This window comes from Pseudomonas sp. SWRI99, from assembly GCF_014270125.1.
Taxonomy (GTDB): Bacteria; Pseudomonadota; Gammaproteobacteria; order Pseudomonadales; family Pseudomonadaceae; genus Aquipseudomonas; species Aquipseudomonas hamedanensis.
Genome location: NZ_JABWQR010000003.1, coordinates 54541 through 112211 on the forward strand (window position 1 = coordinate 54541; position 57671 = coordinate 112211).

Sequence of the window (57671 nt, forward strand, 5' to 3'; positions counted from 1 at the left end):
ATGTGCTGATGTAAGCAGGATGGGGAATGCCACCGCACAGGTGCCACCGTCATGTTCCGAGAGGTCACCGAAACGACTCGATGTTCGAAGCTCAAAGCCTCTCGACAATGACATTGTCAATAAAGGCGAAGTTGGCATTCGGGTTTTGTTCATTGGAAAATGCCAGTGTGGTCTGCGTGGTGGTTGCGGTGAAATCGTAGGTGATGGTGGCCCACTCCACGGCAACACCTTTCGCTGTCGGCGTATTGAAGGTCGCTGTTTGACCGGCCACTTTTACCTGAACGACGCCATCCCCGGCACGACTGGCAAACCGAGAATTGCCCGCGCTGAAGGTCAACCGATATTTAGCGCCTACGGTGGTTGCAAAGTTTTGCTGGATCCCGCCGCCATTGCCGTAAACGTAGTTGGCGAGATCAACAATCATGACGCCATCTGCTGCAACAGAGCCGCCGATCGCGTTGGGCATATTGAAGTATTCGGCCCCCGACAAAAAGGTAGTCCAGCCTGTAATTGCATCGGCTTTTGCCGGAGTATCCAGAATGCAGCCGGCACCGCAGGTTGACTGTTCGAAACTGCCGTTCACAAGCAGATTGGCTGCCAGTGCGTTGGTACTGCCAAGCAGTGCAAAGGTAGCGAGAAGCGCAGCGATTTTCTTGTTCAACATTTGTTTTTCATCCGTGATCAGGTTTGGAAAAGTGTATTGGGTCGTCTGGCTCAGAGAGCCAGGCTGAGCGATGGGTCTGCTTTTTCACGGCAGACTGGATGGGTCAGTAAGGAGCAACCGGCCACATGATGTTTGTTGGGTAACCCGACTGCTTATCGACGTCGCTCAGCGCAATGCAATACTGCTTGTGAGCCAGCAATCGGGCTTGCTCTTCTGCGCTGGCCACGGCCAGATCAACCTTGAACTGCAATGAGTTCATCAACAGCCAGTTGGCGGCGACATTCAGAAGTTGCCATTTTTGTTGTTCGGCTTCGTTTCGCAGCTCTTCATCGGTGGGTGCCGAGAAGGTCCAGATGCCGTTGAACGTCGCCCCCCAGCCCACCCGCATATCCGTGCTACCGGTGACATCAACCCAGATCGATGTTGGCGAAGCCGGAGCTTCGGGCATGACTTCACTTTCTTTCAGTTGGACGACTCTGTTGTATTCAACCAATGCATAGAGATTCATGGGCATTCCTTGTTATGAGGTTCTTTTCAATATGGATGTCGCGTTTGATCCGGCAGGCATTCCAAAAAGCCCGGCGCTTGCACGCCGGGCTTTTCAGTAATGCGCTCCTTCGCCTTCCTTCAAATCCTGTGTTCAAGAAGGAAGCTGACTTTTCGGCGCTACTGGCGCGGTACGAGTCCATTCAAATTGTTTTTCCGACCGCGGTCCCTGCCCGCCGGATAACTGCTTCTGGTGCTTTACGCTGCACACCCGGGTCAGTTGCCAACCCTCTGAACCGTTGAGGCCGGTTCATCGCTGCCTGTTCTTGTGGAACTAAAGAGCTTGTCTTGCCAGCCGCTTTGTCGAGCGGCTTGGTGGCAAGAATATGCATGGATGCATATACAGTCAATGCGTAAATGCATTTATTTATGCGAAATAAATGCACGAACGCATGAAGACCACGCTGAGCACGGGCTGGAGGGTTTTGTGCAGGCGAAAAAAAACCTGCCGGGCGGCAGGTTTCAGTTGAATCGCAAAGGTCAGCGGGCGTACATGCCCCACCAGAAGACGTGACCGAGGATCACGATCTGTTCTTCCTGGATTTCCTGGAAGCTGTAGTCCTCATCCGGATGTTCATCCCGATTGAAGCTGCGCAGACGAATGCCGGTGGGCAGGCGGTAGAGCTGCTTCACGCGCAGTTGGCCGTTGTGATTGATCGCGTAAAGATCACCATCGATGATATCGCCGATCCCGCATTTACCCGCATTTACGCCGACCGTGGCGCCGTCACGCAACACCGGCAACATGCTGTTGCCACGCACCGTCACGCATTTGGCCTGGTCGAACTGCACACCGTTATGGCGCAGGCTGCGCTTGCCGAAGCGCAGGCTAGAGCGTTCGCTCTCTTCGATGACGAATCTTCCTGATCCAGCAGCCAATTCAACCTCACGTAGAAAGGGCACCGACACCTCGTCATCATCGACAGGGGTATCGTCGTCCCACAGGCTTATGTCCTTGAGTTCTGCATGCATGTCATCGCGCGCACCCGCCGCCGACTGAGCGACGTCTGCGCGCCCGCGCAACTGATCGGTGCTTACATTGAAGTATTCGGCGATCTTCGAAATATGTTTGTCCGAAGGATCGACGATCTTCCCGCTGAGAATTCGCGAGAGCGTGGATTGCGGCACGCCGGTACGACGGTGAAGCTCCGTGGGGGAGATCCCGTGTTGATCGAGCAGTGCTCTTAAGACGAAGGATACGTTGCGTTTTTGCATAACGCGCATAGTGCTTGAAGTTTTTGCGGAAGACAAATGCTGATTTGCATAAAAGATGCATAAATCATCATTTTCAAACAGAAAGCTTTCACCCGACCGTCATGCCTGCGTCCCGCCGACTGCCCATGGTAACCTTGCGTCCATTACGGAAAAGCCCGGCCGTTGCCCTTGCTTTTGCCCTACATCTTTTAACGAGTTGCCTGACAATCCGATGAATAAAGCCGTCTCTGACCTGTCCTCCCACACCCCGATGATGCAGCAATACTGGCGCCTGAAGAACCAGCACCCGGATCAGCTGATGTTCTACCGCATGGGCGACTTCTACGAGATCTTCTACGAAGACGCGAAGAAGGCGGCCAAATTGCTCGACATCACTCTGACCGCGCGTGGGCAGTCGGCGGGTCAGGCGATTCCGATGTGTGGGATTCCTTACCACGCAGCGGAAGGTTACCTGGCGAAACTGGTCAAGCTCGGCGAGTCGGTGGTGATTTGTGAGCAAGTCGGCGACCCGGCTACCAGCAAGGGTCCGGTGGAACGTCAGGTGGTGCGGATCATTACGCCGGGCACAGTCAGCGATGAAGCGCTGCTCGACGAGCGTCGCGACAACCTGATCGCGGCGGTACTGGGTGACGAACGCCTGTTCGGCCTGGCGGTGCTCGACATCACCAGCGGCAACTTCAGCGTGCTGGAGATCAAGGGCTGGGAAAACCTGCTGGCGGAACTGGAGCGGGTCAACCCGGTGGAACTGCTGATTCCCGATGACTGGCCGAAAGACCTGCCGGCGGAAAAACGTCGCGGGGTCCGTCGTCGTGCACCGTGGGATTTCGAACGTGATTCGGCGTTGAAAAGCCTTTGCCAGCAATTCTCCACCCAGGACCTGAAGGGTTTCGGTTGCGAGAACCTGACCCTGGCCATCGGCGCCGCCGGTTGCCTGTTGGCTTACGCCAAGGAAACCCAGCGCACCGCCCTGCCCCATTTGCGCAGCCTGCGTCACGAACGCCTTGATGACACCGTGGTGCTCGACGGCGCCAGCCGACGCAATCTGGAACTCGACACCAACCTGGCCGGCGGTCGCGACAACACCCTGCAATCGGTGGTGGATCGCTGTCAGACCGCCATGGGTAGCCGCTTGCTGACCCGCTGGCTGAACCGCCCGCTGCGCGATCTCACCGTGCTGCTGGCGCGGCAGAGTTCGATCCGTTGCCTGCTCGACGGCTATCGATTCGAAAAACTGCAGCCGCAGCTCAAGGAAATCGGCGACATCGAGCGTATTCTGGCGCGAATCGGTTTGCGCAATGCGCGGCCCCGTGATCTCGCGCGTTTGCGCGACGCCCTCGGCGCCCTGCCTGAGCTGCAAGTGGCAATGGCTGACCTGGAAGCGCCGCACCTGCAATCGCTGGCAACGATCACCAGCACCTACCCGGAACTCGCCGCGCTGCTGGAAAAAGCCATTATCGACAACCCGCCGGCGGTGATCCGCGACGGCGGCGTGTTGAAAACCGGGTACGACAGCGAACTCGACGAACTGCAATCGCTGAGCGAAAACGCCGGCCAGTTCCTGATTGATCTGGAGGCCCGCGAGAAAGCCCGCACCGGTCTGGCGAATCTGAAGGTCGGTTATAACCGTATTCATGGCTACTTCATTGAACTGCCGAGCAAGCAGGCGGAATCGGCACCGGCGGATTACATCCGGCGCCAGACCCTCAAGGGCGCCGAGCGTTTTATCACCCCGGAATTGAAAGAGTTCGAAGACAAAGCGCTATCGGCCAAGAGCCGGGCGCTGGCGCGCGAGAAAATGCTCTACGAGGCGCTGCTTGAAGACCTGATCAGCCAGTTGCCGCCGTTGCAGGACACCGCTGGAGCACTGGCCGAACTGGACGTGCTGAGCAACCTCGCCGAACGGGCGCTGAATCTTGACTTGAACTGCCCGCGTTTTGTCAGCGAACCGTGCATGCGCATTACTCAGGGTCGTCACCCGGTGGTCGAGCAAGTGCTGACGACGCCGTTCGTGGCCAACGACCTGAGCCTTGATGACAACACGCGGATGCTGGTGATCACCGGGCCGAACATGGGCGGTAAATCCACTTACATGCGGCAGACCGCGCTCATCGTGCTGCTGGCGCACATCGGCAGTTTTGTCCCGGCAGCCAGCTGTGAATTGTCGCTGGTCGACCGCATCTTCACCCGAATCGGCTCCAGTGATGACCTCGCCGGCGGCCGCTCGACCTTTATGGTGGAAATGAGCGAAACCGCCAACATCCTGCACAATGCCACCGAGCGCAGCCTGGTGCTGATGGACGAAGTCGGACGCGGCACCAGCACCTTCGACGGTCTGTCGCTGGCGTGGGCGGCGGCCGAGCGCCTGGCGCATCTGCGAGCGTATACGCTGTTCGCCACGCACTACTTTGAACTGACGGTACTGCCGGAGGCCGAACCTCTGGTAGCCAACGTGCATCTCAATGCAACCGAGCACAACGAGCGCATCGTGTTTCTGCATCACGTCCTGCCCGGACCGGCCAGCCAGAGCTATGGCTTGGCGGTGGCGCAACTGGCCGGCGTGCCCAGCGAAGTGATCGTGCGCGCCCGTGAACATTTGAGCCGTCTGGAGGATACCGCCCTGCCTCATGAGGCGCCGAAACCGGCCGCAAAAGGCAAACCGTCGACACCGCAGCAAAGCGACATGTTCGCCAGCCTGCCGCACCCGGTACTCGACGAACTGGCAAAAGTGGATCTGGACGACATGACGCCCCGCCGTGCGCTCGAAATGCTCTATGCACTGAAGAACCGGATATAAGTACTAAAGAAGCGGATATAACGCAAACGGCTTCAAGCTGTTAGAATCTCGCGCGGTTTGGGATGCTGCCGGCTAATAGCCTGGCTGGCAGGTATCGCTCCCGAACCTGGCGACCCCAACCGTGAAGGGGCAACGCTGCCGCCGCCTGAGGAGAGAATTAGAAATGACCTTCGTCGTCACCGACAACTGCATCAAGTGCAAGTACACCGACTGCGTAGAAGTCTGTCCGGTGGACTGCTTTTACGAAGGCCCGAACTTCCTGGTGATTCACCCGGATGAGTGCATCGACTGCGCGCTGTGTGAACCAGAGTGCCCTGCCGTGGCGATCTTCTCGGAAGACGAGATTCCGGCTGGCATGGAAAACTTCATTGAGCTCAATGCCGAGCTGGCGGATATCTGGCCCAACATCACCGAACGCAAGGATCCATTGCCGGATTCTGCCGAGTGGGATGGCAAGCCAAACAAGATCGAACAACTCGAACGCTGATCTGACCGCGCTCGAATGAAAAGGCCCCTTGCGGGCCTTTTTGCTTTTTGAAGGTTCTACTTTTCTGCAGACGAAAAAAGGGGCGGTATGACCCGCCCACATTTTTTCCCTATTCCCTGTATTCCTTTTCATCGTCCTGATGAATCGCGTCCTGCGATGTCCGTTCCCTTCATCCGTAAAGGGCGTGTCTGTCCGTCGACACAACTCAGATATTAGAGAGTTCCCCGGCGGGAGCAATCGGCGCTGAGGGCGCGACTGCGGTGTCATCAGCCTTTAACATTAAAAAAATAACCATTCCAATCAATAGGTTAAGCCATAACGACAGCCGACATAGACGTCTGCCACTGTGTAAAAATTCCGAACACTTACGACACAGTAAGCAATGGCTTACAGCAGGAGACTACAAACGCAGAAAGTGCTGACCGCTGGTCAGGTGCCTTGCCCGTGCCCCGCCGGTCCTTTCTTCAACACAAAAACAAAAAGCCCCGACTGGTCGAACCAGGCGGGGCTTTTCGCGGGCGGTCGCTCGAGTGCTTATTGGAACAGCGACTCGCTCGACAGGCCATTCTTCTCGAGAATTTCGCGAAGACGCTTGAGGCCTTCTACCTGGATCTGCCGGACCCGTTCCCGGGTCAGGCCAATCTCCAGGCCTACATCCTCCAGCGTGCTGCTTTCATGACCGCGCAGGCCGAAGCGGCGTATCACCACCTCGCGCTGTTTGTCGGTCAGCTCGGACAGCCACTGATCGATGCTCTGGGACAGATCGTCGTCCTGCAGCAGTTCGCAGGGATCGGTCGGACGGTCGTCGGTGAGGGTGTCCAGCAGGGTTTTATCCGAATCCGGACCCAGCGAGACGTCGACCGAAGAAACCCGTTCATTCAGGCCGAGCATACGCTTGACCTCGCCTACCGGTTTTTCCAGCAGGTTGGCGATTTCTTCGGGTGAAGGTTCGTGATCGAGCTTTTGCGTCAGCTCCCGTGCGGCCCGCAGGTACACGTTGAGCTCCTTGACCACATGGATCGGCAACCGGATGGTCCGGGTCTGATTCATGATGGCGCGCTCGATGGTCTGACGAATCCACCAGGTCGCGTAGGTCGAGAAGCGGAAACCGCGCTCGGGATCGAACTTTTCTACCGCGCGGATCAGCCCGAGGTTGCCCTCTTCGATCAGATCCAGCAGCGACAGCCCCCGATTGACGTAACGCCGGGCGATTTTGACCACCAGCCGCAGGTTACTTTCAATCATGCGCTTGCGCCCGGCCGGATCGCCACTTTGCGACAAGCGCGCAAAATGAACTTCTTCCTCCGGGGAGAGCAATGGGGAAAAGCCAATTTCGTTGAGATACAACTGCGTGGCATCAAGTGCACGCGTGTAGTCGATGTACTTGTGTTGTTTAAGTGAAGCGGAGTGTTTGGATCTGGAACGAACGGAAGGTGGAGCAGCCCCTTCATCATTCAACATCGAATCCGAATCGATGCCGGTCTCCATAAGGAGAACCTCATCGTCGATGTCAAACTCCGGCACTTCTTTACTGAGAGCCATTGTTATAGTCCTTTGGTGAGTTCGACCCCAAGCTCAAGCGACGCCTTTATCCTTGGCAGCGCTGGAGCCTGTCCCCTCTACGCGACGGAACAGGCTGGCTTACAAATCAACGTCTTGGCAGGAACTGCAGTGGATCCACAGGTTTACCTTGGCGGCGAATCTCAAAGTGCAGTTTCACCCGGTCCGTACCCGTTGACCCCATTTCGGCAATTGTCTGTCCGACCTTGACCTGCTGTCCCTCCCGAACCAACAGCCTGCGGTTGTGACCGTAGGCACTGACGTAGGTTTCGCTGTGTTTGATGATGACCAATTCGCCGTAGCCCCTTAAGCCACTCCCGGCGTATACGACCGTCCCATCAGACGCAGCTAAAACAGGCTGTCCCAAATCTCCGGCGATATCAATTCCTTTATTCAAACTACCGTTTGAAGAGAATTTTCCAATAAGAATGCCATTAGATGGCCATCCCCAGCCGGTCGGGGCTGGCCCTGCCGGAGGCAATGGTGCAGGGGTTGGCTTGTTCGCGACGGACGGTACAGCCCCGGCAGAACCGGTGGTTGTGGTGGTCGTCGTGCCATTGGCCTGGCGCCGGATTACTGTGGTTTTGCTCGACGAAGAAGGCGAAGAACTGGTGTTTCTCACCACGGCTGTCGACGTTGATCCGCTACGCCCGTCAAAGCGAATTGTCTGACCTGGGTGGATCGTATACGGCGTAGGAATATTGTTCCGCGCAGCGAGGGCTTTGTAGTCCCAGCCGTAGCGAAACGCGATCGAAAACAGCGTGTCGCCCGGACGGACTACATACTGCCCGGTCGTTACGGTCGGCCGCTGGGCCACTGCCTTGTTGCGATCGACGACACTCACGTTGCTCGATTTGGTGCTGGAGCAACCGACCAGCAGGGTGCTCAAGACAAGGCCAGTCACCAGGCGCTGAAAGCTCGTGTTACCCATACGCTGCGCAATGACTCTGAGACTCACCCGCCGCTCCCTTTGTGGTGGCTGAAAAATGTGTGATACCGGTACCCGGCATCAAATGTCGCAAGTATAACGGGCAGAACCGGCTTTACCCTTAATGAAGCGAAATCGCTGTGCGCACACGTTTGCCAGCTGGCAATACGCTACGTTTAATCCGACATTGCCGCTGTAAGACCGAGGCCGTTGAAAGGAATTCAACAGCGGCAAACAAATGCTCAGGCCAGTGGCCCGTTGAGCAAAGGCACGAAGCGCACAGCGCCCAGAACGTGGCGGGAAAAGCCGTGTTCTTCGCGCACGATCAGCATCAGTTGTTGCACCTCGCCCGACCCGACCGGAATCACCATGCGCCCGCCAGGCGCCAGTTGATCGAGCAAGGCTTGCGGTACATCGGTTGCGACCGCCGTGACGATAATGCCGTTGTAAGGTGCCAGCGCCGGCCAGCCTTCCCAGCCATCGCCCCAGCGAAACACCACGTTGCGCAGGTTCAATTCAACCAGACGTTCCTTGGCGCGATCCTGCAGCACCTTGATCCGCTCGACGGAAAACACCCGTTCGACCAGTTGCGACAGCACCGCCGTCTGATAACCGGAGCCGGTACCGATTTCCAGTACTTTATCCAGCGGCCCCGCTTCCAGCAGCAGCTCGCTCATGCGCGCCACCATATAAGGCTGGGAAATGGTCTGGTTGTTGCCAATCGGCAATGCGGTGTCTTCATAAGCGCGATGGGCCAGCGCTTCATCGACGAACAGGTGACGCGGCGTTCGCCGAATAACCTCCAGCACCTTGGCGTTGCTCACGCCTTCTTCATACAGGCGCTGGATCAGGCGTTCGCGTGTGCGCTGGGACGTCATGCCGATGCCGCTGCGCAGGCGATCTTCGTGTTCACGCGCCATCAGCCGAGTCCTCCCAGCCAGCCGTCAAGACTTCTGAAGGCATCGTTGAAGGTGCGATCGAGCTGCAACGGGGTAATGGAAACGTAGCCTTGCATCACTGCATGAAAATCAGTGCCCGGACCGCCGTCTTCGGCATCGCCGGCCGCTGCAATCCAGTAACCGGCCTTGCCACGGGGGTCGACCACTTTCATCGGCGCCGCCGCCCGGGCGCGATGGCCGAGTCGGGTCAGCTGGATGCCACGGATGTGATCGATCGGCAGATTGGGAATATTCACGTTGAGCACCGTGCGCGGCGGCAAATCGAGCCCGGCATGCGCCTCGACCAGTTTGCGCGCAAAGTAGGCCGCCGTCGGCAGGTTATCCACCTGACGCGAGACCAGCGAAAAGGCAAACGAGGGGCGTTCGAGGAAACGTCCCTCCAGGGCCGCCGCCACCGTCCCGGAATACAGCACATCATCGCCAAGGTTGGCGCCGAGATTAATGCCGGAAACCACCATGTCCGCTTCGCGCTCCAGCAGACCGTTAAGGCCCAGGTGCACACAGTCGGTCGGCGTGCCATTGAGGCTGATGAAGCCATTGGCCAGGTATTGCGGGTGCAACGGACGGTCGAGCGTCAGCGAACTGCTGGCGCCGCTTTTGTCCTGCTCGGGGGCGATAACCACGCACTCGGTGTAATCCGCCAGCGCAGCATAAAGCGCGGCGAGACCGGGTGCGGTTACCCCATCGTCGTTAGAAATCAGAATACGCATGGGCTGTCCGTCTGCCCCACCGGCACCAGATCAACGAGTTCGCGCACCAATACGGTGGCGAAGCATCCGGCCGGGAGGACGAATTCCAGTTGCAGAATGTCAGGCTGGGGATAATGCCACGTCAACCCGCCAATGGGCAGTCGCAGGATGCGACGTTCGTGGCTCATGCCGGCGTGAATCAACCAATCACGCAGATCCGCTTCACGCGCGGCGATCCCCTGCTCCAGATCATGGACTGTCCCTGTGGCCGGAGAGTCACCTGCCCCCCACTGCGGACCGGTCGGATGCAGATCGAGAATCGCCAGTCGCGGGTCGCTGCACTCGGCTTCACCGGCCGGGAAAAAACTGCGGCTGTCAGTGAACGCGAGCAGATCGCCGACCAGCGCAAGCTGCCAAGTGCCATCGGCAACACGCGCCGCCAGCACCTGATTGAACAGAAAGCTGCGCGCCGTCGACAGCAAACGCGAACGTACGTTGCGCTGTTCCGGCAAGGCCTTGCGCGCCGCCCACGCCCGCGCATCGACGACGTTACCGCCGTCATGACCGAAACGCTGGGCGCCGAAATAATTGGGAATGCCTTGCTTGACGATCAGTTGCAGGCGCTGTTCCAGCGCAGCCTCATCGCCGGCGAACTGAGTCAGGCGCAAGGTGAAGCCATTGGCCGAGTGCGCGCCGCGTTGCAGCTTGCGCTTGTGGCGCGTGGTCTTGAGGATCCTCAACGTGTCGTTTTCCGCCGCCGACAGGTCCGGATCGGCCTTGCCCGGCAACTGCACGCTGAACCACTGGCGAGTCAGGGCCTGACGATCCTTGAGGCCGGCATAGCTGACAGTACGCAAGGGCACACCGGCGGCCTTGGCGATCCGCCGTGCGGCTTCTTCGGTATTCAATCCACGCTTTTCCACCCAGATCCACAGATGTTCGCCGTCGCCACTGAACGGGATATCCAGAACTTCATCGACCTGGAAGTCTTCGGCAATGGCTTTCAGTACCGCCGTGCCGAGGGGTTCACCGTAGGCGCGTGGGCCGAGCAATTGCAGTTCATTCATGCGCGCAGCAACAAGGCAACGGAATGCACGGCGATGCCTTCTTCGCGACCGACAAAGCCGAGCTTTTCGGTGGTGGTAGCTTTCACGTTCACTTGATCCAACTCTACTTGAAGATCCGCAGCGATCAGCGCGCGCATCGATTCGATATGCGGGGCCATCTTCGGCGCCTGGGCAACAATGGTGTTATCGACGTTACCGACCTTCCAGCCCTTGGCATGGATCAGACTGACCACATGACGCAGCAGCATTCGACTGTCGGCGCCCTTGAATTGCGGGTCGGTGTCCGGGAAGTGTTTGCCGATATCACCCAGCGCCGCTGCGCCGAGCAAGGCATCGCTCAGGGCGTGCAGCAGGACGTCACCGTCGGAATGAGCGAGGAGCCCGAAGCTGTGTGCAATCTGCACGCCGCCGAGAGTAATGAAATCGCCTTCAGCGAAACGGTGCACATCATAGCCGTGGCCAATACGCATAAAAAAACGCCCCGATTTTTGTCAGGGCGTGATTCTACCTGCTTTGTCAGACATTAGGCGCCTAGAGCGCGCGCGTGATGCTGCAAGTGGTCGTCAATAAAGCTTGAGATGAAGAAATAGCTATGGTCATAGCCCGGTTGCAGGCGCAACGTCAGCGGGTGGCCCGCCTGTTTTGCCGCTTGTTGCAGGGCTTCGGGTTTGAGCTGGGTCGCGAGGAAATCGTCGCGATCACCTTGATCGACCAGTAACGGCAGCTTCTCCGAGGCCTCCGCGATCAGCGCACAGGCGTCCCACTCTTTCCACTTGGAACGGTCTTCGCCCAGGTAATGAGAGAAGGCTTTCTGACCCCAAGGGCAATCAATCGGATGGGTAATCGGCGAAAACGCCGAAACCGACTGGTAACGCCCCGGATTGCGCAATGCACACACCAAAGCACCGTGACCGCCCATGGAGTGTCCGCTGATGCTGCGTTTGTCGGAAGCGGGGAAATGCGCTTCAACCAGTGAAGGCAATTCCTGCACGACATAGTCATGCATCCGATAGTGGCGCGCCCAGGGTTCCTGCGTGGCATTCAGATAAAACCCGGCGCCGAGACCAAAATCCCAAGCCTTGTCCGCATCGTCCGGGACATCCGGGCCACGCGGGCTGGTGTCCGGTGCGACGATGATCAAACCAAGCTCGGCGGCCATGCGCATCGCACCGGCCTTTTGCATGAAATTTTCATCGGTGCAGGTCAAACCCGACAACCAGTACAGCACCGGCAGCTTGCCGCCCTGCTCTGCCTGCGGGGGCAGGTACACGGCGAACACCATGTCGCAATCAAGCACCTCGGAGCGATGGCGATAGCGCTTGTGCCAACCGCCGAAACTCTTCTGACAGGAAATGTTTTCCAGATTCATAGCACTTCAGCCGCAAGCTGCGAGCTTCAAGCTGCACGAGGGCGTTGCGCCTGCTTGCAGCTTATGGCTTGTAGCTTGTCGCTGCTCCTTAGAAATGAATGACAGTGCGGATGCTCTTGCCTTCGTGCATCAGGTCGAAAGCCTTGTTGATGTCTTCCAGACCCATGGTGTGGGTGATGAAAGTGTCCAGCGGGATTTCGCCGCTTTGGGCCATATCGACGTAGCTCGGCAATTCGCTGCGGCCACGCACACCGCCGAATGCCGAACCGCGCCAGACGCGACCGGTGACCAACTGGAACGGCCGGGTAGCGATTTCCTGGCCGGCGCCGGCAACGCCGATGATCACCGACTCGCCCCAGCCTTTGTGGCAGCACTCAAGCGCGGCGCGCATCAGTTGCACGTTGCCGATGCATTCGAAGGAGAAGTCCACGCCGCCATCGGTCATGTCGACGATGACTTCCTGGATCGGACGATCGAAGTCCTTCGGATTGACGCAGTCGGTGGCACCCAGTTGTTTGGCGATTTCGAATTTGGCCGGGTTGATGTCGATCGCGATGATCCGTGCAGCCTTGGCTTTCACCGCACCGATCACGGCAGACAAACCGATACCGCCGAGGCCGAAGATCGCCACGGTGTCACCGGGCTTGACCTTGGCGGTGTTGAGCACGGCGCCAATGCCGGTAGTCACGCCGCAACCGAGCAGGCAGACCTTCTCCAGCGGCGCGTCCTTGGCGATCTTGGCCACGGAAATTTCCGGCAGCACGGTGTATTCCGCGAACGTCGAGGTGCCCATGTAGTGGAAGATCGTTTCGCCCTTGTAGGAAAAACGCGATGTGCCGTCAGGCATGAGGCCTTTACCTTGAGTGGCACGAATCGCCTGACACAGGTTGGTCTTGCCAGACTTGCAGAATTTGCACTGGCCGCATTCCGGGGTGTACAGCGGAATGACGTGATCGCCAACAGCGACCGAGGTCACGCCCTCGCCAATGGCTTCGACGATGGCGCCACCTTCGTGGCCGAGAATCGACGGGAAGATGCCTTCCGGATCGGCGCCTGACAAGGTGTAGGCATCGGTGTGGCAAACCCCGGAAGCGACAACGCGCAGCAGCACTTCACCGGCCTTGGGCATGGCGACATCGACTTCTACGATTTCCAGCGGCTTCTTGGCCTCGAAGGCAACGGCGGCGCGTGACTTGATCATGCTGACTCTCCAGTGAATCCAATGAATATAAAACAGACAAACAGTGTAGTTCAGCGCTCAGTGATTAATAATCCGGACAAATGCAAAATATTATTGCTGTACAGGGACAATCTTCATGTCGGAAAACCGTTGGGAAGGCATCGACGAGTTCGTTGCCGTCGCCGAATGCAGCCAATTCACCGCAGCGGCAGAGCGACTCGGGGTTTCGTCCTCGCACGTCAGTCGCCAAATCGTCCGGCTGGAGGAGCGTTTACAGACGCGCCTGCTGTATCGCAGCACCCGGCGAGTGACGCTGACCGAGGCCGGGCAGACTTTTCTCCAGCACTGTCAGCGCTTGCAGGATGGCCGCGAAGAGGCGTTGCGCGCGGTTGGCGATCTGACCAGCGAACCGAAAGGCATGCTGCGCATGACCTGTGCCGTGGCCTATGGCGAACGGTTTATCGTGCCGCTGGTGACACGATTCATGGGGCTTTACCCGCAACTGCGCATCGATATCGAACTGAGCAATCGCCAACTGGACCTGGTGCACGAGGGTCTGGACTTGGCAATCCGCCTCGGCCGGCTGCAGGATTCGCGGCTGGTCGCCACTCGCCTGGCACCACGGCGCATGTACCTGTGCGCATCGCCGTCCTACCTGGAACGGTACGGTCGCCCACACAGTTTGTCGGAACTGAGTCGGCATAATTGCCTGATTGGCAGCTCGGACATCTGGCAACTGGAACAGAACGGGCGGGAATTTTCCCAGCGGGTGCAGGGCAACTGGCGTTGCAACAGCGGACAGGCGGTACTGGACGCGGCGCTGCAAGGGGTGGGGTTGTGTCAGTTGCCGGATTATTACGTGCTCGAACATTTGCACAGCGGCGCGTTGATTTCCTTGCTGGAGGCGCACCAGCCGCCGAATACGGCGGTGTGGGCGTTGTATCCGCAGCAGCGGCATTTGTCGCCGAAGGTGCGCAAGTTGGTGGACTTTCTGAAGGTGGGGTTGGCTGAGCGGCCGGAGTACAGGGTTTGAGTTATGGACTGCCTGTGTGAGCGCTTTCGCGAGCAGGCTCGCTCCCACAAGGGAAATGCATTTAGCCGTCGAACGCGGTTAACTGTGGGAGTGAGCCTGCTCGCGAAGGCAATCTGTTAAGCGCCATAACACTCAGCGGCGATTAGCCCAACGCTGGCGCAACCATTCCAGGTCTTCAGGTCGGGTCACCTTGAGATTATCCGCCCGCCCCTCGATCAGTCGCGGCGCCAGACCGGCCCACTCCATCGCCGACGCTTCATCGGTAATCACGGCATCCGCCACCAGACTGTCGGCCAACGCCCGATGCAACGCGCCGAGGCGAAACATCTGCGGCGTATACGCCTGCCAGATCACGCTGCGATCCACGGTTTCAACTACGCGCCCGTTTTTATCGACGCGCTTGAGCGTGTCGCGGGCAGGCACGGCCAGCAGGCCGCCCACCGGGTCATCAGCCAGTTCAGCGAGCAGTTTGTCGAGATCGTCGCGACTCAGATTCGGCCGTGCCGCATCGTGCACCAGCACCCAATCTTCGTCGTCGGCACCGTGCGCATGCAGATGCAGCAAGGCATGGAGTACCGAAGCGGAACGCTCTGCCCCGCCATCAACCCGCTGAATCCGCGGATCGTTGACGCACGCCAGGTGCGGCCAATAAGGGTCGTCAACAGCAAGACTGACCACCAGCCCCTTCAGGCTTGGGTGATCAAGGAAACAGCCGAGGCTGTGTTCGAGAATTGTACGCCCGCCCAGTTGCAGATACTGCTTGGGACGGTCCGCGGCCATTCGGGCACCGACGCCCGCGGCAGGAATCACGGCCCAGAAGGCCGGCAGGGAATCGATCATTGGGCCAACTGGTAAAGGGTTTCGCCGTCCTTGACCATGCCCAGTTCGTGACGAGCCCGCTCTTCAACGGTCTCCATGCCCTTTTTCAGTTCGCTGACTTCGGCGTCCATGACCCGGTTGCGCTCCAGCAGGCCTTCGTTCTCGGCGTGTTGGTCGGCAATCTGCTGTTTCAGCTCGGCGACCTGCGCCAGACTGCCATTGCCCACCCACAGGCGGTACTGCAGACCGGCCAGCAGCAAGAGCAAAACGAGAAACAACCAGTAAGGACTGCGCATCGAATATCAGGTATCCAGTGAAAAAAGACAGCCACGCCACAACTTTGAAGCATCTGATAGCACGAAGCCTGGAAAGGTCCAGGCTTGTGCTTAAGGCATCAGATTAGTGGCAAATCCATCGCTGTCACGACTTTTTCGACACAATCCGGTGTCCTTTGATCAGGTTGCGCTTAACCGCGGAACTCGGCGCGACCGTTGTACTTGGCCTTGCCGTTCAACTGCTCTTCGATACGCAGCAGTTGGTTGTACTTGGAAACGCGGTCGGAACGGCACAGCGAACCGGTCTTGATCTGGCCAGCCGAGGTACCAACAGCCAGGTCGGCAATGGTCGAATCTTCGGTTTCGCCGGAACGGTGCGAGATCACTGCGGTGTAACCGGCAGCCTTGGCCATCTGGATGGCTTCCAGGGTTTCGGTCAGGGTGCCGATCTGGTTGAACTTGATCAGGATCGAGTTGGCGATCTTTTTATCGATGCCTTCTTTCAGGATCTTGGTGTTGGTCACGAACAAATCGTCGCCGACCAGTTGCGTTTTCTCGCCGATCTTGTCGGTGAGGATTTTCCAGCCAGCCCAGTCGGACTCGTCCAGGCCATCTTCGATGGAGATGATCGGGTAGCGCTCGGTCAGGCCCTTGAGGTAGTCGGCGAAACCTTCAGCGGTGAACACCTGGCCTTCGCCGGACAGGTTGTACTTGCCGTCTTCGTAGAATTCGCTCGCGGCGCAGTCCAGCGCCAGGGTCACGTCAGTGCCCAGCTTGTAACCGGCGTTGGCCACGGCTTCGGAGATCACTTTCAGCGCGTCTTCGTTGGACGCCAGGTTCGGTGCGAAACCGCCTTCGTCGCCAACGGCAGTGCTCAGGCCACGGGCCTTCAGCACGGCTTTCAAGTGATGGAAAATCTCGGTACCCATGCGCAGACCTTCCGAGAACGACTTGGCGCCCACCGGCTGCACCATGAATTCCTGGATGTCGACGTTGTTATCGGCGTGCTCGCCACCGTTGATGATGTTCATCATCGGCACCGGCATCGAGTACACACCCGGGGTGCCGTTGAGGTTGGCGATGTGTGCGTACAGCGGCAGGTCCTGATCCTGAGCAGCCGCCTTGGCCGCAGCCAGGGACACAGCGAGGATGGCGTTGGCGCCCAGGGTCGCTTTGTTTTCGGTACCGTCGAGCTTGATCATCGCGTGGTCGAGGGCTTTCTGGTCGCTTGGGTCGGTGCCCAGCAGCAGATCGCGGATCGGACCGTTGATGTTGGCTACCGCTTTGAGCACGCCCTTGCCCAGGTAACGGCTCTTGTCGCCATCACGCAGCTCGAGTGCTTCACGCGAGCCAGTGGATGCACCGGACGGCGCGCAGGCGCTGCCGATGATGCCGTTGTCGAGAAGCACATCCGCTTCCACGGTGGGGTTGCCACGGGAGTCGAGAACTTCACGACCTTTGATGTCGACGATTTTTGCCATTGTTGTAAACACTCCAAAGTTGACGAAAACGACGCAGCTAGAGGAAATCTTTATCGTCGGCAAGCGAAGTACAGCGGGCAGACTTGCAGACGACAGCGCTCACGCCCGAGGGCATGAGCGACAAATCGTGCGGTACTTTACCGGAGAATCGAGCGTTACGCGGTTTCTACCGTCGGAAAACTCTTCACCAGTTCGTCCAAAGCCTTGAGCTGGGCCAGGAATGGCTCCAGTTTGTCCAGACGCAAGGCGCAAGGGCCGTCGCATTTGGCGTTGTCCGGATCCGGATGTGCTTCGAGGAACAGACCCGCCAGCGACTGGCTCATGCCGGCCTTGGCCAGATCAGTGACCTGTGCGCGGCGACCGCCGGCGGAGTCGGAACGACCGCCAGGCATTTGCAGCGAATGGGTCACGTCGAAGAACACCGGGTATTCGAACTGCTTCATGATGCCGAAGCCGAGCATGTCGACCACGAGGTTGTTGTAGCCGAAGCTCGAACCGCGCTCGCAGAGAATCAGTTGATCGTTACCCGCTTCGACGCACTTGTTCAGGATGTGTTTCATTTCCTGGGGCGCGAGGAACTGGGCTTTCTTGATGTTGATGACGGCGTTGGTCTTGGCCATCGCGACAACCAGATCGGTCTGGCGCGACAGGAAGGCCGGCAACTGGATGATGTCGCAGACCTCAGCGACGACCGCGGCCTGATCCGGCTCGTGGACGTCGGTGATGATCGGCACGCCGAAAGCCTGTTTGATGTCCTGGAAGATGCGCATGCCCTCTTCCAGGCCAGGACCGCGGTAGGAGGTCACAGAAGAACGGTTGGCCTTGTCGAAGCTGGCCTTGAACACGTAGGGGATACCGAGTTTTTCGGTGACCTTCACGTACTCTTCGCAAACCTGCATGGCCATGTCACGGCTTTCCAGCACGTTCATGCCGCCGAACAGCACCATGGGTTTGTCATTGGCAATCTCGATGTCGCCGACGCGGATAATCTTCTGTGCCATCGGGTTACGCCTTCTTCTGGTGTTGAGCCAACGCGGCTTTGACAAAACCGCTGAACAGCGGATGGCCGTCACGTGGTGTCGAGGTGAACTCAGGGTGGAACTGGCAGGCGACGAACCACGGATGATCCGGGGCTTCAACCACTTCGACCAACGCGGCATCAGCGGAGCGACCGGAAATCTTCAGGCCGGCTTCGATGATCTGCGGCAGCAGGTTGTTGTTCACTTCGTAACGGTGACGGTGACGTTCGACGATCACGTCCTTGCCGTAGCAGTCGTGCACTTTGGAGCCCGGCTCGAGCAGGCAGTCCTGCGCGCCCAGGCGCATGGTGCCGCCCAGGTCCGACGATTCGGTACGCACTTCAACAGCGCCGGTGGCGTCTTCCCACTCGGTGATCAGACCGACAACCGGATGGCCGCTGGCACGATCGAACTCGGTGGAGTTGGCGTCTTTCCAGCCCAACACGTTACGGGCGAATTCAATGACCGCCACTTGCATGCCCAGGCAGATGCCCAGGTACGGCACCTTGTTTTCACGAGCGTACTGAACGGCAGTAATCTTGCCTTCCACGCCACGCAGACCGAAGCCACCCGGCACCAGAATCGCGTCGACACCTTCGAGCAGCGCAGTGCCCTGGTTCTCGATGTCTTCGGAATCGATGTAGCGCAGATTGACCTTGGTGCGGTTGCTGATACCGGCGTGGCTCATCGCTTCGATCAGCGACTTGTAAGCGTCCAGCAGCTCCATGTACTTGCCGACCATGGCGATGGTCACTTCGTGTTCCGGGTTCAGCTTGGCGTCAACCACCGCTTCCCACTCGGACAGATCGGCGCTGCCGCATTGCAGACCGAAACGCTCGACGACGAAATCGTCCAGACCCTGCGAGTGCAGGATGCCCGGGATCTTGTAGATGGTGTCGGCGTCTTCCAGCGCGATGACCGCACGCTCTTCAACGTTGGTGAACTGCGCGATCTTGCGACGCGACGAGATGTCGATCGGGTGATCGGAGCGGCACACCAGCACGTCTGGCTGCAGGCCGATCGAACGCAGTTCCTTGACGGAGTGCTGGGTCGGCTTGGTCTTGGTCTCGCCAGCGGTGGCGATGTACGGCACCAGCGTCAGGTGCATCAGCATCGCGCGCTTGGCGCCGACCTCGAAACGCAATTGACGGATGGCTTCGAGGAAAGGTTGCGACTCGATGTCACCGACGGTGCCACCGATTTCGACCATTGCCACGTCGGCGTCACCGGCACCCTTGATGATGCGGCGCTTGATTTCGTCGGTGATGTGCGGAATCACCTGGATGGTTGCACCCAGGTAGTCACCACGGCGCTCTTTGCGCAGCACGTGCTCGTAGACACGGCCGGTGGTGAAGTTGTTGTTCTGGGTCATGGTCGTGCGGATGAACCGCTCGTAGTGGCCCAGGTCCAGGTCAGTCTCGGCGCCGTCGTGGGTGACGAACACTTCACCGTGCTGGAACGGGCTCATGGTGCCCGGGTCGACGTTGATGTACGGATCCAGCTTAAGCATGGTGACCTTAAGCCCCCGCGCCTCCAGGATGGCCGCCAATGAAGCCGAGGCAATGCCTTTCCCCAATGAAGAAACAACACCGCCCGTGACGAATATGTAGCGCGTCATGAAAAACCCTAGAAGTCTGCGTTAAAGCGGTACGAGCCGCCGGGGAAAGCGAAGGAAGGCCGAAGCCCCCGATCACCTGCATTAATCACAGTGCACCTTTCAAAAAAACCGCCGCGTTGGGACAGACCGGCAGATGAAACACCGGAAGGTTGCTCGCTACACATTTTTTGGAATCGCCCAGCAAAGACTGCTTGGTAATCGGCAACTCCTGCGATTCAGGCGAATCCACAGAAGTTGTATCAAGAAGGGAGCGTAGTCTACCGGAATGCCCCTTTCATCTCAAACCTTGATCTTCGTCTGTTGGCTGCCAATGCAATTTCCAGTTGTCGTGCGTATCGCCATCAAGGCCCGCCAGGTTGGCCACCGCGAGTAATTCATCGCCACGCAACAGCAGCGGCAATCTGCCACGCAAGAAACCCGGCACCGCGCGCTCGTTGAGCAGGCGCTTGAGATCACGATGACCACGGTCGGTCAGCCGCAGCACTTCGCCGCCCTGCCGGTAAGCAATCCGCAGCGGCCCCTGGGGAGGCTGCCCACAGAACATGACGCGACCGTTACCCGGCAAGCGTAGCGCTGACGCCGGGGCCTGCCATTCGCCGCCGATCGCTGGAACTTGCAGCCAGTCGCCGCTGAGCCACCAGAGGCGGCCAGCGCCGCGGTGCAGTTCGCCATCGGCCAGTCGCCAGACCGGTGCAGCATCCTGGGCCGCGTCGCGCAGATGGGTCCAACCCGACCAATGGTCAGTGTCGGGCAGACGAGTCAGCGGTTCGAGCCAGTGACTGAGGGCGTTTCGCTGGCGCGCGGCGGACAAGGCGGCCAACGGTGCCAGCGCCAGCGATGGCACCCCCAGCCAGTCGAATTCATGGGCAGTTTCGGCCTGTGCCAGGTCGATCCGCGCCAGTTCATCCAGCAAGCCTTGCGCCTCACGCAGATGCGCAGCCGTGCGCGACAGGCTGGCCTGCGCTTGCGGCCAGCGCTCGGTCACGGCAGGCATGATCCGCTGGCGCAGAAAGTTTCGTGAGAAGCGCTGATCCTGATTCGACGGGTCCTCGATCCAGCGCAACTGATGAGCCTGTGCATAACGTTCCAGCTCGGCGCGACCAACGTCCAGTAACGGACGAACCAACACGCCCTGCCCCACTGGCCGCTGCGATGGCATCCCGCCAAGCCCGCGCACACCGGCACCGCGCAACAGCCGAAACAGTAGCGTTTCCGCTTGATCGTCGCGGTGCTGGCCGGTCAGCAGCACCTCATTGGTCTGCGTCAGCGAACTGAACACCGCATACCGCGCATCCCGCGCCGCCCGCTCAAGGCTCGCCCCCGGTTGCACCCTCACCCGCTGCACTTGCAACGGCACACCCCAAGCATCGCAAACGGCTTGGCAATGTTGCGGCCACGCATCTGCCGCAGCTTGAAGACCGTGATGGATGTGGATAGCGCTTAGCGCAGGGAGGGATTCGGTTTTTGCCAGGGTGGCAAGAAGGTGCAGGAGGACAGTGGAATCGAGGCCACCGGAAAACGCGATGCGCCAGTGAGCGGCGTGGCGCCAGGGCTCAAGGTTCAGCAGAAGCCGGGATGGCAAATCAATCGGGGACTGACCCATATCTTTCTCTTTGCCCCAATCGAATGTGGGAGCGGGCCTGCTCGCGAATGCGGTAAAACAGCCAACAAATAGGTTGAATGTTACATCGCTTTCGCGGGCAAGCCCGCTCCCACAGGTTTTCGCATCACCAGCCGAATCGGCGCTCGACTTAGAGACCGTAGCTCATCAGGCGATCGTAACGGCGCTTGAGCAGCGCTTCGTTATCGAACTGCTTGAGCATCGCCAGTTGCGAGCTCAGCTCGGCACGGATCGAAGCGGCAGCAGCCGCCGGATCACGATGCGCGCCGCCCAGTGGCTCGCCGATCACCTTGTCGACAATACCCAGGCCTTTCAGACGCTCAGCGGTGATGCCCATCGCTTCGGCGGCATCCGGTGCTTTTTCTGCGGTTTTCCACAGGATCGACGCGCAACCTTCCGGCGAGATCACCGCGTAGGTGGAATATTGCAGCATGTTCAACTGATCGCAGACACCGATGGCCAGCGCACCGCCGGAACCACCTTCACCGATCACAGTGGCGATGATCGGGGTTTTCAGACGCGACATCACACGCAGGTTCCAGGCGATCGCTTCGCTCTGGTTGCGCTCTTCAGCGTCGATACCAGGGTAGGCGCCCGGGGTGTCGATGAAGGTCAGGATCGGCATCTTGAAACGCTCGGCCATTTCCATCAGACGGCAAGCCTTGCGGTAGCCTTCCGGACGCGGCATGCCGAAGTTGCGGCGTACCTTTTCGCGGACTTCACGGCCCTTCTGGTGGCCAATGATCATCACCGGCTGGTCTTCCAGACGGGCGATACCACCAACAATGGCAGCGTCGTCGGAGAAGTGACGGTCACCGTGCAGTTCATCGAACTCGGTGAAGATGTGTTCGATGTAATCGAGGGTGTAAGGGCGTTTCGGGTGGCGCGCCAGGCGTGCGATCTGCCAGCTGGTCAGCTTGCCGAAGATGTCTTCGGTCAGCGTTCTGCTCTTGTCCTGCAGGCGGGAGATCTCATCGCCGATATTCAGCGAATTGTCATTACCGACCAAGCGCAACTCTTCGATCTTGGCTTGCAGGTCGGCGATCGGCTGTTCGAAATCTAGAAAATTCGGGTTCATAGGCGTCCGTCTTGGGTCGTGTCCCAAATGAGCTTGGGCCGGCCGGTTGTCTATTCGCGCCCTACCTTAAGGGAGAGGCGCGCTGAGGTCGAGATTAAAAATTCAGGTTGTGCACAAGCGCAATAATGGCACTTGCCGGTCAACGGTATTGGAGGAAGACGTTGTCTCGCCCGAACTGGTCACGCAGTGCTTGAATCAACGCATCCGCCGGGTCGATCCGCCAGGTCTCGCCGAACTGCAGCAAGGTCTTCGCTTCGGGGCTGGTGTACTCCATGGTGATCGGGCAGGCGCCACGATGACGCTTGAGCAACTCACCCAACCAGCGTAGCTGATCGCCTTTGAGGTCCTGGGTGTGCAGTTTCAGGCGCAAGCTCTCGGCCAAGTTGGTGCGCGCATCTTCCATGCTCATCACCCGCTTGACCCGCAGGCGCAGGCCGCCGGAGAAGTCGTCGTTGCTGACTTCGCCTTCGACCACCACCATCGCGTCGGTCTGCAACAGCGATTGCGCCGAATGGAACGCTTCGGCAAACAGCGACGCCTCGATCCGCCCCGAGCGGTCGTCGAGGGTGATGAAGCCCATCTTGTCGCCCTTTTTGTTCTTCATCACCCGCAGGGCAATGATCATTCCCGCCACGGTCTGGGTGTCGCGGGCCGGTTTCAGGTCGATGATGCGCTGACGGGCGAAACGGCGAATCTCGCCTTCGTACTCGTCAATCGGGTGACCGGTCAGGTACAGGCCCAAGGTGTCTTTTTCACCTTTGAGGCGTTCCTTCAGGGTCAGCTCCTTGGCCTTGCGATGGCTGGCGTAAACATCGGCGTCTTCCTCGACGAACAAGCCGCCAAACAAGTCGGCGTGACCGGAGTCGTGGGTACGCGCGGTCTGCTCGGCAGCCTTGATCGCCTCTTCCATCGCCGCCAGCAGCACGGCGCGGTTGCGGTCGATGTTGGCCTGATAAGCCTTTTGCTCGTCATGGAAGTACGGGCCCAGACGATCCAGGGCACCGCTGCGGATCAAACCGTCGAGGGTGCGCTTGTTGATGCGTTTGAGGTCGACGCGGGCGCAGAAATCGAACAGATCCTTGAACGGACCGGCCTGACGCGCCTCAGTGATCGCTTCCACCGGGCCTTCACCGACGCCTTTGATCGCGCCGAGGCCGTAGACGATGCGGCCGTCGTCGTTCACCGTGAACTTGAACTCAGAGGTGTTCACGTCCGGCGCGTCGAGGCGCAGCTTCATCGTGCGCACTTCTTCGATCAAGGTCACGACCTTGTCGGTGTTGTGCATATCCGCCGAGAGTACCGCGGCCATGAACGGCGCCGGATAGTGGGCTTTCAGCCAGGCGGTCTGGTACGACACCAGGCCGTAGGCGGCGGAGTGGGATTTGTTGAAGCCGTAACCGGCGAATTTTTCCACCAGGTCGAAAATGTTACCGGCCAGATCGGCGTCGATGCCGTTGGTCGCACAACCTTCAATGAAGCCGCCACGCTGCTTGGCCATTTCTTCGGGTTTTTTCTTACCCATGGCTCGCCGCAGCATGTCCGCACCGCCGAGGGTGTAACCGGCCATGACCTGGGCAATCTGCATCACCTGTTCCTGATACAGGATGATGCCGTAAGTCGGTGCCAGGACTGGCTTGAGGCCGTCGTACTGGTAGTCCGAGTGCGGGTAGGCCAATTCGGCGCGACCGTGCTTACGGTTGATGAAGTCGTCCACCATGCCCGATTGCAGCGGGCCTGGACGGAACAGTGCCACCAGTGCGATCAAGTCTTCCAGGCAGTCGGGCTTGAGCTTTTTGATCAGCTCTTTCATGCCCCGCGACTCAAGCTGGAACACCGCCGTGGTTTCGGCTTTTTGCAGCAGCGTGTAGGTCGGTTTGTCGTCCAGCGGGATAAACGCGATATCCAGTGGCGGCTCGTTGACCTTGGCGCGGTCGCGGTTGATGGTTTTCAGCGCCCAGTCGATGATCGTCAGGGTTCGCAGACCGAGGAAGTCGAACTTCACCAGACCGGCCGCCTCAACGTCGTCCTTGTCGAACTGGGTCACCAGACCGTCGCCGGCCTCGTCGCAGTAGATCGGCGAGAAGTCGGTCAGCTTGGTCGGGGCGATGACCACACCACCGGCGTGTTTACCGACGTTACGCACCACGCCCTCGAGCTTGCGCGCCATTTCCCAGATTTCCGCCGCTTCTTCATCGACCTTGATGAAGTCACGCAGGATTTCTTCCTGCTCGTAGGCTTTTTCCAGGGTCATGCCGACTTCGAACGGAATCATCTTCGACAGACGATCGGCCAGGCCGTACGACTTGCCCTGCACCCGCGCCACGTCGCGGACCACAGCCTTGGCGGCCATGGAACCGAACGTGATGATCTGGCTTACCGCATTGCGGCCGTACTTCTCGGCCACGTAGTCGATCACCCGGTCACGACCGTCCATACAGAAGTCGACGTCGAAGTCGGGCATCGAGACCCGTTCCGGGTTGAGGAAACGTTCGAACAGCAGGTCATATTCCAGCGGGTCGAGGTCGGTAATCTTCTGGACGTAAGCCACCAGCGAGCCGGCACCCGATCCCCGACCAGGACCGACCGGCACGCCGTTGTTCTTGGCCCACTGGATAAAGTCCATCACGATCAGGAAGTAACCGGGGAAGCCCATCTGGATGATGATATCCAGTTCGAAATTCAAGCGGTCGACGTAGACCTGACGCTTGGCTTCGTAATCTTCGGTGGTGTCCTTGGGCAGCAGCACCGCCAGTCGTTCTTCGAGACCGTCGAAGGAGACCTTGCGGAAATATTCGTCGATGGTCATGCCATCGGGAATCGGGAAGTTGGGCAAAAAGTGGGTGCCCAGTTTCACTTCGATGTTGCAGCGTTTGGCGATCTCGACGGTATTTTCGACAGCGTCGGGAATGTCGCTGAACAGCTCGATCATTTCCTCGGCGCTTTTCAGGTACTGCTGATCGCTGTAATTCTTCGAACGCCGCGGATCGTCGAGGGCACGGCCCTCACCGATGCACACGCGGGTTTCGTGGGCGGCGAAGTCTTCCTGCTTGATGAAGCGCACATCGTTGGTCGCCACCAACGGCGCGCCAAGCTTGTCGGCCAGCGCCACAGCGCCGTGCAGTTGCTCTTCGTCGTTGGGACGGTTGGTGCGCTGGATTTCCAGATAGAAACGATCCGGGAACACCGCCATCCACTCGCGCGCCAAGGCCTCGGCCTCGGCCGGGTTGCCGCCAATCATGGCCATGCCGATCTCGCCTTCTTTGGCGGCGGACAGCATGATCAGGCCTTCGCTGGCCTCGGCGACCCACTCGCGCTCGACGATGACCATGCCGTTGCGCTGGCCTTCAATGAAACCTCGCGAGATCAACTCGGTCAGGTTGCGATAGCCCTTGGCATTCATCACCAACAGGCTGATGCGGCTCAGCGGCGCATCCGGATCCTTGTTCGCCAGCCACAGGTCGGCGCCGCAGATCGGCTTGATGCCTGCGCCCATGGCGTTTTTATAGAACTTGACCAGCGAACACATGTTGTTCTGATCGGTGACCGCGACCGCCGGCATGTTCATGCCCGTCAGCGCCTTGACCAGCGGCTTGATTCGCACCAGCCCGTCGACCAGGGAGTATTCAGTGTGCAGGCGTAGATGAACGAATGAAGCCGGCATAGTGATCCTGTCCAGTTACATGGAAACAACAAGGCCCGGATTGTACCGGGCCTCGAACAAAACATCAGCCTTGCGACTAAACCTGCGTCAGGCTTTCCAGCGCCTCGTAAGCCAGGCGTACCGGGGCGAACGAGCGGCGGTGAATCGGCGTCGGACCGAGCCGTGCCAACGCTTCCAGATGAACGGGGGTCGGGTAGCCTTTATGACCGCCGATGCCGTAGCCCGGATAGATTAATTCGAACGCTGCCATTTCGCGGTCGCGGCTGACCTTGGCCAGAATCGACGCCGCCGCGATCGCTGGCACCTTGCCGTCGCCCTGAATCACCGCCTCAGCGCGCATCGGCAGTTGCGGGCAGCGGTTGCCGTCGATCATCGCCAGTTTCGGCTGGATGTGCAGGCCGGCCACCGCACGCTGCATCGCCAGCATGGTCGCGTGGAGGATGTTCAGCTCGTCGATTTCTTCGACCTCGGCACGGGCAATGCACCAGCTCAGGGCCTTCTCGCAAATCTCGTCATAGAGCTTTTCACGCTTGGCTTCGGTGAGTTTCTTCGAGTCGTCGAGACCAAGGATCGGCCGGTTCGGGTCGAGGATTACCGCCGCCGTCACGACTGCACCGCACAACGGGCCGCGGCCGACTTCATCGACACCGGCGACCAATTCTTCGACTTCAGCGACCAGGGTGAAATCCAGGCCCATCTGCATGCTTGCCTTGCTCATCGTTTTTCGCCGATCAGGTTAAGGACGGCGTCCGCCGCCTGATTGGAAGCGTCGCGCCGCAACGTGCGGTGGATCTCGTCGAAGCCACGGGTCTGCTCCTCACCGCCATCGATCAATGGCGACAGGGTCTGCGCCAAAGCCTCGACCGTTGCATCATCCTGCAACAGCTCGGGCACCAGCAAGCGCTGGGCGAGCAGGTTCGGCAACGAGACGTACGGACTCTTGACCAGGCGCTTGAGGATCCAGAACGTCAGCGGCGCCAGACGATACGCCACCACCATCGGCCGCTTGTACAACAGCGCTTCGAGGGTCGCGGTGCCGGAGGCGATCAACACGGCGTTGCAGGCGGCCAAGGCCAGATGCGATTTGCCGTCGAGCAGCGTCACCGGCAGATCTCGACCGGCCAGCAGGGTTTCGATTTGCTCACGACGCTCAGGATTGGCGCACGGAATCACAAAACGCACCCCCGGGCGCATCGCGCGCAGGCGTTCGGCAGTGTCGAGGAACAGCGCGCCGAGGCGACTGACTTCACCGCCACGGCTGCCCGGCATCAGGGCCACCAGCGGCCCGTCGGGCAAGCCCAGCTCGGCACGCGCGGCGGCGCGATCGGCTTCCAGCGGAATGGTATCGGCCAGGGTGTGGCCGACGAAACGCACCGGCACGCCTTTTTCTTCATAGAATCGGGCTTCGAACGGCAGCAACGTGAGCATCAGGTCGCAGCCCTCGCGGATCTTCAGCACACGCTTTTGTCGCCAGGCCCACACCGACGGGCTGACGTAGTGCACGGTCTTGATCCCGGCCTGACGCAGCTTGAGTTCGATATTGAGGGTGAAGTCCGGCGCGTCGATGCCAATGAACACATCCGGCTTTTCGGCGATCAGTGTGGCGATCAGGTCCTTGCGGCGCTTAAGCAGCTCGCGCAGCCGACCGAGAACTTCCACCAGGCCCATGACCGACAAGCGTTCCATCGGGAAATACGACGTCAGGCCTTCGGCCTGCATCAGCGGACCGCCGACGCCGATGAATTCGATCGCCGGGTGTTGAGCCTTGAGCGCACGCATGAGGCCGGCGCCGAGAATGTCACCGGAAGCCTCACCCGCCACCAGCGCAATACGCAGACTGGCCATAATCAGCGGGTGATGCCGCGAGTCGACGCCTGGATCGAATCGCGGAACACGGCGACTTCAGGGAATTGCGCAGAAGGTTCGACCAGTTCGGCCAACGCCTGCTCGACCGTCAACCCTTGGCGATAAACAGTTTTATAGGCACGACGCAGCGCATGGATCGCATCTTCGCTGAAGCCACGACGGCGCATGCCTTCGAAGTTCATGCTGCGGGCTTCGGCCGGGTTGCCGAATACGGTGACGAACGCCGGAACGTCCTTGCCGATCGCAGTGCCCATGCCGGAAAAGCTGTGGGCGCCGATGTGGCAATACTGATGCACCAGCGTAAAACCGGAGAGGATCGCCCAGTCATCAACATGCACATGGCCCGCCAACGCGGTGTTGTTGACCAGGATGCAGTGGTTGCCGATGACACTGTCGTGGCCGATGTGGGCATAGGCCATGATCAGGTTGTGATCACCCAGCGTGGTTTCCGAGCGGTCCTGAACGGTGCCACGGTGAATGGTCACGCCTTCGCGGATGACGTTGTGGTCACCGATCACCAGGCGGGTTTCCTCGCCCTTGTACTTCAGATCCGGGGTGTCTTCGCCTACCGAAGAGAACTGGTAGATGCGATTGTGTTTACCAATGCGGGTCGGCCCCTTGAGGATCACATGCGGCCCGATCACGGTACCCTCGCCGATTTCCACACCTGCGCCGATGATCGACCACGGGCCGACCTCGACGCCGTCAGCCAGGACGGCAGACGGATCGATGATTGCGCGAGGGTCAATCAAACTCATACTTTTTGTTCCGCACAGATGATCTCGGCCGAGCAGACCGGCTTGCCATCCACCGAAGCCTGGCACTCGAATTTCCAGATCTTGCGCTTGCAACTGATAAAGGTCGCTTCGAGGATCAACTGGTCGCCCGGTTTGACAGGCTGGCGGAAGCGCAGCTTGTCGGAACCGACGAAGTAGTACAGGGTGCCGTCGGCCGGTTTGACGTCGAGCATTTTGAAACCGAGGATCCCGGCAGCCTGAGCCATCGCTTCGATGATCAGCACGCCCGGCATGATCGGATGCGCCGGGAAATGACCATTGAAAAACGGCTCATTGATGCTGACATTCTTGTAGGCGCGAATGCGCTTGCCTTCAGTGTCCAGATCCACCACCCGGTCCACCAGCAGGAACGGGTAACGGTGAGGCAGGTATTCGCGAATCTCGTTGATGTCCATCATTTCAGGGGAAAGCCTATGTAAAGATTGGGAGCGCGACTGACGCGCACTCCTCTAGCAAATCAAGGAGGCAGTCTAGAGGCTGTGCACACTTGATATGGAAATGGTATCAGCCATCAGATGAAGCATTACCGTCAGGGGTCACTTCCCCGACGCGCTTTTCCAGCTGTTTCAACCGTCGCGCGATGTCATCGAGCTGACGAATGCGGGCCGCGCTTTTGCGCCATTCGGCCGCCGGTTGCATGGCTGTACCGGATGAGTAAGCGCCCGGCTCGGTAATCGAGTGGGTCACCATGGTCATCCCGGTCAGGAAAACGTTGTCGCAAATTTCAATGTGGCCGACCAGACCGACACCACCGGCGAGCATGCAGTGCTTGCCGATTTTGGTGCTGCCGGAAATGCCGACACAGGCGGCCATGGCGGTGTGATCACCGACCTGGACGTTGTGCGCAATCTGGATCTGGTTGTCGAGCTTCACACCATTGCCAATCACGGTATCGGCCAGCGCGCCGCGGTCGATGGCGGTGTTCACGCCGATCTCGACATCGTCGCCGATGGTCACGCCACCAATCTGGGCAATTTTCTGCCAGACGCCTTTCTCGTTGGCAAAACCGAAACCTTCGCCGCCGAGCACCGCACCGGACTGGATGACCACGCGTTTGCCGATGCGCACATCGTGATACAGCGTCACGCGCGGCGCGAGCCAGCCACCTTCGCCGATTTCACTGCGAGCACCGACGACGCAATGCGCGCCCAGCGTCACGTTTGCGCCAATCCGCGCGCCGGCTTCGATCACCACGAACGGGCCGATGCTGGCACTTGGATCGACTACCGCGTCCGCTGCTATCACCGCTGTCGAATGTATCCCCGCAGCCGCTTTTGGTTTCGGATCGAACAAATGCGAGAGGCGCGCGTAAGCCAGATAAGGATCCGGCACCACCAACGCATTTCCGGCAAAACCTTCAGCGTCGGCTTCCTTGAGCAGCAGTGCAGCCGCCTGCGAACCGGCCAGGTATTTGCGGTATTGGGGATTTGCCAGAAAGCTCAACTGAGCTGGGCCAGCCTCTTGCAAAGTGGCTAGCCCAGTAATTTGCTTCTCCGGGTCGCCACGCAGGGTGGCGCCGAGGTACTCGGCCAACTGGCCGAGCTTGATAGTCACGGTCATGGGTTACTTCAGCTGATTCATGCGCTCGATAACCTGGCGCGTGATGTCGTACTGAGGCTTGACATCGATCACTGCGCCACGCTCGAACACCAGGTCAAAACCACCTTTCTTGATGACTTCTTCCACAGCGCTGTCCAGCTTCGGCTTCAGCTGCTTGAGCATTTCGCGGTCGGCAACGGCTTTGGCTTCATTAAGTTCCTTGGACTGGAACTGGAAGTCACGGGCCTTTTGCTTGAATTCCAGCTCCAGACGCTCACGCTCGCCCTGCTGCATCTTGTCGCCACCGGCCATCAGACGGTCCTGAATGCCTTTCGCGCTGCTTTCCAGGGTTTTCAGCTTGGTCAGTTGCGGGCCGAATTTCTTCTCGGCATCCACGGCGTACTTCTTGGCCGCGTCGGATTCCAGCAAGGCCATCTGATAGTTCAGCACGGCAATTTTCATGTCGGCAAACGCCGGGCCTGCCACCAGTACGGAGGCCAGGAGAACCAATTGAGTCAACTTACGCACGATGCACTCCTACAAAATCCATTGTCGTTATCTTGGGTCAGACGCTTAGAACGTCTGGCCGAGGGAGAATTGGAACACTTGAGTTTCAGCTTCATCCGGTTTCTTGATCGGCATCGCCAGTGCGAAGCTCAGAGGACCCAGCGCGGTGACCCAGGTCACGCCGACACCGACGGAACTGGCCATGTTACTCAGGCTGATGTCATTGCACTTGGTGTTGGACGAGGAACCGTTCGCGTTCGTAGTGTCCTTGCACTGCGAGTCAAACACGTTACCGACATCCCAGAATACCGAAGTACGCAGGGAGCGCTGATCCTTGACGAATGGCAGCGGGAACAGAACTTCAACACCGCCCTGGATCAGGACGTTACCACCGAACGGCAGCGGATCCTGGTCCGGGTCCGCGATGGTCCCCGGGTTGGTGCCCCGGCTCGGCGTACTGCGCGGGCCAAGCGTACTGTCCTTGAAGCCACGTACCGAGTTGAAACCACCGGCATAGTAGTTTTCATAGAACGGCAAGCCGTCGGTCGAACCGTAGCCGTCGCCATAACCCAGCTCGGTGTGCAGACGCAGGGTGTAATTCTCAGTGATCGGCTGGAACAGCTGGCCGCGGTAATCAAGCTTGAAGAACGACAGATCGCTGCCCGGAATAGTGGATTCCAGTGTCAGGCTCTGGGAACGGCCACGGGTCGGCAGTACACCTTTGTTCAACGTCGACTCGGACCAGCCGGCCGACGCCTTGAAGTTCAGGTAGTTATCGCCTTCCTTCTCAACGAAATCGAAAATCTCGTCAACGGTGTAGCGACCGGTGTTGATCTTGTCCTGCTGGGCCGACAGACCGAAGGTCAGACGCGAAGTCTCGCTGATCGGGTAACCGACGTTGACGCCAGCACCCAGACTGTCGACCGCATAGCTCGAAATATCGGCGTCGAGTTCATCGTAGTCAGTGGTGCGATAGAACGCGTTGTAACCCAGGCTCACGCCATCGGCAGTCCAGTAGGGGTCAACGTAACCGAAGTTGTAACGGCTCTGGTATTCGCTGCGGGTCAGGCCGACGCTGACGCGGTTACCGGTGCCGAGGAAGTTGTTCTGGGTGATCGAACCACCCAGAATCAGACCGGCACTCTGGGCGAAACCGACGCTGGCGGTGATCGAGCCGGACGCCTGTTCTTCAACGGCGTAGTTCACGTCAACCTGGTCGTCGACACCTGGCACGGCCGGAGTTTCAACGTTGACTTCCTTGAAGAAGCCCAGACGTTCCAGACGGGTCTTGGACTGGTCGATCAGGTAGGTCGAGGCCCAGCCACCTTCCATCTGACGCATTTCACGACGCAGCACTTCGTCCTCGGACTTGGTGTTGCCACGGAAGTTGATGCGGTTGACGTAGGCACGCTTGCCCGGATCAACAGCGAACAGGATGTCCACGGTGTGGTCGTCGTCGTGCGGTTGAGGCACGCCGTTGACGTTGGCGAAGGTGTAACCCTCGTTACCCAGGCGACGGGTGATCAGTTCGGAGGTGGTGGTCATCAGCTTGCGCGAGAACACCTGGCCCTTCTGCACCAGCAGCAGGGACTTGATCTGGTCTTCCGGGACTTTCAGGTCACCGCTGAGCTTGACGTCACGAACGGTGTACTTCTCGCCTTCCGTCACGTTGACAGTGATGTAGACGTGCTTCTTGTCCGGGGTAATCGATACCTGGGTCGAAGCGATGTCCATGTTGATATAGCCACGGTCCAGGTAGTAGGAACGCAGACGCTCCAGGTCACCGGACAGTTTTTCACGGGCGTACTTGTCATCGTTCTTGAAGAACGACAGCCAGTTGGTGGTTTTCAGTTCGAACAGGTCGGTCAGGTCTTCCTCGGGGAACACCGTGTTGCCCACCACGTTGATGTGCTGGATGGCGGCAACGGTACCTTCGTTGATCTTCACTTTCAGACCGACGCGGTTACGCGGCTGCGACACCACTTCGGTGTCGACGGTCGCCGAGTAGCGACCTTGCGCGACGTACTGACGTTGCAGCTCGTTACGCACGCCTTCGAGGGTGGCACGCTGGAAGATTTCGCCTTCGGCCAGACCGGATTGCTTGAGGCCCTTCATCAGGTCTTCGGTCGAGATCGCCTTGTTGCCTTCGATCTCGATACTGGCGACCGATGGACGCTCGACCACGGTGATGACCAGAACGTTGCCTTCGCGGCCCAGCTGGATATCTTGAAAGAAACCGGTTTTGAACAACGCACGAGTGGATTCCACCAGGCGACGATCATCCGCCTGCTCGCCGACGTTCAACGGCAAGGCACCAAAGACGCTACCCGCGGAGACCCGCTGGAGGCCATTGACGCGAATATCAGAGATAGTGAAGGACTCGGCGTGAACTTCGGCGATCATCAATACGGTGAGAACCGCAGTTAGCAGCAGACGTTTCATGAAGTCCTTTCTTATTCCAACTGGCAATAAACAAACTGCCGCAAAATGCGGCAGATTCGCAATTCAGCGAAGCGTTACAGACGACCCAGATCGTTGACCAGAGCAAGCAACATCACCCCGACCACCAAACTGATACCGATCTGTATCCCCCAACCTTGCACCCGATCCGACAAGGGGCGACCACGCACCCACTCGATCAGATAAAACAACAAATGCCCCCCATCCAGTACCGGGATGGGCAGCAAATTCAGAACCCCCAGGCTAATACTCAGATAAGCAAGGAAATTCAGGAAATCAGCGACGCCCGACTGGGCAGAAGCGCCCGCCACTTTAGCAATGGTTATCGGTCCACTCAAGTTTTTTACCGAGAGCTCGCCGAAGAGCATTTTCTTCAGTGAATCCAGCGTCAGAATGCTCATGGTCCAAGTGCGACGGGCGCCCTCGCCAATCGCGGCCAACGGGCCATAACTGACCTCGCGGATCATTTCCGGCGGCCAGTCGATGGCTTTGACGCCAGCGCCCAGATAACCACTCGGCGATTTGCTTTCACCGCGCGCCGCCAGCGTCACCGGGACGTCGATTTGAGCACCCTCGCGCTCGATGCGCAGCATGATTTTGGTATCAGGGCGCGTACGAACAGTATCGACCACTTGCTGCCAGTCGTTCAGCGCCTGACCGTCGAGGGCCAGCAAACGATCACCGGTCTTCAGCCCGGCCGCCTGCGCCGGGCCTTTCGGATCGAGCTCAGCAAGCACTGGTGGCAACGCCGGACGCCATGGGCGAATGCCGAGCGAACGAATCGGATCCGGCTCGTCGGCACCTTTGAGCCAGTTATCCAGGGCCAGTTCACGGGGCGAGTCAGCGGTTGAACCCTGCTCGCGCACGACCACTTGCACCGAACCGCTTTCACCGAGGCGACGGACCAGCTGCAAATTCACCGCCGCCCAGCCGGATGTCGGCTCACCATCGATGGCAACGATTTCCTGACCCGAGGTCAAACCCGCCTTCGCGGCGATGCTGCCGGACTCGACAGCCCCGATGACCGGGCGCACCTGCTCGCTGCCAAGCATCGCCAGCACCCAGAAGAACACCAGCGCCAAAAGGAAGTTGGCGATCGGACCGGCGGCGACAATGGCAATGCGCTGGCGCACGGACTTGCGATTGAACGACTGATCGAGCTGATCGACCGGTACTTCGCCTTCGCGCTCGTCGAGCATTTTGACGTAGCCGCCCAGCGGGATCGCCGCCACGACGAACTCGGTACCTTGCTTGTCGTGCCAGCGCAGCAGCGGCATGCCAAAACCCACGGAAAAACGCAGAACCTTGACGCCACAGCGACGCGCGACCCAGAAGTGGCCGAATTCGTGAAAAGTGACCAACACTCCCAAGGCGATCAGGGTGCCGGCAATCATATAGAGCGCGCTCATCTACTTTCTCCGCAATCCTGTTCAGTGTCGCGTGCAGCCATTGTGTTGCTGATCCTATCGGCCGTGCCGACTCAACCATTGTTCCGCCAGCACTCGCGCCTTGGCGTCCGCCGTGAACACGGCATCGAGATCATACAGCGCGACCACCGGTTCGAGATTCAGGACCTCCTCGATGATACTCGCGATTTCCGGGTAGCGAACCCGTCCGTCGAGAAACGCCGCCACCGCCACCTCGTTGGCCGCATTAAGCATCGGTGGCGCACTGTCACCGGCTTCGGCGGCCTGACGCGCCAGACGCAGACAAGGAAAACGCTGCTCATCCGGCGCTTCGAAATCCAGTCGCGCAATGGCAAACAGATCCAGCGGTGCTACGCCGGAGTCGATACGCTGCGGCCACGCCAGGGCATTGGCAATCGGCGTACGCATGTCGGGATTACCCAATTGCGCCAACACCGAGCCATCCACATAGTCGACCAGCGAATGAATGACACTCTGCGGATGGATCACCACTTCAACCTGCGAAGGCTTGGCATCGAACAGCCAGCAGGCCTCGATCAGCTCGAGCCCCTTGTTCATCATGCTCGCCGAATCCACGGAGATCTTGCGCCCCATTGACCAGTTCGGATGCGCACAGGCCTGCTCAGGTGAAACATGCACCAGCTCAGCCATCGGCGTCTGCCGGAAGGGGCCGCCAGAAGCTGTAAGTAAAATCCTTCGCACACCTACCGAGCTCAAGCCACGCGCAAAATCCTGCGGCATGCACTGAAAAATCGCATTGTGCTCACTGTCGATTGGCAGCAGCACCGAACCGCTCTTGCGCACTGCCTGCATGAACAGAGCGCCGGACATCACCAGTGCTTCCTTGTTGGCGAGCAGGATCTTCTTGCCCGCCTCGACCGCCGCCAGCGTCGGGCGCAGGCCCGCAGCGCCGACAATCGCCGCCATCACCGCGTCGACTTCAGTAGCAGAGGCAACCTCGCACAACCCCTCTTCTCCGACCAGCACACGGGTCGAAAGGCCGGCGGCACGCAGATCATCCTGCAATCGGCGTGCAGCCTCGATGTTCGGTACCACGGCAAATTGCGGCACATGACGCACGCACAAGGCGAGCAATTCATTGAGGCGAGTAAAACCACTCAGCGCGAATACCTGATAACGCTCAGGATGACGGGCAATGACATCAAGGGTGCTCAGACCGATCGAGCCGGTGGCCCCGAGCACCGTAATCTGTTGTGGTCGACTCACGGTGCAGCCATCCACAGCAGGACGGCAAACAGCGGAATGGCCGCGGTCAGGCTGTCGATGCGATCCAGCACGCCGCCGTGACCGGGCAGCAGGTTACTGCTGTCCTTGATGCCGGACTGGCGCTTGAACATGCTTTCAGTGAGGTCGCCGACAACGGAAATGAAGACGATCAGCGCGGCGCCAATCAAGCCTTTAAGCAGTTCGGCGACGGTCCAGTCGCGCACCAGCCCGACGATGGCGGTGATCACCAGACTCAGCGCCAGACCACCGTAAACGCCTTCCCAGCTTTTACCCGGGCTGACCTGCGGCGCCAGTTTGCGCTTGCCGAATTTGCGACCGGAGAAATACGCACCGATGTCCGCCCCCCAGACCAACACCATCACCGCCATGATCAGCCAGTTGCCCAGCGGGTACTGCTTGATCTGCACCAGTCCTTGCCACGCAGGCAGCAGAATCAGCAGGCCGATCATCAGTTTGGTGGCGGCACTGGACCAGCGCTTGCTGGAGTGCGGATAGGTCAGCACCAGGTACGTCGCGACAGCCCACCACAGCACCGACGCCCCCAGCACCCACGGCGCGAGACCGGGCAGTACGTACATGACGAACAGCATCAGGGCGACGACGGCTGCAAAGCCGACACGGAACGATTGCGCGGTGAAGCCCGCAAGACGCGCCCACTCCCAGGCGCCAAGACTCACCACCAGACCAATGAACAGGGCGAAACCGGAGCCCTTGAGCAGGAAAAACCCGCACAAGGCGATCGGCAGCAGGATCAGCGCAGTGATGATTCGTTGTTTAAGCATTAAACCCGGGCTCCAGCTTCGATCTGCTCGCTCGTTTTACCGAACCGACGCTGACGCGAAGCGAAATCAGCCAGCGCATTGCGCATGGCCTCGTGTTTGAAGTCCGGCCAGAACAGGTCGGAGAAGTACAGCTCGGCATAGGCAAGCTGCCACAGCAGGAAATTGCTGATGCGGTGCTCGCCACCGGTGCGGATGCACAGGTCAGGCAATGGCAAGTCACCGGTGGCCAGACAGGTTTGCAGCAGATCCGGCGTGATGTCCTCCGGACGCAGGTGCCCGGCCTGAACCTCACGCGCCAGACGCTGAGCCGCCTGCGCGATATCCCACTGACCGCCATAATTGGCCGCGATCTGCAGGATAAAACGATTGGCACCGGCCGTCATGGCTTCGGCCTCGCGCATTGCCGCCTGAAGCTCAGGATGAAAGCGCGAGCGATCGCCAATGATGCGCAAACTGATGTTGTTGTCGTTGAGGCGCTTGGCCTCACGACGCAAGGCCTTGAAGAACAGATCCATCAAGGCACTGACTTCATCGGCCGGGCGCTGCCAGTTTTCACTGGAAAAGGCGAACAGGGTCAACACTTCAACCTTGGCCTCGGCACACACCTCGATCACCGCCCGCACAGCATCCACGCCCGCTTTATGCCCGGCGACACCCGGCATAAAGCGTTTTTTCGCCCAGCGATTGTTGCCATCCATGATGATCGCGACATGGCGCGGCACCGCGGACGGCGCAGACTGCTTGGTCTTGTCCATTTAACGCTCGACCCTTATACGGCCATCAGGTCTTTTTCCTTCTCTTCCGTGGCCTTGGTGATCTGGGCCTCGGAGTCTTTGGTCAGCTTATCGATATCAGCGACGGCACGACGCTCTTCGTCTTCGCTGATTTCCTTGTCCTTGACCAGTTTCTTCAGCTCGCCCAAGGCATCGCGACGAATATTGCGCACGGCAACACGCGCGTCTTCGGCAGCGCTGCGGGCCTGCTTGGTGAAACCTTTACGAGTCTCCTCGGTCAGGGCCGGCATCGGGATCAGCAGCAACTCGCCGAGGTTGGTCGGGTTGAGGTTCAGACCGGCGCTCTGGATCGCCTTGTCGACGGCCGCCAGCATGTTGCGCTCGAAAGCGACGACTTGCAGGGTGCGCGAGTCCTTCACGGTGACGTTGGCAACGCTGCTCAACGGGGTGTCAGTGCCGTAGTAAGGCACCATCACGCTGCCGAGGATGCTCGGGTGAGCCTTGCCGGTGCGAATCTGGCCGAATGCATGGCTCAGAGATTCCAGGGATTTCTGCATACGCGCTTGGGCGTCTTTCTTGATTTCGTTGATCATTGTTGGCCTTCCTCGATCAAAGTCCCTTCAGCGCCGCCGTGTACGATGTTCAGCAGGGCGCCGGGTTTGTTCATGTTGAATACGCGCAGCGGCATCTTGTGATCGCGGCACAGGCAAATAGCGGTCAGGTCCATTACACCCAGCTTGCGATCCAGCACTTCATCATAAGTCAGATGATCGAACTTCTCGGCATGCGGGTCTTTGAACGGGTCAGCGGTGTAGACGCCGTCGACCTTGGTCGCCTTGAGCACGACATCGGCATCGATTTCGATTGCGCGCAGGCACGCTGCCGAATCGGTGGTGAAAAACGGATTGCCGGTACCGGCGGCGAAGATCACCACATCCTTGGAGTTCAGGTGGCGCATGGCTTTGCGGCGATCATAGTGATCGGTCACACCCACCATGGAAATGGCCGACATGACGATGGCCGAGATATTGGCACGCTCCAGCGCGTCGCGCATGGCCAGGGCGTTCATCACAGTGGCCAGCATGCCCATGTGGTCGCCTGTAACCCGATCCATGCCGGCTTTGCTCAAGGCTTCGCCGCGGAACAGGTTGCCACCGCCGATCACCAGACCGACCTGCACACCGATGCCGACCAGTTGGCCGACTTCCAGTGCCATCCGATCCAGCACTTTTGGATCGATCCCGAACTCTTCCGAGCCCATCAGGGCCTCGCCGCTAAGCTTGAGTAGAATGCGTTTATAGCGAGCCTGATAACCACTGCCCTGCTGAGCCATTGCGAATCTCTCCTGCGGCGTATTAAAAATTCTGTGCGAGCTGTTTACAGCTGGCGTTCACTCTAGCTTGGCGCTGCTGCAGCGCCATCGGAACATGGCTTTGTAAGTCAGTTCCGGGTGGAAACCAAATAAAAATTGGTACCCCATCTGAAAAGAGGCTGCGCGCGTAAGCGGGCAGCCTCTCTCGGGCGACAGTTGAAAAACCGTCTTATTGCTTGGCGGCAGCCAGCTGGGCAGCAACTTCTTCAGCGAAGTTGTCGACCGGCTTCTCGATGCCGTCACCTACTTTGTAGTAAGTGAAGGAGACGATTTCTGCGCCGCCTTTCTTGGCCAGCTCGCCGACCTTGATTTCAGGGTTCTTGACGAACGCCTGCTCAACCAGGCTCGCTTCTGCCAGGAACTTGCTGATACGGCCCTTGACCATATTCTCAACAATGTTTTCTGGCTTGCCTTTGATTTTCTCTTCGTTCAGCTGCAGGAACACAGCTTTTTCACGCTCGATCGCTTCAGCCGAAACTTGCGAAGGCAGCAGGAACTCAGGGTTGCTTGCCGCTACGTGCATCGCGATGTCTTTGGCCAGCTCGACGTCGCCGCCTTTCAGAGCGACAACAACACCGATCTTGTTGCCGTGCAGGTACGAACCTACAACGTCACCTTCAATGCGGGTCAGACGACGAATGTTGACGTTTTCGCCTACTTTGCCAACCAGTGCTTCGCGAGCAGATTCTTGAGCGGCGATCAGCGGAGCAGCGTCGGTCAGCTTGTCAGCGAAGGCTTTTTCAACGCTGTCAGCAACGAAGTTCTTGAAGTCGTCTTGCAGAGCGAGGAAGTCGGTCTGCGAGTTCACTTCCAGGATAACGGCAGCTTTACCGTCGTCCTTGATTGCGATTGCGCCTTCAGCGGCAACGTTGCCCGCTTTTTTCGCAGCCTTGATCGCGCCCGAAGCACGCATGTCATCAATGGCTTTTTCGATGTCGCCGTCAGCCTTTTCCAGGGCTTTCTTGCAATCCATCATGCCTTCGCCGGTACGCTCGCGCAGTTCTTTGACCAACGCTGCAGTAATTGCTGCCATTTTCAAATTCCTCTTGGATAGGTTTTCAACCATTCCACCCGACCGAACGGGCGTTCAATTCTTCCCGAACCACCCTTGTTAGCTGCCGCACGTTACAAACAGAGACGTGGGCGCCGACAAATGGTTTTCGAGGTGGCAAAAAGGGGGCCAAGCCCCCTTTTTGCTTACTGAGTCAACGCCAGGGCGTCAATTACTCAGCTGCAGCCTGAGTTTCTTCAGCTGCGAATTCAACAGTACCGCCAGCATTGTTGTTGCGACCGCGGATAACTGCGTCAGCCATCGAACCCATGTACAGCTGGATGGCGCGAATGGCGTCATCGTTGCCTGGGATGATGTAGTCAACGCCTTCCGGGCTGCTGTTGGTATCGACAACGCCGATGACCGGAATGCCCAGCTTGTTGGCTTCGGTGATCGCGATGCGCTCGTGGTCAACGTCGATCACGAACAGTGCGTCTGGCAGACCGCCCATGTCCTTGATACCGCCCAGCGAACGATCCAGCTTCTCAAGATCGCGAGTGCGCATCAGCGCTTCTTTCTTGGTCAGCTTGGCGAAAGTACCGTCTTCGGCTTGAACTTCAAGGTCACGCAGACGCTTGATGGAAGCACGAATGGTCTTGAAGTTGGTCAGCATGCCGCCCAACCAGCGGTGATCGACGTACGGCGAACCGCAACGTGCTGCTTCTTCAGCAACGATCTTGCCAGCGGAACGCTTGGTGCCGACGAACAGAATCTTGTTTTTGCCCTGGGCCAGACGCTCTACGAAAGTCAGAGCTTCGTTGAACATTGGCAGGGTTTTTTCAAGGTTGATGATGTGAATCTTGTTACGCGCGCCGAAAATGTACTTACCCATTTTCGGATTCCAGTAACGGGTTTGGTGACCGAAGTGCACACCGGCCTTCAGCATATCGCGCATATTGACTTGGGACATGATAGTTCCTTGATAAGTCGGGTTTGGCCTCCACGTATCCCAATGACCAACCAGAGGCATAAAGCCCAAGGCACCCAGGTCATCGTGTCGACACGTGTGTGGATTTAAGCTTTTCGGGGCATCCCCGGAAAGCGGCGCATTTTATACCACAGGGTGCGCAAAAACGGAACCCGGAATATCTAACGGTACCGGGACACAGACGCAGCCCCCTTGGAATCGGCCTGATGCCCACCATTGTATAGACAGAAGCGATGCACGCAGGCGCGGATTTGCACCTTCCGTCTGTTAGAATCGCGTTTTTCAGGGTCGCCAAATGCACACGTGCCACCCTATTTGTATCAGCAAGCGCCGCCGAGCGCAGAGAGAGCCTGTATGACCGTCAACCTCAAAACCCCCGAGGACATCGCTGGCATGCGTGTCGCCGGCAAACTGGCCGCCGATGTGCTGGAAATGATTGCCGAACATGTCAAACCGGGCGTGACCACCGATCAGTTGAATCAGATCTGCCACGACTATATCGTCAATGTGCAGCAGGCCATCCCTGCCCCGCTCAACTACAAGGGTTACCCGAAGTCGATCTGCACCTCGATCAACCATGTGGTCTGCCATGGCATCCCGAACGACAAGCCACTGAAAAACGGCGATACCCTGAACATTGACGTCACTGTGATCAAGGACGGCTACCACGGCGACACCAGCCGCATGTTCCATGTCGGCGAGGTGCCGGTGTGGGCCGAGCGCCTGTCGCAAGTCACTCAGGAATGCATGTACAAGGCGATCGAGATCGTCAAACCCGGCTGCCGCCTCGGCGACATCGGCGAAGTGATCCAGAAGCACGCGGAAAAGAACGGCTTCTCGGTAGTTCGCGAATTCTGCGGTCATGGCATCGGCAAGGTTTTCCACGAAGAACCGCAGATCCTGCATTACGGTCGCGCGGGCACCGGCATGGAACTGAAAGCCGGCATGACCTTCACCATCGAGCCGATGATCAACCAAGGCAAGGCCGACACCAAGGTACTGGGCGACGGCTGGACCGCGATCACCAAGGACCGCAAGCTCTCGGCGCAGTGGGAACACACCCTGCTGGTCACCGACACGGGCTACGAGATCTTCACCCTGCGCAGCGATGACACCATCGCGCGCGTCTCGGCCTGAGACACCAAACGCTCCCAGCTTTATAGAAGGAAAGCCAATCGATGCCGCAGGTGGATCCCGAACTCTTCGACCGTGGCCAGTTCCAGGCTGAACTGGCGCTCAAAGCGAGTCCTATCGCGGCGTTCAAGAAGGCGATCCGCCAGGCCCGCGAGGTGCTTGACGCGCGTTTTCGCAGCGGCCGCGACATCCGTCGGCTGATCGAAGACCGCGCCTGGTTCGTCGACAACATCCTGCAAAAGGCCTGGGACCAGTTCAACTGGAGCGAAGACGCCGACATCGCGCTGGTCGCGGTCGGCGGCTACGGCCGGGGCGAACTGCACCCCTATTCCGATATCGACTTGCTGATCCTGCTGGACAGCGCCGATCACGAAGTATTTCGCGATTCCATCGAGCGTTTTCTGACGCTGTTGTGGGACATCGGCCTGGAGGTCGGTCAAAGCGTGCGCTCGGTCGATGAATGTGCTGTTGAGGCCCGTGCCGACCTGACCGTGGTCACCAACCTCATGGAAAGCCGCACCATCTGCGGCCCGGAGCGCCTGCGCCAGCGCATGCTCGAGGTCACCAGCACCGCACACATGTGGCCGGCCAAGGAGTTTTTTCTCGCCAAGCATGCCGAACAGAAGGCCCGTCACCACAAGTACAACGACACCGAGTACAACCTGGAACCCAACGTCAAAGGTTCGCCCGGTGGCCTGCGCGATATCCAGACGATTCTCTGGGTCGCCCGCCGTCAGTACGGCACCCTGAACCTGCGCGCCCTCGCCGGCGAAGGTTTTCTGGTCGAAAGCGAGAACGCCCTGCTTGCCTCTTCCCAGGAATTTCTGTGGAAAGTGCGCTATGCCCTGCACATGCTTGCCGGCCGCTCCGAAGATCGCTTGTTGTTCGATCATCAGCGCACCATTGCCGGCCTGCTCGGTTTTGAAGGGGACGACGCCAAACAGGCAGTCGAAAACTTCATGCAGCAGTACTTCCGCACGGTGATGAGCATCGCCCAGTTGAGCGACCTGATCATTCAGCACTTCGAGGAAGTCATTCTCGCCCCGGAAGACGAGGCGCCGTCGCAGCCGATTAACGCGCGCTTCCAGTTGCACGACGGCTACATCGAGGCACGCAACGACAACGTGTTCCGCCGCACGCCGTTCGCCATGCTGGAAATCTTCGTGCTGATGGCCCAGCAGCCGGAAATCAAAGGTGTGCGCGCTGACACCATCCGTCTGCTACGCGAGCATCGTCACCTGATCGACGACAACTTCCGCAACGATATTCGCAACACCAGCCTGTTCATCGAGCTGTTCAAGTGCAAGATCGGTATCCACCGCAACCTGCGGCGAATGAACCGTTACGGCATTCTCGGGCGTTATCTGCCGGAGTTCGGTTTTATCGTCGGGCAGATGCAGCACGACCTGTTCCACATTTATACGGTTGATGCGCACACGCTGAATCTGATCAAGCACCTGCGCAAACTGCAGTACACCCAGGTCTCGGAAAAATTTCCGCTGGCCGCCAAGCTCATGGCCAAGCTGCCCAAGCCCGAACTCATTTACATGGCTGGCCTCTACCATGACATTGGCAAGGGCCGGCATGGCGACCACTCCGAAATCGGCGCGGTCGATGCCGAAGCATTCTGTCAGCGCCACCAACTGCCGGTGTGGGACAGCCGCCTGATCGTCTGGCTGGTGCAGAACCATCTGGTGATGTCGACCACCGCCCAACGCAAGGATCTGTCCGATCCGCAGGTGATTCACGACTTCGCCCAGGCCGTCGGCGATGAAACCCGCCTCGACTATCTCTATGTGCTGACCGTAGCCGACATCAACGCGACCAACCCGACGCTGTGGAACTCCTGGCGCGCCAGCCTGCTGCGCCAGCTGTATACCGAAACCAAGCGCGCCTTGCGCCGCGGCCTGGAGAACCCGGTGGATCGCGAAGAGCAGATTCGCCAGACCCAAAGCGCCGCACTGGACATTCTGGTGCGCGGCGGCACCGACCCGGACGATGTCGAGCAACTGTGGGCGCAACTGGGCGATGACTATTTCCTGCGGCACACCGCTGGCGACGTGGCCTGGCACAGCGATGCGATCCTGCAGCAACCGGTCAATGGCGGGCCGCTGGTGCTGATCAAGGAAACCACCCAACGCGAGTTCGAGGGTGGCACGCAAATCTTTATTTATGCACCGGACCAACACGATTTCTTCGCTGTGACCGTGGCCGCGATGGACCAGCTCAACCTGAACATTCACGACGCCCGGGTCATTACCTCGAGCAGCCAGTTCACCCTCGACACCTACATCGTGCTCGACAACGACGGCGAGTCGATCGGCGACAATCCGGTGCGGGTCAAACAGATCCGCGAAGGGCTGACCGAAGCCCTGCGCAACCCGGACGACTACCCGACGATCATCCAGCGCCGGGTGCCGCGCCAGCTCAAGCATTTTGCCTTCGCGCCACAGGTGACCATCCACAACGATGCGCAACGCCCGGTGACGGTGCTGGAATTGACCGCGCCCGATCGGCCGGGACTGCTGGCGCGTATCGGCGGGATTTTCCTCGAGTTCGACCTGTCGTTGCAGAACGCCAAGATCGCGACCCTGGGCGAACGGGTCGAAGACGTGTTCTTTATCACCGATGCGCACAACCAGCCGCTGTCCGATCCCTTGCTGTGCAGCCGCTTGCAGGATGCGATCGTTGAACAACTGAGCGTCAATCAGGAACCCGATATCAAGCTTTCGCGTATCAGTATTTGAATTAACCCATTACCCCGGTGGGAAGGATCACTCCGATTCCAGCCTGTTAATCAAATTCCTTGTAGGAGTGAGCCTGCTCGCGATGGCGATGCATCAGCTTGCACAGATATTGAATGTGCAGCAGCCCTCATCGCGAGCAGGCTCACTCCTACAGGTCTGGTGAACGGCCCAGTATCGGCGTTTTGCCCCACCTTGACCGAGGCCCCCATGAACAACGCTCTGAACCAGCTCCAGCCCTACCCGTTCGAAAAGCTCCGCGCACTGCTCGGCACCGTGACCCCGAACCCGGACAAGCGCCCGATCGCCCTGTCGATCGGCGAGCCGAAGCATCGCTCGCCGAGCTTTGTCGCCGAAGCGCTGGCCAATAATCTGGAGCAGATGGCGGTGTACCCGACCACCCTCGGCATCCCGGCGCTGCGTGAAGCCATCGCTGGCTGGTGCGAGCGGCGCTTTGGCGTGCCAAGCGGCTGGATCGATCCGGCGCGCAACGTGCTGCCGGTCAACGGCACCCGCGAAGCGCTGTTTGCGTTTACCCAGACCGTGGTCAACCGTGGCGACGACGCCCTGGTGGTCAGCCCGAACCCGTTCTATCAGATTTACGAAGGCGCCGCGTTCCTCGCCGGGGCCAAGCCGCACTACCTGCCGTGCCTGGATGAAAACGGCTTCAACCCGGATTTCGATGCGGTGTCGCCGGACATCTGGCAGCGCTGCCAGATCCTGTTCCTGTGCTCGCCGGGCAACCCGACCGGCGCATTGATTCCGGTCGATGTGTTGAAAAAGCTGATCGCCCTGGCCGACCAGTACGATTTTGTGATTGCCGCGGACGAATGCTACAGCGAGCTGTACTTCGACGAGCAGACGCCGCCGCCGGGCCTGCTCAGCGCTTGTGTGGAACTGGGTCGTCAGGACTTCAAGCGTTGCGTGGTATTCCACAGTCTGTCCAAGCGTTCCAACCTGCCGGGCCTGCGTTCCGGTTTCGTCGCCGGCGACGCCGAGATCCTCAAGGGTTTTCTGCTGTATCGCACCTATCACGGCTGCGCAATGCCGGTGCAAACCCAACTGGCCAGCGTTGCCGCCTGGAACGACGAAGTCCACGTGCGCGCCAACCGCGCGCTGTATCGCGAGAAATTCGATGCGGTGCTGGCGATTCTTGGCCCGGTGCTGGATGTGCAGCGCCCGGACGGCAGCTTCTACCTGTGGCCGAACGTGAACGGCGATGACGCGCAGTTCTGTCGCGATCTGTTCGAGCAGGAGCATGTGACGGTGGTGCCGGGTTCGTACCTTTCGCGCGATGTCGATGGCGTCAATCCGGGGGCCGGCCGCGTGCGCATGGCACTGGTTGCACCGCTGGCCGAGTGTGTCGAAGCGGCTGAGCGTATTCGCGATTTCATCCAGCGTCGCCGCTGAGGCCTGACCGCCTGTGCCGGGCAATCCGGTACAGGCGCTGCAAATATCGCGTAACAGTTCGCCCGATCTTATTTCCCGTCCCTGCGCCGGCCAGACGTTAGTCTTGGGCTGCGCGGTTCGCCGCGTCTCAAAAACCACCGCTCCAGACTTCATGGAAGAAGTGAAATGCAAGAACTCCTGGATTGCCAACTCCTACAGTGGCCAGACGATCAGGCAGCCTACGCGGCCGCCATCAGCGAAAATCCGGCGAATGCCGACAGCGACCGCACTAGCGGTACGCGGCGCAAGCGCGCCGTGCTCAACTACTCGAAATTGTGGGCCAACGGCCGCACGCTGAAGATTGCCTTCATGGATGCGCCTGCGCCTGAGCACAAAAGCAAGATCATCGCCGCGGCCAGCCGTTGGTTGCCGTACATCAACCTCAAGTTTGAATTCGTCGAAGAGCGCCAGGGCGATATTCGCATCGCCACAAAAAACAATGACAACAGCGCCATGCTCGGCACCGATGCGCTGCTGATTCACCCTGACCATCCAACCATGAATCTGGGGGTCAGCCCCGACCATGTCGACTTCGAGGTGATCGTCACCCACGAATTCGGTCACGCACTGGGCGCCCTGCATGAACACCAGCATCCCCAGGCGAACATTCCATGGGATAAGCCCAAGGTGTATGAGTTTTATCAGAATCGGCAGATGAATCCGCTGACCCGCGAACAGGTCGACCGCAACCTCTTTGCCTCCTTCGATACGCTTGATGCGATCTACACCGCCTATGACAAGCACTCGATCATGCATCACCCGGTGGCGAACACATTGACCCTGGGCGATTGGGAAATACCGGTCAACCGCAAGATCAGCAAGAAGGACAAACGCCTGATGCAACTGCTCTATCCCAAGTAACGCCGTCTATTTGACCTGCCCCAGATTGGCCTCACTCAGATCGAGTTCGCCCAATACTTCCCTGAGCACATCGTCGCCGATCTGGTGCTGGCGGCTCAGGCGATACAACTCAAGGCGTTGCGCCCGCAGCGCCTTCAGACGCAGCCGACGTTCCAGCAGATCCATCTGGAACGCCAAAGCCTGGGCTTCGGCGGAGTCATTGAAGACATCGAGCTGATGGCGATACTCGGACATGATTCGCGCCTTGAGTTCAGCGGACAATGCCGCCTGCGCCGCATCCTGAGGCACCATTTCTTCGGTTTCCAGCGAGTGGATCGCGGCTTCGGCGGTTTTGCGCCAGGCATCGCGCACTTCCTGGCGGCGTTTATCGTCCGGGCTTTTTTCGATCCCGCGCAGTAACAAGGGCAAGGCGATACACGCCGACACCAGCGACAGCAGAATCACCCCGGCCGCGATAAAGATCAGCAGGTCTCGCTCGGGAAACGCCTGCGCGCCCATCAACATTGGCACCGACATCACGCCTGCCAGCGTTACCGCCCCGCGCACACCACCGACCGTCAGCAACCAGCAGGAACGCGCCGTCGGCACTTGCGTCAGCTCGCCTTTGCCGCGCAAGCGCCGCAGCAGTACCGACAAGCGCCAGATGCTCTGCACCCAGACAAACCGCAGCAACACCAGCGCGAGGAAAATCGCCAGCACATCGAGGCAACGGTAGAACAGCGTCGGCCACAGCGTCGGCTCGTGACTGACCACCGCTTTGATGATGTCCGGCAATTGCAGGCCGAGCAGCAGAAAGATCAGGCCATTGAAAGCAAATTCCAGCAGCGACCAGACACTGCGATTGAGCAACCGGGTGCTGGTCTGGCGTGGCAGCAGGTCGAGCCAGCTCTGCATCATCCCCGCTGCGACCGCCGAAAGAATGCCCGATGCGCCCAAGCGCTCGGCCAATACATAAGCAGCGAAGGGCAACAGCAACATGAACACTACGTGAGTAGCCGGATCATCCCAGCCACGGGCGATCATCCACACGCGCAGGCGTCCAACCAGCCAGCTCAGCGCCACGCCGACCGCCAGACCACCCAGCGCCACCGCGACGAAGGTCAGGCTGGCGTTGGTCAGCGAGAACACCCCCGTCACCGCCGCTGCCAGGGCGAACTTGAAAGTCACCAGACCGGAGGCGTCGTTCATCAGCGCCTCGCCCTGCAGCATGTGCATCAGCGGCGTCGGCAAGCGGTTCTGCGCAATCGCTGAAACCGCTACGGCGTCGGTGGGCGACAATACGGCCGCCAAGGCAAAGGCTACTGGCAGCGGAATCGTCGGCAACAGCCAGTGAATGAAATAGCCGGCACCGACCACGGTGAACAATACAAGGCCCACGGCCAGGGTCAGAATCGGCCCGCGCAATTGCCAGAGCGCGCGTTTGGGCATGCGCCAGCCGTCGGAAAACAGCAACGGCGGCAGGAACAGAAACAGGAACAGCTCCGGATCGAGGGCCACGTGCAGGCCCAGCGTCGGCCAGGCCAACAATGCGCCGGCGGCGATTTGCACCAAAGGCAGCGGCAGCGGGATGACCCGGCCAACCAGTCGCGAGACGCTGACCAGCATCAGCAGGATCAGGACGGTGTAAGCAGTTTGCATAAAGCAGTATCTCAGGCGATCGACAGCGTTGAACTGCCATATTAGCGCCTTAGGCTGTGGATGACCGTTGCACCTATGTCGCACGGCTGGAACGCAACTCCCTTGTGGGAGCGAGCCTGCTCGCGAAAGCGGTGGAAGATTCACCATCAATGTCGACTGACACACCCCCTTCGCGAGCAGGCTCGCTCCCACAGGTTTTACAGCGTTACGACAACCGTGGCCGACGAAACCGTTTGGTCATGGCATAATCCGTCACCATTTTTCTCCAGCACCTGTAAAGGGGGCGATTCCTTGGCCGTTTCAAGTAAAACGTTGCACCTTTTCGGCATCAAGGCGTGCGACACCATGAAGAAGGCGCGCACCTGGCTCGATGAACACGCTGTCAGCTACGACTTTCACGATTACAAAACGGCCGGTATCGACCGTGCGCACCTGACGCAATGGTGTGACGAGCACGGCTGGCAAACGGTGTTGAACCGTGCAGGCACGACCTTTCGCAAACTCGACGACGAACGCAAAGCCGATCTCGACCAGTCGAAAGCCATCGAACTGATGCTCGCGCAACCCTCGATGATCAAGCGCCCGGTGCTCGATCTCGGTGACCGAACCCTGATTGGCTTCAAGCCAGACATCTACGCGGCCGCTCTGAAGTAAGCAGCCCGTCACTCTTTGTAGAGGTATTCACATGTCCAATTCCCTGTTCAGCATCGCCTTTGGTGTCGGCACTCAGAACCGTCAAGGCGCCTGGCTCGAAGTGTTCTACGCACAGCCACTGCTCAACCCTTCGGCCGAACTGGTCGCTGCCGTTGCGCCGATCCTCGGTTACACCGAAGGCAACCAGGCCATCACCTTCACCACCGCACAGGCCGCGCAACTGGCTGAAGCGGTCAAAGGCATCGACGCCGTGCAAGGCAAGCTGCTGACCCGTCTGGCCGAAAGCCACAAGCCGCTGGTCGCCACCCTGCTGGCCGAAGACGCGCAACTGACCTCCACGCCTGAGGCCTACCTCAAGCTGCATCTGTTGTCGCATCGCCTGGTCAAGCCGCATGGCGTCAGCCTGGCCGGCATCTTCCCGCTGCTGCCGAACGTGGCCTGGACCAGCCAGGGCGCGATCGACCTGAGCGAACTGGCCGAAATGCAACTCGAAGCGCGTCTGCGCGGAGAGCTGCTGGAAGTGTTCTCGGTGGACAAGTTCCCGAAAATGACCGATTACGTGGTTCCGGCCGGTGTGCGTATCGCTGACGCCGCGCGCCTGCGTCTGGGCGCTTACGTGGGCGAAGGCACCACCGTCATGCACGAAGGTTTCATCAACTTCAACGCCGGCACCGAAGGCCCGGGCATGATCGAAGGCCGTGTCTCCGCTGGCGTGTTTGTCGGCAAAGGTTCGGACCTGGGCGGCGGTTGCTCGACCATGGGCACCCTGTCGGGCGGCGGCAACATCGTGATCAAGGTTGGCGAAGGCTGCCTGATCGGCGCCAACGCCGGTATCGGTATTCCGTTGGGCGACCGCACCACGGTCGAGTCGGGCCTGTACGTGACGGCCGGCACCAAGGTGGCGCTGCTCGATGAGCACAACAATCTGGTTCAGGTTGTTAAAGCGCGTGAGCTGGCCGGCCAGACCGACCTGCTGTTCCGTCGCAATTCGCAAACCGGTGCGGTGGAGTGCAAGACCCACAAATCGGCGATCGAACTGAACGAAGCGCTGCACGCTCACAACTAAGCAGCCATACGATCGATCCCCTGTGGGAGCGGGCTTGCCCGCGAAGGCGTCCTGTCAGTAACAACTGTGCAGAATGACACTACGCTTTCGCGAGCAAGCCCGCTCCCACAAGGTCCGGTACACCCCGCCCAATTTCACAGGGCTGAACAGATGATGATTCCCTCCCCTTGGCGTGCCGATTTTCCAGCCATCGCCGCCCTGCAACGGCAAGACCAGACCTATCTGGACAATGCCGCCACCACGCAGAAACCCCAGGCTTTGCTCGACGCCCTGACGCATTACTACGCCAACGGCGCGGCCAATGTGCACCGTGCGCAACACTTGCCCGGCGCCCATGCCACGCAGGCGTTCGAAGACAGTCGGCTGAAGGTTGCGCAGTGGCTGAACGCAGGCGACAGCGGCCAGATCATCTTCACCCATGGCGCCACCAGTGCGCTGAACCTCTTGGCTTATGGCCTGGAGCATCTTTTCCAGCCGGGCGACGAGATCGTCATCAGCGCGCTGGAGCATCACGCCAACCTGCTGCCGTGGCAGCAACTGGCCCAACGACGCGATCTCAAGCTGATTGTGTTGCCTCTGGACAGCGACGGGCTGATTGACCTCGCGGTCGCGCTCGCCGTGATCGGCCCGCGCACCCGTCTGCTGGCGGTCAGCCAATTGTCCAACGTGCTCGGCGCCTGGCAACCGTTGCCGGCCCTGCTGGCCATGGCCAAGGCGCACAACGTCCTGACGGTGGTCGATGGTGCGCAGGGTATCGTCCACGGGCGCCATGACGTGCAGGCGCTCGGTTGCGACTTTTATGTGTTCTCCAGCCACAAGCTGTATGGCCCCGAAGGCCTCGGCGTGCTGTTCGGGCGCAACGATGCGCTGGAGCAACTGCGGCCCTGGCAATACGGTGGCGAGATGGTTGTAGACGCGACGTTTCACAGCGCCCGCTTTCGCCCTGCGCCACTGGGTTTCGAGGCCGGCACACCACCGATTGCCAGCGTGATCGGCCTCGGTGCGACCCTCGATTACCTGGCCGGCCTGGACCAGGACGCGGTGTCCGCCCATGAAGCGGCACTGCACGACTATCTGCTGCGCGGCCTCGCCGCACGCAACGGCATTCGTCTGCTGGGCAAGCCGCAATTGGCGCTGGCCAGTTTTGTTGTCGAAGGCGTGCATAACGCCGATCTGGCGCACCTGTTGACCGAGCAAGGCATCGCCGTGCGCGCCGGGCACCATTGCGCCATGCCATTGATGAAAAGCTTCGAACTGGCCGGCGCAATTCGCGTGTCGCTGGCGCTGTACAACGATTCCGAGGACCTGGAGCGCTTCTTTGAAGCCCTCGACCAGGCGCTGGAGATGCTGCGATGACGTTGCCGGCTGAAGCCGCCGACGCCCTGCAAACCTTCCAGAGCGCCGCGGGCTGGGAGCAGCGGGCGCGCTTGCTGATGCAGTTTGGCGATCGCTTGCCAGCGTTGAGCGAGACGGATAAGTGCGAGGCCAATCGCGTGCATGGTTGTGAAAGCCAGGTGTGGCTGGTGGGCGAGTTGCGCGACGGCCACTGGCAATTTGCAGCGAGCAGCGATGCGCGGATGATTCGTGGCCTGGTGGCGTTACTGCTGTTGCGGGTCAACGGGCTGTCGGCGGCTGAGTTGCGGCAGGTCGATTTGCCGGACTGGTTTAATCAGTTAGGGCTGTCGCGGCAGTTGTCGCCATCGCGCAGTAATGGCTTGAATGCCGTGCTCAAGCGGATGAATGAGTTAGCCAAATAACAGCGGCTGCTTCGCAGCCATCGCGAGCAGGCTCACTCCTACAATTTGAAACGCGTTCCCCTGTAGGAGTGAGCCTGCTCGCGATCGGGCCCTCAGCCCCGACATCAAGCCTGAGGTTTAACCCGGTCCGAAGGCCGCCGCACACCCGCCACAATCTTGTCCACCGCCTTGGTCGCCGCGACCATGCCGAACGTCGCCGTCACCATCATCACCGCACCAAAACCGCCGGCGCAGTCGAGCTTGACGCCGTCACCGACAAAACTCTTCTGCAAACAAATGCTGCCATCCGGTTTCGGGTAGCGCAGTTGTTCAGTGGAGAACACACACGGCACGCTGTAATGGCGGGTCATGGTGCGGGAGAAGCCGTAATCGCGGCGCAAGGTCGAGCGCACTTTCGAGGCCAGCGGATCGTTGAAGGTGCGGTTGAGATCGCAGACTTGAATCAGCGTCGGATCAATCTGTCCGCCTGCGCCGCCAGTGGTGATGATCTGGATTTTGCGGCGTTTGCACCAGGCAATCAGTGCCGCTTTGGCGTTGACCGCGTCGATGCAGTCGATCACGCAGTCGATGTCAGGCGTGATGTATTCGGCCATGGTCTCGCGGGTAACGAAGTCGGCGACGGCGTGCACCGTACAATCGGGGTTGATTCCGCGCAAACGCTCGGCCATCACCTCGACCTTGGGCTTGCCGACGGTGCTGTCGAGCGCGTGCAATTGGCGGTTGGCGTTGCTGACGCAAACGTCGTCCAGGTCAAACAGCGAAATCTCGCCAACGCCACAGCGGGCAATGGCTTCCGCCGCCCAGGAACCGACGCCGCCAACGCCGACGATCGCCACATGGGCCGCGCGCAAGCGCTCCATGCCTTCGATGCCGTATAAACGGGCGATGCCTGCAAACCGCGGATCTTCTGTACTCATGACCATTACCCCAAAAACCGGCGCGCATTATAGGGCTACGCAGCGGCAAGTTTTAAGCTGCAAGCGACAAGTGTAAGAACTTAAGTCAGAGACGGCTGCCCAATGTCAGGAATTTTCCCGTCAGTTGTACGGCTGGTTAACCGCCGGTGTAGGATGCGCGCCCGTCGGGCGTCTATCCGACCGAATCTTCGTTCCACAGCCTTTGGAACCCGAAACAGCTATGTCATCGCGTAAATTTGGACTCAACCTGGTAGTGGTGCTGGCCATCGCTGCCCTGTTCACCGGTTTCTGGGCGTTGGTCAACCGCCCGGTCTCGGCGCCGAACTGGCCACAGCAAATCTCCGGCTTCTCCTATTCGCCGTTCCAGCAGGGACAATACCCGCAAAAGGATCAGTACCCGTCTGATGACGAGATGCGCCGTGATCTGGAGATCATGAGCAAGCTGACCGACAACATCCGCATCTACTCGGTCGACGGTTCGCTGCAGAACATCCCGAAACTGGCTGAAGAGTTCGGCCTGCGCGTCACCCTCGGAATCTGGATCAGCCCCGACCAGGAGCGCAACGAGCGGGAAATCAGCAAAGCCATCGAACTGGCCAACACCTCGCGCAGCGTGGTGCGGGTGGTGGTCGGTAACGAGGCATTGTTCCGCGAAGAGATTACCCCTGAAGCCTTGATCGTCCTGCTGGATCGCGTGCGTGCCGCCGTCAAGGTTCCGGTGACCACGTCCGAGCAGTGGCACATCTGGGAGAAATACCCGCAACTGGCCAGACACGTCGACCTGATCGCCGCCCACGTTCTGCCCTACTGGGAATTTATTCCGGTGGACAAGGCCGGCCAGTTCGTTCTGGATCGCGCTCGCGATCTGAAAAAGCTCTTCCCGAAAAAACCGTTGCTGTTGTCTGAAGTCGGCTGGCCGAGCAACGGGCGTATGCGCGGTGGCGCCGATGCGTCGCCAGCCGATCAGGCGATCTACCTGCGCACGCTGGTCAACAAGCTCAACCGCCAGGGCTTCAACTATTTCGTGATCGAAGCCTTCGACCAGCCGTGGAAGGCCAGTGACGAAGGCTCGGTTGGCGCTTATTGGGGCGTGTTCAACGCCGCGCGTCAGCAGAAATTCAATTTCGAAGGCCCGGTCGTCGCGATTCCGCAATGGCGCGTGCTGGCCATCGGTTCCGTGGTGCTCGCGCTGCTGTCGCTGACCCTGTTGATGATCGACGGTTCGGCCCTGCGCCAGCGTGGTCGTACGTTCCTGACCTTTATCGCGTTTCTGTGTGGTTCGGTGTTGGTGTGGATCGGCTACGACTACAGCCAGCAATACAGCACGTGGTTCAGCCTGACGGTCGGCTTCCTGCTCGCGCTCGGCGCGCTGGGTGTGTTCATCGTTTTGCTGACCGAAGCCCACGAGCTGGCCGAAGCGGTGTGGATTCATAAACGCCGGCGCGAATTCCTGCCAGTGCTGGGTGATTCCGATTACCGGCCAAAAGTCTCGATCCACGTGCCCTGCTACAACGAGCCGCCGGAGATGGTCAAACAGACCCTCGACGCCTTGGCCAATCTCGATTACCCGGACTTCGAAGTCCTGATCATCGACAACAACACCAAGGACCCGGCCGTCTGGGAACCGGTGCGCGATTACTGCGCCACCCTCGGCCCGCGCTTCAAGTTCTTCCACGTATCGCCACTGGCCGGTTTCAAGGGCGGCGCGCTGAATTACCTGATCCCGCATACCGCCAAGGATGCCGAAGTCATTGCAGTGATCGACTCCGATTATTGCGTGCACCCGAACTGGCTCAAGCACATGGTGCCGCACTTCGCCGATCCGAAAATCGCCGTGGTGCAGTCGCCGCAGGATTATCGCGACCAGAACGAAAGCACCTTCAAGAAGCTCTGCTACGCCGAGTACAAAGGCTTCTTCCACATTGGCATGGTCACCCGCAACGACCGGGACGCGATCATCCAGCACGGCACCATGACCATGACCCGCCGTTCCGTGCTGGAAGAGTTGGGCTGGGCTGACTGGTGCATCTGTGAAGACGCCGAACTGGGTCTGCGTGTGTTCGAAAAAGGCCTGTCGGCGGCGTATTACCATGACAGCTACGGCAAGGGCCTGATGCCCGACACCTTCATCGACTTCAAGAAACAGCGCTTCCGCTGGGCGTACGGCGCGATCCAGATCATCAAGCGCCACACCCGCAGCCTGCTGCGCGGCAAGGACACCGAACTGACGCGCGGTCAGCGCTATCACTTCCTCGCCGGCTGGCTGCCGTGGGTCGCCGATGGCATGAACATCTTCTTCACCGTCGGCGCGTTGCTGTGGTCGGCGGCGATGATCATCGTGCCGCAACGGGTCGATCCGCCGTTGCTGATTTTCGCGATCCCGCCGCTGGCGCTGTTCGTGTTCAAGGTCGGCAAGATCATCTTTCTTTATCGCCGCGCCGTCGGTGTGAATCTGAAGGATGCGTTCTGCGCGGCACTGGCCGGCCTGGCGTTGTCGCACACCATCGCCAAAGCGGTGCTGTACGGTTTCTTCACCAGCAGCATTCCGTTCTTCCGCACGCCGAAAAACGCCGACAACCATGGCTTCTGGGTGGCGATTTCCGAAGCGCGGGAGGAGATGTTCATCATGCTGCTGTTGTGGGGCGCGGCGCTGGGGATCTATCTGGTCAACGGCATGCCGAGCAACGACATGCGCTTCTGGGTCGCCATGTTGCTGGTGCAGTCGCTGCCGTACGTGGCGGCGCTGATCATGGCGTTTCTGTCGTCGCTGCCGAAACCTGCGGCAGTGGCGGAACCGGCGCCGGTCGTCTAAATCCGTACCGATGCACTAAACGGCGGCCAATGGTCGCCGTTTTGCTTTAAGATAACCGCCATTTTGCGGGGCTTGGCGGCGTCCCGGTTCGACTGACCGAACCCATTCCCCTGTAGGAGTGAGCCTGCTCGCGATAGCGGTGTAACAGTCGATGTGTATGTTGACGGACTCACCGCAATCGCGAGCAGGCTCACTCCTACAGTAGTCCGCGCCCACATTCATGATCTTCGGAGTTTTCCATGACGGCCCACGCCGACCTATCGCCGACCCTTCAACTGGCCATCGACCTGATCCGCCGTCCTTCCGTGACCCCGGTCGATGCTGACTGCCAGAAGCAGATGATGCAGCGCCTGGGCGATGCCGGTTTCACTCTGGAGCCGATGCGCATTGAAGATGTGGATAACTTTTGGGCCACTCATGGCCAGGATGACGGCCCGGTGCTGTGCTTCGCCGGCCACACTGATGTAGTGCCGACGGGTCCGGTCACCGCGTGGCAGATCGATCCATTCAACGCCGTGATCGACGAGCACGGCATGCTCTGCGGTCGTGGCGCAGCGGACATGAAAGGCAGCCTGGCATCGATGACCGTCGCCGCCGAACGCTTCGTTGCGGATTACCCGAACCACAAGGGCAAGGTCGCCTTCCTGATCACCAGCGACGAAGAAGGCCCGGCGCATCACGGCACCAAAGCCGTGGTCGAGCGCCTCGTTGCGCGCAATGAGCGTCTGGACTGGTGCATCGTTGGCGAGCCATCGAGCACCACGCTAGTCGGCGATGTGGTGAAAAACGGCCGTCGCGGCTCCCTCGGCGCCAAGCTCACGGTCAAAGGCGTGCAAGGTCACGTGGCCTACCCGCATCTGGCGAAGAACCCGATCCACCTCGCCGCTCCGGCACTGGCAGAACTGGCCGCCGAGCATTGGGACCACGGCAACGATTTCTTCCCGCCGACCAGTTTCCAGATTTCCAACCTCAATTCCGGCACCGGCGCGACCAACGTGATTCCGGGCGATCTGGTGGCGGTGTTCAACTTCCGTTTTTCCACCGAATCCACTGTCGAAGGCCTGCAGAAACGCGTTGCCGACATTCTCGACAAACACGGTCTGGACTGGCACATCGACTGGGCGCTGTCTGGTCTGCCGTTCCTCACCGAGCCGGGCGCGTTGCTGGATGCCGTGTCAACGAGCATCAAGGACATCACCGGTCGCGAAACCAAGGCGTCGACCAGCGGCGGTACATCCGATGGCCGCTTCATCGCGACCATGGGCACGCAAGTGGTTGAGCTGGGGCCGGTCAACGCGACCATTCACCAGGTCAACGAACGCGTACTGGCGGCGGATCTCGACGTGCTGACCGAGATCTACTACCAGACCCTGATCAAGTTGCTTGCCTGATGCTTGCGTGCCCGATCTGTAGTGAACCGCTCAACGCGGTAGACAACGGCGTAGTCTGCCCGGCCGGGCATCGTTTCGACCGCGCGCGCCAGGGTTATCTGAACCTGCTGCCGGTGCAGCACAAGAACAGCCGCGACCCCGGCGACAATCAGGCAATGGTCGAGGCGCGGCGTGATTTCCTCAACGCCGGACATTACGCGCCGGTCGCCAGGCGTCTGGCTGAACTGGCGGCCGGTTACGCGCCGGAGCGCTGGGTCGACATCGGTTGTGGCGAGGGTTACTACACCGCGCAAATCGCCGAGGCTCTGCCCAACGCCGATGGCTATGCGCTGGATATCTCGCGCGAAGCCGTCAAACGCGCCTGCAAACGCAATCCGGCGATCACCTGGTTGATTGCCAGCATGGCGCGTGTGCCATTGGCCTCGGGCAGTTGCCAGTTTCTGGCGAGTGTTTTCAGTCCGCTGGACTGGGAAG

At 59.6% G+C, this 57671-nt stretch carries 50 protein-coding genes (1 of these 50 running past the window's edge); 14 read left to right on the forward strand and 36 right to left on the reverse strand.

All coding sequences use genetic code 11. The features are described from left to right. Positions 1-91: 91 nt before the first annotated feature. The 3 genes from HU743_RS03280 to HU743_RS03290 all read right to left on the reverse strand — a co-directional run bounded on the left by HU743_RS03280 (position 92) and on the right by HU743_RS03290 (position 2425). Positions 92-664 carry a DUF642 domain-containing protein gene (locus tag HU743_RS03280; protein WP_186635288.1) on the reverse strand — a complete coding sequence of 191 codons (573 nt, stop codon included), beginning with the start codon at positions 662-664 and terminating at the stop codon, positions 92-94. 103 nt (positions 665-767) lie between these two features. Then, positions 768-1172 carry a tail fiber assembly protein gene (locus HU743_RS03285; protein ID WP_186620918.1) on the reverse strand — a complete coding sequence of 135 codons (405 nt, stop codon included), beginning with the start codon at positions 1170-1172 and terminating at the stop codon, positions 768-770. A 518-nt stretch (positions 1173-1690) separates the two neighbouring features. Further along, positions 1691-2425, reverse strand: a complete 735-nt coding sequence (locus HU743_RS03290; RefSeq protein WP_186646923.1) for an XRE family transcriptional regulator — start codon at positions 2423-2425, stop codon at positions 1691-1693. Positions 2426-2636: 211 nt separating this feature from the next. Here HU743_RS03290 and mutS point away from each other — a divergent pair, with 211 nt between their 5' ends. Continuing rightward, entirely contained in the window at positions 2637-5219 is a 2583-nt protein-coding gene (mutS, locus tag HU743_RS03295) for a DNA mismatch repair protein MutS (protein WP_186646925.1), read from the forward strand. 163 nt (positions 5220-5382) lie between these two features. After that, on the forward strand, positions 5383-5706 hold the full coding sequence (fdxA, locus tag HU743_RS03300) for a ferredoxin FdxA (RefSeq protein WP_186635278.1): 324 nt from the start codon (positions 5383-5385) through the stop codon (positions 5704-5706). 534 nt (positions 5707-6240) lie between these two features. Here fdxA and rpoS read toward each other — a convergent pair. The 8 genes from rpoS to HU743_RS03340 all read right to left on the reverse strand — a co-directional run bounded on the left by rpoS (position 6241) and on the right by HU743_RS03340 (position 13479). Continuing rightward, positions 6241-7248, reverse strand: coding sequence for an RNA polymerase sigma factor RpoS (gene rpoS, locus HU743_RS03305; RefSeq protein ID WP_186620923.1), 1008 nt, complete (start codon positions 7246-7248; stop codon positions 6241-6243). A gap of 106 nt (positions 7249-7354) precedes the next feature. Then, complete coding sequence (locus tag HU743_RS03310; RefSeq protein ID WP_186620924.1) at positions 7355-8224, reverse strand: peptidoglycan DD-metalloendopeptidase family protein; 870 nt, start codon at positions 8222-8224, stop codon at positions 7355-7357. 212 nt (positions 8225-8436) lie between these two features. Further along, positions 8437-9072: a protein-L-isoaspartate(D-aspartate) O-methyltransferase gene (locus tag HU743_RS03315; protein ID WP_160768345.1), complete on the reverse strand. Its 636-nt coding sequence runs from the start codon at positions 9070-9072 to the stop codon at positions 8437-8439. A gap of 41 nt (positions 9073-9113) precedes the next feature. Then, positions 9114-9863 carry a 5'/3'-nucleotidase SurE gene (surE, locus tag HU743_RS03320; RefSeq protein ID WP_186550209.1) on the reverse strand — a complete coding sequence of 250 codons (750 nt, stop codon included), beginning with the start codon at positions 9861-9863 and terminating at the stop codon, positions 9114-9116. Beyond that, entirely contained in the window at positions 9851-10909 is a 1059-nt protein-coding gene (gene truD, locus HU743_RS03325; RefSeq protein ID WP_186646927.1) for a tRNA pseudouridine(13) synthase TruD, read from the reverse strand. The genes surE and truD overlap by 13 nt, the downstream gene beginning before the upstream one ends. Next, positions 10906-11379 carry a 2-C-methyl-D-erythritol 2,4-cyclodiphosphate synthase gene (gene ispF / locus HU743_RS03330; protein WP_186646929.1) on the reverse strand — a complete coding sequence of 158 codons (474 nt, stop codon included), beginning with the start codon at positions 11377-11379 and terminating at the stop codon, positions 10906-10908. Before ispF ends, truD begins: the two co-directional genes overlap by 4 nt. A 53-nt stretch (positions 11380-11432) precedes the next feature. Further along, positions 11433-12278, reverse strand: a complete 846-nt coding sequence (gene fghA / locus HU743_RS03335; protein ID WP_186635272.1) for an S-formylglutathione hydrolase — start codon at positions 12276-12278, stop codon at positions 11433-11435. Between the two features lie 88 nt (positions 12279-12366). Continuing rightward, the gene (locus tag HU743_RS03340; protein WP_186620927.1) at positions 12367-13479 is read right to left on the reverse strand and encodes an S-(hydroxymethyl)glutathione dehydrogenase/class III alcohol dehydrogenase; all 1113 of its coding nucleotides are present in this window, start codon (positions 13477-13479) and stop codon (positions 12367-12369) included. Between the two features lie 115 nt (positions 13480-13594). Here HU743_RS03340 and HU743_RS03345 point away from each other — a divergent pair, with 115 nt between their 5' ends. Then, the gene (locus HU743_RS03345; RefSeq protein WP_186635269.1) at positions 13595-14491 is read left to right on the forward strand and encodes a LysR substrate-binding domain-containing protein; all 897 of its coding nucleotides are present in this window, start codon (positions 13595-13597) and stop codon (positions 14489-14491) included. A gap of 132 nt (positions 14492-14623) precedes the next feature. Here the strand turns inward: HU743_RS03345 and ispD are convergent, their stop codons facing one another. The 23 genes from ispD to rpsB form a co-directional block, all read right to left on the reverse strand. Next, positions 14624-15331, reverse strand: a complete 708-nt coding sequence (gene ispD / locus HU743_RS03350; protein ID WP_186646931.1) for a 2-C-methyl-D-erythritol 4-phosphate cytidylyltransferase — start codon at positions 15329-15331, stop codon at positions 14624-14626. Further along, positions 15328-15606, reverse strand: a complete 279-nt coding sequence (gene ftsB, locus HU743_RS03355; protein WP_007964293.1) for a cell division protein FtsB — start codon at positions 15604-15606, stop codon at positions 15328-15330. The genes ispD and ftsB overlap by 4 nt, the downstream gene beginning before the upstream one ends. A 170-nt stretch (positions 15607-15776) precedes the next feature. Further along, positions 15777-17066, reverse strand: coding sequence for a phosphopyruvate hydratase (gene eno, locus HU743_RS03360; protein ID WP_016771461.1), 1290 nt, complete (start codon positions 17064-17066; stop codon positions 15777-15779). A 155-nt stretch (positions 17067-17221) separates the two neighbouring features. Continuing rightward, on the reverse strand, positions 17222-18067 hold the full coding sequence (gene kdsA, locus HU743_RS03365) for a 3-deoxy-8-phosphooctulonate synthase (protein WP_007954807.1): 846 nt from the start codon (positions 18065-18067) through the stop codon (positions 17222-17224). 4 nt (positions 18068-18071) lie between these two features. Beyond that, positions 18072-19703, reverse strand: a complete 1632-nt coding sequence (locus tag HU743_RS03370) for a CTP synthase (protein ID WP_186550194.1) — start codon at positions 19701-19703, stop codon at positions 18072-18074. Between the two features lie 274 nt (positions 19704-19977). Then, positions 19978-21306, reverse strand: coding sequence for a tRNA lysidine(34) synthetase TilS (gene tilS, locus HU743_RS03375; RefSeq protein ID WP_186646933.1), 1329 nt, complete (start codon positions 21304-21306; stop codon positions 19978-19980). Positions 21307-21454: 148 nt separating this feature from the next. After that, positions 21455-22402: an acetyl-CoA carboxylase carboxyltransferase subunit alpha gene (locus tag HU743_RS03380; protein WP_186620934.1), complete on the reverse strand. Its 948-nt coding sequence runs from the start codon at positions 22400-22402 to the stop codon at positions 21455-21457. 139 nt (positions 22403-22541) lie between these two features. Then, entirely contained in the window at positions 22542-26063 is a 3522-nt protein-coding gene (gene dnaE, locus HU743_RS03385) for a DNA polymerase III subunit alpha (protein ID WP_186646934.1), read from the reverse strand. Positions 26064-26139: 76 nt separating this feature from the next. Next, positions 26140-26766 (reverse strand): ribonuclease HII, encoded by a 627-nt coding sequence (gene rnhB, locus HU743_RS03390; protein WP_186550332.1) that lies wholly within the window; start codon positions 26764-26766, stop codon positions 26140-26142. Between the two features lie 11 nt (positions 26767-26777). Beyond that, on the reverse strand, positions 26778-27911 hold the full coding sequence (lpxB, locus tag HU743_RS03395; protein ID WP_186647103.1) for a lipid-A-disaccharide synthase: 1134 nt from the start codon (positions 27909-27911) through the stop codon (positions 26778-26780). Continuing rightward, entirely contained in the window at positions 27911-28687 is a 777-nt protein-coding gene (lpxA, locus tag HU743_RS03400; protein ID WP_064364255.1) for an acyl-ACP--UDP-N-acetylglucosamine O-acyltransferase, read from the reverse strand. Before lpxA ends, lpxB begins: the two co-directional genes overlap by 1 nt. Beyond that, positions 28684-29124, reverse strand: coding sequence for a 3-hydroxyacyl-ACP dehydratase FabZ (gene fabZ, locus HU743_RS03405; protein WP_042557884.1), 441 nt, complete (start codon positions 29122-29124; stop codon positions 28684-28686). Before fabZ ends, lpxA begins: the two co-directional genes overlap by 4 nt. Positions 29125-29230: 106 nt before the next feature. After that, positions 29231-30286, reverse strand: coding sequence for a UDP-3-O-(3-hydroxymyristoyl)glucosamine N-acyltransferase (gene lpxD, locus HU743_RS03410; RefSeq protein WP_186646936.1), 1056 nt, complete (start codon positions 30284-30286; stop codon positions 29231-29233). A gap of 3 nt (positions 30287-30289) precedes the next feature. Next, a complete protein-coding gene (locus HU743_RS03415; protein WP_003222140.1) occupies positions 30290-30793 on the reverse strand; it encodes an OmpH family outer membrane protein in 504 nt (167 codons plus the stop codon). Positions 30794-30838: 45 nt separating this feature from the next. Continuing rightward, positions 30839-33214, reverse strand: a complete 2376-nt coding sequence (bamA, locus tag HU743_RS03420) for an outer membrane protein assembly factor BamA (protein WP_186550184.1) — start codon at positions 33212-33214, stop codon at positions 30839-30841. Positions 33215-33288: 74 nt separating this feature from the next. Then, a complete protein-coding gene (rseP, locus tag HU743_RS03425; RefSeq protein WP_186550182.1) occupies positions 33289-34641 on the reverse strand; it encodes a sigma E protease regulator RseP in 1353 nt (450 codons plus the stop codon). Positions 34642-34695: 54 nt separating this feature from the next. Then, on the reverse strand, positions 34696-35886 hold the full coding sequence (gene ispC, locus HU743_RS03430; protein WP_186646938.1) for a 1-deoxy-D-xylulose-5-phosphate reductoisomerase: 1191 nt from the start codon (positions 35884-35886) through the stop codon (positions 34696-34698). After that, positions 35883-36689 carry a phosphatidate cytidylyltransferase gene (locus HU743_RS03435; RefSeq protein ID WP_186550178.1) on the reverse strand — a complete coding sequence of 269 codons (807 nt, stop codon included), beginning with the start codon at positions 36687-36689 and terminating at the stop codon, positions 35883-35885. Before HU743_RS03435 ends, ispC begins: the two co-directional genes overlap by 4 nt. Further along, positions 36689-37444 (reverse strand): polyprenyl diphosphate synthase, encoded by a 756-nt coding sequence (gene uppS / locus HU743_RS03440; RefSeq protein ID WP_186550176.1) that lies wholly within the window; start codon positions 37442-37444, stop codon positions 36689-36691. Before uppS ends, HU743_RS03435 begins: the two co-directional genes overlap by 1 nt. Positions 37445-37458: 14 nt before the next feature. Beyond that, the gene (gene frr / locus HU743_RS03445) at positions 37459-38016 is read right to left on the reverse strand and encodes a ribosome recycling factor (RefSeq protein ID WP_186550174.1); all 558 of its coding nucleotides are present in this window, start codon (positions 38014-38016) and stop codon (positions 37459-37461) included. Continuing rightward, positions 38013-38756, reverse strand: a complete 744-nt coding sequence (gene pyrH, locus HU743_RS03450; protein WP_003222124.1) for a UMP kinase — start codon at positions 38754-38756, stop codon at positions 38013-38015. The genes frr and pyrH overlap by 4 nt, the downstream gene beginning before the upstream one ends. Positions 38757-38964: 208 nt before the next feature. Beyond that, the gene (gene tsf / locus HU743_RS03455; RefSeq protein WP_186533160.1) at positions 38965-39828 is read right to left on the reverse strand and encodes a translation elongation factor Ts; all 864 of its coding nucleotides are present in this window, start codon (positions 39826-39828) and stop codon (positions 38965-38967) included. Between the two features lie 190 nt (positions 39829-40018). Continuing rightward, positions 40019-40756 (reverse strand): 30S ribosomal protein S2, encoded by a 738-nt coding sequence (gene rpsB / locus HU743_RS03460; protein WP_186533161.1) that lies wholly within the window; start codon positions 40754-40756, stop codon positions 40019-40021. 372 nt (positions 40757-41128) lie between these two features. On the opposite strand from rpsB, the gene map reads away from it, so the two are divergent. From map to HU743_RS03480, 4 genes are all read left to right on the forward strand, one after another. After that, positions 41129-41911 carry a type I methionyl aminopeptidase gene (map, locus tag HU743_RS03465; protein WP_186620945.1) on the forward strand — a complete coding sequence of 261 codons (783 nt, stop codon included), beginning with the start codon at positions 41129-41131 and terminating at the stop codon, positions 41909-41911. 41 nt (positions 41912-41952) lie between these two features. After that, a complete protein-coding gene (locus HU743_RS03470) occupies positions 41953-44655 on the forward strand; it encodes a [protein-PII] uridylyltransferase (protein WP_186646939.1) in 2703 nt (900 codons plus the stop codon). Positions 44656-44862: 207 nt separating this feature from the next. After that, positions 44863-46062, forward strand: coding sequence for a succinyldiaminopimelate transaminase (gene dapC / locus HU743_RS03475; protein ID WP_186646941.1), 1200 nt, complete (start codon positions 44863-44865; stop codon positions 46060-46062). Between the two features lie 165 nt (positions 46063-46227). Then, positions 46228-46962 (forward strand): M12 family metallopeptidase, encoded by a 735-nt coding sequence (locus tag HU743_RS03480; RefSeq protein ID WP_186646943.1) that lies wholly within the window; start codon positions 46228-46230, stop codon positions 46960-46962. Between the two features lie 6 nt (positions 46963-46968). Here HU743_RS03480 and HU743_RS03485 read toward each other — a convergent pair whose 3' ends face one another. Beyond that, a complete protein-coding gene (locus HU743_RS03485) occupies positions 46969-48600 on the reverse strand; it encodes a Na+/H+ antiporter (RefSeq protein WP_186646944.1) in 1632 nt (543 codons plus the stop codon). 291 nt (positions 48601-48891) lie between these two features. On the opposite strand from HU743_RS03485, the gene HU743_RS03490 reads away from it, so the two are divergent. The 4 genes from HU743_RS03490 to HU743_RS03505 all read left to right on the forward strand — a co-directional run bounded on the left by HU743_RS03490 (position 48892) and on the right by HU743_RS03505 (position 52077). Then, a complete protein-coding gene (locus HU743_RS03490) occupies positions 48892-49254 on the forward strand; it encodes an ArsC family reductase (protein ID WP_189664121.1) in 363 nt (120 codons plus the stop codon). 31 nt (positions 49255-49285) lie between these two features. Continuing rightward, positions 49286-50320 (forward strand): 2,3,4,5-tetrahydropyridine-2,6-dicarboxylate N-succinyltransferase, encoded by a 1035-nt coding sequence (gene dapD / locus HU743_RS03495; RefSeq protein ID WP_186635239.1) that lies wholly within the window; start codon positions 49286-49288, stop codon positions 50318-50320. 150 nt (positions 50321-50470) lie between these two features. After that, positions 50471-51676, forward strand: a complete 1206-nt coding sequence (locus HU743_RS03500; protein WP_186646945.1) for a cysteine desulfurase — start codon at positions 50471-50473, stop codon at positions 51674-51676. Then, on the forward strand, positions 51673-52077 hold the full coding sequence (locus HU743_RS03505) for a SufE family protein (protein ID WP_186620957.1): 405 nt from the start codon (positions 51673-51675) through the stop codon (positions 52075-52077). The genes HU743_RS03500 and HU743_RS03505 overlap by 4 nt, the downstream gene beginning before the upstream one ends. 104 nt (positions 52078-52181) lie before the next feature. Here the strand turns inward: HU743_RS03505 and tcdA are convergent, their stop codons facing one another. Next, complete coding sequence (gene tcdA / locus HU743_RS03510; RefSeq protein WP_186550155.1) at positions 52182-53000, reverse strand: tRNA cyclic N6-threonylcarbamoyladenosine(37) synthase TcdA; 819 nt, start codon at positions 52998-53000, stop codon at positions 52182-52184. Positions 53001-53214: 214 nt separating this feature from the next. On the opposite strand from tcdA, the gene HU743_RS03515 reads away from it, so the two are divergent. The 3 genes from HU743_RS03515 to HU743_RS03525 all read left to right on the forward strand — a co-directional run. Continuing rightward, positions 53215-55806 carry a glycosyltransferase gene (locus tag HU743_RS03515; protein WP_186646946.1) on the forward strand — a complete coding sequence of 864 codons (2592 nt, stop codon included), beginning with the start codon at positions 53215-53217 and terminating at the stop codon, positions 55804-55806. Positions 55807-56045: 239 nt separating this feature from the next. After that, positions 56046-57197, forward strand: a complete 1152-nt coding sequence (dapE, locus tag HU743_RS03520; RefSeq protein WP_186635227.1) for a succinyl-diaminopimelate desuccinylase — start codon at positions 56046-56048, stop codon at positions 57195-57197. Beyond that, positions 57197-57671 carry the 5' portion of a putative RNA methyltransferase gene (locus HU743_RS03525; RefSeq protein ID WP_186646947.1) on the forward strand. Its footprint extends 335 nt past the window's final position, so 475 of the gene's 810 nt are visible here — the first part of the coding sequence; its start codon is at positions 57197-57199; its stop codon lies off the right edge, out of view. Before dapE ends, HU743_RS03525 begins: the two co-directional genes overlap by 1 nt.

Bases quoted from the DNA above. Each gene is read 5' to 3' on its own strand.
- dnaE (WP_186646934.1), bottom strand. From the start codon at position 26,063: ATGCCGGCTTCATTCGTTCATCTACGCCTGCACACTGAATACTCCCTG.
- dapC (WP_186646941.1), top strand. From the start codon at position 44,863: ATGAACAACGCTCTGAACCAGCTCCAGCCCTACCCGTTCGAAAAGCTC.
- fdxA (WP_186635278.1), top strand. From the start codon at position 5,383: ATGACCTTCGTCGTCACCGACAACTGCATCAAGTGCAAGTACACCGAC.
- dapD (WP_186635239.1), top strand. From the start codon at position 49,286: ATGTCCAATTCCCTGTTCAGCATCGCCTTTGGTGTCGGCACTCAGAAC.
- HU743_RS03280 (WP_186635288.1), bottom strand. From the start codon at position 664: ATGTTGAACAAGAAAATCGCTGCGCTTCTCGCTACCTTTGCACTGCTT.
- HU743_RS03485 (WP_186646944.1), bottom strand. From the start codon at position 48,600: ATGCAAACTGCTTACACCGTCCTGATCCTGCTGATGCTGGTCAGCGTC.
- rnhB (WP_186550332.1), bottom strand. From the start codon at position 26,766: ATGCAGATGGGCCTGGATTTCACCCTGGTCGCTGAAGTCGAAGAATTG.
- HU743_RS03370 (WP_186550194.1), bottom strand. From the start codon at position 19,703: ATGACGCGCTACATATTCGTCACGGGCGGTGTTGTTTCTTCATTGGGG.
- mutS (WP_186646925.1), top strand. From the start codon at position 2,637: ATGAATAAAGCCGTCTCTGACCTGTCCTCCCACACCCCGATGATGCAG.
- tsf (WP_186533160.1), bottom strand. From the start codon at position 39,828: ATGGCAGCAATTACTGCAGCGTTGGTCAAAGAACTGCGCGAGCGTACC.
- eno (WP_016771461.1), bottom strand. From the start codon at position 17,066: ATGGCAAAAATCGTCGACATCAAAGGTCGTGAAGTTCTCGACTCCCGT.
- lpxD (WP_186646936.1), bottom strand. From the start codon at position 30,286: ATGACCGTGACTATCAAGCTCGGCCAGTTGGCCGAGTACCTCGGCGCC.
- HU743_RS03435 (WP_186550178.1), bottom strand. From the start codon at position 36,689: ATGCTTAAACAACGAATCATCACTGCGCTGATCCTGCTGCCGATCGCC.
- HU743_RS03285 (WP_186620918.1), bottom strand. From the start codon at position 1,172: ATGAATCTCTATGCATTGGTTGAATACAACAGAGTCGTCCAACTGAAA.
- ftsB (WP_007964293.1), bottom strand. From the start codon at position 15,606: ATGCGCAGTCCTTACTGGTTGTTTCTCGTTTTGCTCTTGCTGCTGGCC.
- tcdA (WP_186550155.1), bottom strand. From the start codon at position 53,000: ATGGTCATGAGTACAGAAGATCCGCGGTTTGCAGGCATCGCCCGTTTA.
- rseP (WP_186550182.1), bottom strand. From the start codon at position 34,641: ATGAGCGCGCTCTATATGATTGCCGGCACCCTGATCGCCTTGGGAGTG.
- HU743_RS03480 (WP_186646943.1), top strand. From the start codon at position 46,228: ATGCAAGAACTCCTGGATTGCCAACTCCTACAGTGGCCAGACGATCAG.
- fghA (WP_186635272.1), bottom strand. From the start codon at position 12,278: ATGAATCTGGAAAACATTTCCTGTCAGAAGAGTTTCGGCGGTTGGCAC.
- ispF (WP_186646929.1), bottom strand. From the start codon at position 11,379: ATGCGTATTGGCCACGGCTATGATGTGCACCGTTTCGCTGAAGGCGAT.
- dapE (WP_186635227.1), top strand. From the start codon at position 56,046: ATGACGGCCCACGCCGACCTATCGCCGACCCTTCAACTGGCCATCGAC.
- HU743_RS03505 (WP_186620957.1), top strand. From the start codon at position 51,673: ATGACGTTGCCGGCTGAAGCCGCCGACGCCCTGCAAACCTTCCAGAGC.
- pyrH (WP_003222124.1), bottom strand. From the start codon at position 38,756: ATGGCTCAGCAGGGCAGTGGTTATCAGGCTCGCTATAAACGCATTCTA.
- HU743_RS03470 (WP_186646939.1), top strand. From the start codon at position 41,953: ATGCCGCAGGTGGATCCCGAACTCTTCGACCGTGGCCAGTTCCAGGCT.
- rpsB (WP_186533161.1), bottom strand. From the start codon at position 40,756: ATGTCCCAAGTCAATATGCGCGATATGCTGAAGGCCGGTGTGCACTTC.
- HU743_RS03500 (WP_186646945.1), top strand. From the start codon at position 50,471: ATGATGATTCCCTCCCCTTGGCGTGCCGATTTTCCAGCCATCGCCGCC.
- frr (WP_186550174.1), bottom strand. From the start codon at position 38,016: ATGATCAACGAAATCAAGAAAGACGCCCAAGCGCGTATGCAGAAATCC.
- ispD (WP_186646931.1), bottom strand. From the start codon at position 15,331: ATGATCGATTCCCTGCCGGCCTTCTGGGCCGTGATTCCTGCCGCGGGC.
- HU743_RS03380 (WP_186620934.1), bottom strand. From the start codon at position 22,402: ATGAACCCGAATTTTCTAGATTTCGAACAGCCGATCGCCGACCTGCAA.
- fabZ (WP_042557884.1), bottom strand. From the start codon at position 29,124: ATGATGGACATCAACGAGATTCGCGAATACCTGCCTCACCGTTACCCG.
- truD (WP_186646927.1), bottom strand. From the start codon at position 10,909: ATGAATGAACTGCAATTGCTCGGCCCACGCGCCTACGGTGAACCCCTC.
- lpxA (WP_064364255.1), bottom strand. From the start codon at position 28,687: ATGAGTTTGATTGACCCTCGCGCAATCATCGATCCGTCTGCCGTCCTG.
- HU743_RS03345 (WP_186635269.1), top strand. From the start codon at position 13,595: ATGTCGGAAAACCGTTGGGAAGGCATCGACGAGTTCGTTGCCGTCGCC.
- kdsA (WP_007954807.1), bottom strand. From the start codon at position 18,067: ATGGCACAGAAGATTATCCGCGTCGGCGACATCGAGATTGCCAATGAC.
- bamA (WP_186550184.1), bottom strand. From the start codon at position 33,214: ATGAAACGTCTGCTGCTAACTGCGGTTCTCACCGTATTGATGATCGCC.
- tilS (WP_186646933.1), bottom strand. From the start codon at position 21,306: ATGGGTCAGTCCCCGATTGATTTGCCATCCCGGCTTCTGCTGAACCTT.
- HU743_RS03340 (WP_186620927.1), bottom strand. From the start codon at position 13,479: ATGATCAAGTCACGCGCCGCCGTTGCCTTCGAGGCCAAGAAGCCGCTG.
- HU743_RS03290 (WP_186646923.1), bottom strand. From the start codon at position 2,425: ATGCAAAAACGCAACGTATCCTTCGTCTTAAGAGCACTGCTCGATCAA.
- HU743_RS03515 (WP_186646946.1), top strand. From the start codon at position 53,215: ATGTCATCGCGTAAATTTGGACTCAACCTGGTAGTGGTGCTGGCCATC.
- surE (WP_186550209.1), bottom strand. From the start codon at position 9,863: ATGCGTATTCTGATTTCTAACGACGATGGGGTAACCGCACCCGGTCTC.
- uppS (WP_186550176.1), bottom strand. From the start codon at position 37,444: ATGGACAAGACCAAGCAGTCTGCGCCGTCCGCGGTGCCGCGCCATGTC.
- map (WP_186620945.1), top strand. From the start codon at position 41,129: ATGACCGTCAACCTCAAAACCCCCGAGGACATCGCTGGCATGCGTGTC.
- rpoS (WP_186620923.1), bottom strand. From the start codon at position 7,248: ATGGCTCTCAGTAAAGAAGTGCCGGAGTTTGACATCGACGATGAGGTT.
- HU743_RS03315 (WP_160768345.1), bottom strand. From the start codon at position 9,072: ATGACGTCCCAGCGCACACGCGAACGCCTGATCCAGCGCCTGTATGAA.